General features: G+C 39.6%; 53 protein-coding genes and 4 riboswitches (1 of these 57 running past the window's edge). Of the genes, 44 read left to right on the top strand and 9 right to left on the bottom strand.

Annotation, left to right across the window (positions count from 1 at the left end; genetic code table 11):
- Together ABGU93_RS03635 and ABGU93_RS03630 are read left to right on the top strand one after the other, a co-directional pair.
- On the top strand, positions 1-525 hold the 3' portion of the coding sequence (locus tag ABGU93_RS03635; protein ID WP_347412149.1) for an HD-GYP domain-containing protein. Its footprint begins 360 nt before the window's first position; 525 of the gene's 885 nt are visible here — the last part of the coding sequence; the start codon falls outside the window, past its left edge; it ends in the stop codon at positions 523-525.
- 27 nt (positions 526-552) lie between these two features.
- The gene (locus tag ABGU93_RS03630) at positions 553-1,203 is read left to right on the top strand and encodes an adenylate kinase (protein ID WP_347412148.1); all 651 of its coding nucleotides are present in this window, start codon (positions 553-555) and stop codon (positions 1,201-1,203) included.
- 197 nt (positions 1,204-1,400) lie between these two features.
- On the opposite strand, the gene ABGU93_RS03625 is transcribed toward ABGU93_RS03630, so the two are convergent.
- Positions 1,401-1,673, bottom strand: coding sequence for a DUF5661 family protein (locus ABGU93_RS03625; protein ID WP_347412147.1), 273 nt, complete (start codon positions 1,671-1,673; stop codon positions 1,401-1,403).
- Positions 1,674-1,846: 173 nt separating this feature from the next.
- Between ABGU93_RS03625 and ABGU93_RS03620 the strand changes: the two genes are divergently transcribed.
- The gene (locus ABGU93_RS03620; protein WP_347412146.1) at positions 1,847-2,182 is read left to right on the top strand and encodes a Rieske 2Fe-2S domain-containing protein; all 336 of its coding nucleotides are present in this window, start codon (positions 1,847-1,849) and stop codon (positions 2,180-2,182) included.
- 146 nt (positions 2,183-2,328) lie between these two features.
- Here ABGU93_RS03620 and ABGU93_RS03615 read toward each other — a convergent pair whose 3' ends face one another.
- The 4 genes from ABGU93_RS03615 to ABGU93_RS03600 all read right to left on the bottom strand — a co-directional run bounded on the left by ABGU93_RS03615 (position 2,329) and on the right by ABGU93_RS03600 (position 8,622).
- Positions 2,329-2,949 carry an SOS response-associated peptidase gene (locus ABGU93_RS03615; protein ID WP_347412145.1) on the bottom strand — a complete coding sequence of 207 codons (621 nt, stop codon included), beginning with the start codon at positions 2,947-2,949 and terminating at the stop codon, positions 2,329-2,331.
- 8 nt (positions 2,950-2,957) lie between these two features.
- Positions 2,958-5,528 (bottom strand): chemotaxis protein CheW, encoded by a 2,571-nt coding sequence (locus tag ABGU93_RS03610; RefSeq protein WP_347412144.1) that lies wholly within the window; start codon positions 5,526-5,528, stop codon positions 2,958-2,960.
- Positions 5,529-5,725: 197 nt separating this feature from the next.
- Positions 5,726-7,282: a carboxylesterase family protein gene (locus ABGU93_RS03605; RefSeq protein WP_347412143.1), complete on the bottom strand. Its 1,557-nt coding sequence runs from the start codon at positions 7,280-7,282 to the stop codon at positions 5,726-5,728.
- Between the two features lie 68 nt (positions 7,283-7,350).
- The gene (locus ABGU93_RS03600) at positions 7,351-8,622 is read right to left on the bottom strand and encodes a nucleotidyltransferase (protein ID WP_347412142.1); all 1,272 of its coding nucleotides are present in this window, start codon (positions 8,620-8,622) and stop codon (positions 7,351-7,353) included.
- 148 nt (positions 8,623-8,770) lie between these two features.
- Here ABGU93_RS03600 and ABGU93_RS03595 point away from each other — a divergent pair, with 148 nt between their 5' ends.
- The 19 genes from ABGU93_RS03595 to ABGU93_RS03505 all read left to right on the top strand — a co-directional run bounded on the left by ABGU93_RS03595 (position 8,771) and on the right by ABGU93_RS03505 (position 24,447).
- Positions 8,771-9,961 (top strand): acetate kinase, encoded by a 1,191-nt coding sequence (locus ABGU93_RS03595; protein WP_347412141.1) that lies wholly within the window; start codon positions 8,771-8,773, stop codon positions 9,959-9,961.
- Between the two features lie 70 nt (positions 9,962-10,031).
- Complete coding sequence (locus tag ABGU93_RS03590; RefSeq protein WP_347412140.1) at positions 10,032-10,490, top strand: DUF177 domain-containing protein; 459 nt, start codon at positions 10,032-10,034, stop codon at positions 10,488-10,490.
- Between the two features lie 33 nt (positions 10,491-10,523).
- On the top strand, positions 10,524-10,703 hold the full coding sequence (gene rpmF / locus ABGU93_RS03585; RefSeq protein ID WP_084504954.1) for a 50S ribosomal protein L32: 180 nt from the start codon (positions 10,524-10,526) through the stop codon (positions 10,701-10,703).
- 124 nt (positions 10,704-10,827) lie between these two features.
- Positions 10,828-11,823, top strand: a complete 996-nt coding sequence (gene plsX / locus ABGU93_RS03580) for a phosphate acyltransferase PlsX (protein ID WP_347412139.1) — start codon at positions 10,828-10,830, stop codon at positions 11,821-11,823.
- Between the two features lie 3 nt (positions 11,824-11,826).
- Complete coding sequence (acpP, locus tag ABGU93_RS03575; RefSeq protein WP_347412138.1) at positions 11,827-12,051, top strand: acyl carrier protein; 225 nt, start codon at positions 11,827-11,829, stop codon at positions 12,049-12,051.
- Positions 12,052-12,200: 149 nt separating this feature from the next.
- Positions 12,201-12,863 carry a ribonuclease III gene (gene rnc, locus ABGU93_RS03570; RefSeq protein ID WP_347412137.1) on the top strand — a complete coding sequence of 221 codons (663 nt, stop codon included), beginning with the start codon at positions 12,201-12,203 and terminating at the stop codon, positions 12,861-12,863.
- 36 nt (positions 12,864-12,899) lie between these two features.
- On the top strand, positions 12,900-16,472 hold the full coding sequence (gene smc, locus ABGU93_RS03565) for a chromosome segregation protein SMC (protein WP_347412136.1): 3,573 nt from the start codon (positions 12,900-12,902) through the stop codon (positions 16,470-16,472).
- A gap of 85 nt (positions 16,473-16,557) precedes the next feature.
- Complete coding sequence (gene ftsY / locus ABGU93_RS03560) at positions 16,558-17,460, top strand: signal recognition particle-docking protein FtsY (RefSeq protein WP_347412135.1); 903 nt, start codon at positions 16,558-16,560, stop codon at positions 17,458-17,460.
- A gap of 189 nt (positions 17,461-17,649) precedes the next feature.
- Positions 17,650-18,006, top strand: a complete 357-nt coding sequence (ylxM, locus tag ABGU93_RS03555; protein WP_347412134.1) for a YlxM family DNA-binding protein — start codon at positions 17,650-17,652, stop codon at positions 18,004-18,006.
- 9 nt (positions 18,007-18,015) lie between these two features.
- Positions 18,016-19,353, top strand: a complete 1,338-nt coding sequence (gene ffh / locus ABGU93_RS03550) for a signal recognition particle protein (RefSeq protein WP_347412133.1) — start codon at positions 18,016-18,018, stop codon at positions 19,351-19,353.
- A gap of 61 nt (positions 19,354-19,414) precedes the next feature.
- A complete protein-coding gene (rpsP, locus tag ABGU93_RS03545; RefSeq protein WP_026394772.1) occupies positions 19,415-19,660 on the top strand; it encodes a 30S ribosomal protein S16 in 246 nt (81 codons plus the stop codon).
- A gap of 16 nt (positions 19,661-19,676) precedes the next feature.
- On the top strand, positions 19,677-19,907 hold the full coding sequence (locus ABGU93_RS03540; protein ID WP_026394773.1) for a KH domain-containing protein: 231 nt from the start codon (positions 19,677-19,679) through the stop codon (positions 19,905-19,907).
- Between the two features lie 68 nt (positions 19,908-19,975).
- Positions 19,976-20,491, top strand: coding sequence for a ribosome maturation factor RimM (gene rimM, locus ABGU93_RS03535; protein ID WP_347412132.1), 516 nt, complete (start codon positions 19,976-19,978; stop codon positions 20,489-20,491).
- A complete protein-coding gene (trmD, locus tag ABGU93_RS03530; RefSeq protein ID WP_347412131.1) occupies positions 20,488-21,207 on the top strand; it encodes a tRNA (guanosine(37)-N1)-methyltransferase TrmD in 720 nt (239 codons plus the stop codon). The genes rimM and trmD overlap by 4 nt, the downstream gene beginning before the upstream one ends.
- 89 nt (positions 21,208-21,296) lie before the next feature.
- Positions 21,297-21,641, top strand: a complete 345-nt coding sequence (rplS, locus tag ABGU93_RS03525; RefSeq protein WP_347412130.1) for a 50S ribosomal protein L19 — start codon at positions 21,297-21,299, stop codon at positions 21,639-21,641.
- A gap of 77 nt (positions 21,642-21,718) precedes the next feature.
- Positions 21,719-22,246, top strand: coding sequence for a signal peptidase I (gene lepB, locus ABGU93_RS03520; RefSeq protein ID WP_347412129.1), 528 nt, complete (start codon positions 21,719-21,721; stop codon positions 22,244-22,246).
- Positions 22,247-22,248: 2 nt separating this feature from the next.
- Positions 22,249-23,088: a ribosome biogenesis GTPase YlqF gene (gene ylqF / locus ABGU93_RS03515; protein WP_347412128.1), complete on the top strand. Its 840-nt coding sequence runs from the start codon at positions 22,249-22,251 to the stop codon at positions 23,086-23,088.
- Positions 23,089-23,305: 217 nt separating this feature from the next.
- Entirely contained in the window at positions 23,306-24,082 is a 777-nt protein-coding gene (locus ABGU93_RS03510) for a ribonuclease HII (protein WP_347412127.1), read from the top strand.
- Positions 24,082-24,447 carry a YraN family protein gene (locus tag ABGU93_RS03505; RefSeq protein WP_347412126.1) on the top strand — a complete coding sequence of 122 codons (366 nt, stop codon included), beginning with the start codon at positions 24,082-24,084 and terminating at the stop codon, positions 24,445-24,447. The genes ABGU93_RS03510 and ABGU93_RS03505 overlap by 1 nt, the downstream gene beginning before the upstream one ends.
- Positions 24,448-24,523: 76 nt before the next feature.
- Here ABGU93_RS03505 and ABGU93_RS03500 read toward each other — a convergent pair whose 3' ends face one another.
- Positions 24,524-24,844: a nucleoside triphosphate pyrophosphohydrolase gene (locus ABGU93_RS03500; protein ID WP_347412125.1), complete on the bottom strand. Its 321-nt coding sequence runs from the start codon at positions 24,842-24,844 to the stop codon at positions 24,524-24,526.
- Positions 24,845-25,117: 273 nt separating this feature from the next.
- Here ABGU93_RS03500 and ABGU93_RS03495 point away from each other — a divergent pair, with 273 nt between their 5' ends.
- From ABGU93_RS03495 to ABGU93_RS03405, 19 genes are all read left to right on the top strand, one after another.
- Complete coding sequence (locus ABGU93_RS03495; RefSeq protein ID WP_347412155.1) at positions 25,118-25,765, top strand: sugar transferase; 648 nt, start codon at positions 25,118-25,120, stop codon at positions 25,763-25,765.
- Positions 25,766-25,817: 52 nt separating this feature from the next.
- Positions 25,818-26,669, top strand: a complete 852-nt coding sequence (locus ABGU93_RS03490; RefSeq protein ID WP_347412124.1) for an NAD-dependent epimerase/dehydratase family protein — start codon at positions 25,818-25,820, stop codon at positions 26,667-26,669.
- Positions 26,670-26,745: 76 nt separating this feature from the next.
- The gene (locus ABGU93_RS03485) at positions 26,746-27,849 is read left to right on the top strand and encodes a glycosyltransferase family 4 protein (RefSeq protein WP_347412123.1); all 1,104 of its coding nucleotides are present in this window, start codon (positions 26,746-26,748) and stop codon (positions 27,847-27,849) included.
- 57 nt (positions 27,850-27,906) lie between these two features.
- On the top strand, positions 27,907-28,836 hold the full coding sequence (locus tag ABGU93_RS03480) for a glycosyltransferase family 2 protein (RefSeq protein WP_347412122.1): 930 nt from the start codon (positions 27,907-27,909) through the stop codon (positions 28,834-28,836).
- A gap of 38 nt (positions 28,837-28,874) precedes the next feature.
- On the top strand, positions 28,875-30,023 hold the full coding sequence (locus ABGU93_RS03475; protein ID WP_347412121.1) for a glycosyltransferase family 4 protein: 1,149 nt from the start codon (positions 28,875-28,877) through the stop codon (positions 30,021-30,023).
- 392 nt (positions 30,024-30,415) lie between these two features.
- The gene (locus tag ABGU93_RS03470; RefSeq protein ID WP_347412120.1) at positions 30,416-31,291 is read left to right on the top strand and encodes an O-antigen ligase family protein; all 876 of its coding nucleotides are present in this window, start codon (positions 30,416-30,418) and stop codon (positions 31,289-31,291) included.
- A 32-nt stretch (positions 31,292-31,323) separates the two neighbouring features.
- Complete coding sequence (locus ABGU93_RS03465; RefSeq protein ID WP_347412119.1) at positions 31,324-32,247, top strand: ATP-grasp fold amidoligase family protein; 924 nt, start codon at positions 31,324-31,326, stop codon at positions 32,245-32,247.
- A 153-nt stretch (positions 32,248-32,400) separates the two neighbouring features.
- Positions 32,401-32,476: riboswitch (cyclic di-GMP riboswitch) on the top strand.
- A gap of 31 nt (positions 32,477-32,507) precedes the next feature.
- Positions 32,508-32,582, top strand: a riboswitch (cyclic di-GMP riboswitch).
- A 120-nt stretch (positions 32,583-32,702) separates the two neighbouring features.
- Positions 32,703-34,337 carry a hypothetical protein gene (locus ABGU93_RS03460; protein ID WP_347412118.1) on the top strand — a complete coding sequence of 545 codons (1,635 nt, stop codon included), beginning with the start codon at positions 32,703-32,705 and terminating at the stop codon, positions 34,335-34,337.
- A 231-nt stretch (positions 34,338-34,568) separates the two neighbouring features.
- A riboswitch (cyclic di-GMP riboswitch) is annotated at positions 34,569-34,644 on the top strand.
- Positions 34,645-34,670: 26 nt separating this feature from the next.
- A riboswitch (cyclic di-GMP riboswitch) is annotated at positions 34,671-34,752 on the top strand.
- Between the two features lie 13 nt (positions 34,753-34,765).
- A complete protein-coding gene (locus ABGU93_RS03455) occupies positions 34,766-36,883 on the top strand; it encodes a hypothetical protein (RefSeq protein ID WP_347412117.1) in 2,118 nt (705 codons plus the stop codon).
- 469 nt (positions 36,884-37,352) lie between these two features.
- Positions 37,353-38,822, top strand: coding sequence for an oligosaccharide flippase family protein (locus ABGU93_RS03450; RefSeq protein WP_347412116.1), 1,470 nt, complete (start codon positions 37,353-37,355; stop codon positions 38,820-38,822).
- Positions 38,823-38,826: 4 nt separating this feature from the next.
- A complete protein-coding gene (locus ABGU93_RS03445; protein WP_347412115.1) occupies positions 38,827-40,011 on the top strand; it encodes a CDP-glycerol glycerophosphotransferase family protein in 1,185 nt (394 codons plus the stop codon).
- Positions 40,012-40,052: 41 nt separating this feature from the next.
- Positions 40,053-40,487: an adenylyltransferase/cytidyltransferase family protein gene (locus tag ABGU93_RS03440; protein WP_347412114.1), complete on the top strand. Its 435-nt coding sequence runs from the start codon at positions 40,053-40,055 to the stop codon at positions 40,485-40,487.
- 30 nt (positions 40,488-40,517) lie between these two features.
- A complete protein-coding gene (locus tag ABGU93_RS03435; RefSeq protein WP_347412113.1) occupies positions 40,518-41,531 on the top strand; it encodes an NAD-dependent epimerase in 1,014 nt (337 codons plus the stop codon).
- A 73-nt stretch (positions 41,532-41,604) separates the two neighbouring features.
- A complete protein-coding gene (locus tag ABGU93_RS03430; protein WP_347412112.1) occupies positions 41,605-42,771 on the top strand; it encodes a nucleotide sugar dehydrogenase in 1,167 nt (388 codons plus the stop codon).
- A gap of 95 nt (positions 42,772-42,866) precedes the next feature.
- The gene (locus tag ABGU93_RS03425) at positions 42,867-43,616 is read left to right on the top strand and encodes a CpsB/CapC family capsule biosynthesis tyrosine phosphatase (RefSeq protein WP_347412111.1); all 750 of its coding nucleotides are present in this window, start codon (positions 42,867-42,869) and stop codon (positions 43,614-43,616) included.
- A gap of 73 nt (positions 43,617-43,689) precedes the next feature.
- Entirely contained in the window at positions 43,690-45,558 is a 1,869-nt protein-coding gene (locus ABGU93_RS03420; RefSeq protein ID WP_347412110.1) for a nucleoside-diphosphate sugar epimerase/dehydratase, read from the top strand.
- A gap of 75 nt (positions 45,559-45,633) precedes the next feature.
- Positions 45,634-46,599 carry an LCP family protein gene (locus ABGU93_RS03415; RefSeq protein ID WP_347412109.1) on the top strand — a complete coding sequence of 322 codons (966 nt, stop codon included), beginning with the start codon at positions 45,634-45,636 and terminating at the stop codon, positions 46,597-46,599.
- Between the two features lie 38 nt (positions 46,600-46,637).
- Positions 46,638-47,327 (top strand): Wzz/FepE/Etk N-terminal domain-containing protein, encoded by a 690-nt coding sequence (locus ABGU93_RS03410; RefSeq protein WP_347412108.1) that lies wholly within the window; start codon positions 46,638-46,640, stop codon positions 47,325-47,327.
- 4 nt (positions 47,328-47,331) lie between these two features.
- Positions 47,332-48,021: a CpsD/CapB family tyrosine-protein kinase gene (locus tag ABGU93_RS03405; RefSeq protein WP_347412107.1), complete on the top strand. Its 690-nt coding sequence runs from the start codon at positions 47,332-47,334 to the stop codon at positions 48,019-48,021.
- Positions 48,022-48,155: 134 nt separating this feature from the next.
- Here the strand turns inward: ABGU93_RS03405 and ABGU93_RS03400 are convergent, their stop codons facing one another.
- A complete protein-coding gene (locus ABGU93_RS03400) occupies positions 48,156-49,328 on the bottom strand; it encodes an anaerobic sulfatase maturase (protein ID WP_347412106.1) in 1,173 nt (390 codons plus the stop codon).
- A 5-nt stretch (positions 49,329-49,333) separates the two neighbouring features.
- Complete coding sequence (locus tag ABGU93_RS03395) at positions 49,334-51,052, bottom strand: sulfatase-like hydrolase/transferase (protein WP_347412105.1); 1,719 nt, start codon at positions 51,050-51,052, stop codon at positions 49,334-49,336.
- A gap of 572 nt (positions 51,053-51,624) precedes the next feature.
- Between ABGU93_RS03395 and ABGU93_RS03390 the strand changes: the two genes are divergently transcribed.
- The 3 genes from ABGU93_RS03390 to ABGU93_RS03380 all read left to right on the top strand — a co-directional run bounded on the left by ABGU93_RS03390 (position 51,625) and on the right by ABGU93_RS03380 (position 56,846).
- Positions 51,625-53,220: an ABC-F family ATP-binding cassette domain-containing protein gene (locus ABGU93_RS03390; protein ID WP_347412104.1), complete on the top strand. Its 1,596-nt coding sequence runs from the start codon at positions 51,625-51,627 to the stop codon at positions 53,218-53,220.
- A 308-nt stretch (positions 53,221-53,528) separates the two neighbouring features.
- Complete coding sequence (locus tag ABGU93_RS03385; RefSeq protein WP_347412103.1) at positions 53,529-54,365, top strand: 4Fe-4S binding protein; 837 nt, start codon at positions 53,529-53,531, stop codon at positions 54,363-54,365.
- Positions 54,366-54,572: 207 nt separating this feature from the next.
- Positions 54,573-56,846, top strand: coding sequence for a PAS domain S-box protein (locus tag ABGU93_RS03380; RefSeq protein WP_347412102.1), 2,274 nt, complete (start codon positions 54,573-54,575; stop codon positions 56,844-56,846).
- 50 nt (positions 56,847-56,896) lie between these two features.
- Here the strand turns inward: ABGU93_RS03380 and ABGU93_RS03375 are convergent, their stop codons facing one another.
- Positions 56,897-57,553: a hypothetical protein gene (locus ABGU93_RS03375; protein WP_347412101.1), complete on the bottom strand. Its 657-nt coding sequence runs from the start codon at positions 57,551-57,553 to the stop codon at positions 56,897-56,899.
- Positions 57,554-57,671 lie beyond the last annotated feature (118 nt).

Genomic DNA, 57,671 nt, shown 5'->3' with positions numbered 1-57,671 from the left:
TTGACCGACAATGAATTTACAGAAATGAAAAAGCACTCATATTTAGGGTTTGAATATCTGGCGAGTGAATATGTGGGAAGTGTGGGGGCTCAGGCCGGTATTCTGGATCATCACGAAAAATTCTCAGGCGGGGGTTATCCCAATAATGCTAAAGGTGAAAAAATCTCATTATATGGAAGAATTATATCAATCGCCGACGTGTATGATGCGCTGACATCTGATCGGCCCTATCGGAATGGGCTGCTTCCTTCAGAAGCTGTTGAATACATCATGGGCGGGACAGGAAACCTGTTTGACCCTGATCTTGTCTCGGTGTTTATTAGAAAAATAGCACCATACCCGATCGGTACACCGGTCAAACTAAGCAATGGGTTGGTTGGTGTCGTGACTGACAATTTTGAAAGTTTTTGTATGCGTCCAAATATCCGGATTGTTAAAAACGGCGATTATGAAGTAACACCCTTTGACATCTGCCTCGCGGATCGTAAAGCATTCAATATTACCATCGTCGACTATGCCAAGTAGTGCAATAAAATTCTGGAGGTTAGTTTTTTGAGAATTATTTTATTAGGAACACCCGGCGGGGGAAAAGGGACTCAGGCAAAACTGATCTGTGATCATTTTAATATTCCGCACATTTCTACCGGGGATATTTTCCGCGGAAAAATTAAAGAAGGTACCACAGAAGGCAAAGAAATAAGCGAGTATACCAGGAAAGGTCAACTGGTCCCAGACCGCATTACTATTTCCCTTGTGGAAGAACGATTAAAAAATGATGACTGTAAAAAAGGCTTTTTGCTTGATGGATTTCCCCGGGATGAAAAGCAAGCTCAAGCCCTGGATCTCATCATGAATAAAAAGAATGAAGAAATTAATTTTGTTTTCCTGATCGATGTTCCAAAGGATATCATCGTCGATCGCATTTTAGGCAGACGGGTTTGCCCAAAATGCGGAGAAAGCTATCATATAAAATACAATCCACCAAAGGTGCCGGGACAATGTGATATTTGCGAAACCGCTTTAATTCATCGGGCCGATGATCAGGAAGATATTATTCTAGACCGCTTAGCCATTTATAATCAAACAACAGAGCCCATTCTGAAATTTTATGCAAAGAAAGGAATTCTTCATAAAATCAAGGGTGATGGGGGGATTCAGGATATTTTTGCCCAGATTAGTGAGGTTTTAAATAAAGCTCAATAACACTATTCACAAGGGGAATCAGTTTGTTTAAAATTGAGATTTCTGACTAGGTATGGAAATTAGTAGCTCGTTCGATAATGAGATGCTGAGGCACAAAAAAATAGTGATATAAAAAGAGAATCCCTGAATTTCAAGGATTCTCTTTAATTACTTTTTGTTAAATATCGGAGGGTGGTTTAATCAGTTAGATAAACTGATCATTTACCTTCCCAAAATGCTTCAGCTTCTTTTTCCATCTTTTCAAGACGGGTATAATAATCAGGGAACTCATTTAAATGAGCCAGGGCAATTTTACCAGTGACGAACGGGTCATCTCCGGTTACGTTTGTGCGGGAATTGTCAGTGCCGTGCTCAAGCTCAACATCCATTCCCATTCGGAACTGCTCAATGTCAAATTTACTCCAATTAATTCCAAGCATTCTGCCAATTTCTTTTGCCTGTTCGGTGGTAAATACTTTTTTTGCTGACATATAATCACCTCTTCTTAAAATTTTGAAACATGACGATTCTGGTTAAACTCATTATAACTTAATCCCATTATAGGCAGAATTTAAAAATTTGTCAATCAATCATCAAAGGTGTTTTGTTTTGACATTTGATTAACGGGTACATAGATAACAATAACTTAAAAATGGAGGGAAAAATGGGATTTCAAAAAGTTGCTGGAATACAGGAGTTTGAAAATATCGAAAAGAAATTGATCGAATTAGATGGCAAAAGTATTTTATTGACAAAGGTGGAGGGGGATTATTATGCCATCTCGAATAAATGCCCCCATATGGGTGGATCTTTATATAAAGGCACCTTGGAGGATGGGGTGATTACCTGTCCCAGACATGGAGCAAAATACGATGCAAAAACAGGTAAAGGCCTAGGGAAACCGAAGATTTTATTTTTGGAATTTAAAATGCAAGATGATCGCAGTTATCCGGTGAAGGTGGAAGATGGCAATATATTGGTCGATATTAATATAGAGTAAATCTTGAGATGAAAAAATAAAAATCCCGGGTGCATTAGAGCTATTGTTGAAAGCTATTTGTGCACCGGGGTTTTTCTATTCCAGGATGAATTGATTGAGATTTATTGTAGCGGTCCTCTTTATATCTTCAGTTAATTGCTGAGCGGCTAAGATTCATAATCCAATGGAAATTTGATCTGGGTATTCACCCTGGTTTGATAAACGACATGGCCCATCAGCGGGACAAGGTCCTGCGTTGTCAGTTCGAGAGCTGCAGTTGAATCGTTGAACCACTCCTCTTTCCGGGTCGGCGGGATCAGGACTGGCATTCGATTATGAACAGCTTTCACTATTTCATTGGGTGGTTTAGTCAGGATTACAAATTTATTTGACCCCATGAAGCGGTGATAAATTCCGGCAAGATAAAGAAGCTGATCCGTCTGAAATACGTACTGTCTTTTTTCGGTATCCCATTCATAAAAACCAGTGGCCGGAATTAAACAGCGTCTTTGTTTGAAGTCATCATGAAACAGTGGTTTTTCCAGAATCGTTTCTGACCGGGCGTTAATTATTAATCCCTTTTTAAAAGGATTTTTATAACCCCAGTTCATCAGCTCCAACGAATTCTGATTGATATCGCTTCGATTTCCGCTAATAACCGGGGCCAGATCTGATGGTAAGATATCACCTGTTTTGATTTGAACATTAAAGTGCTGATTAATTGCTGCGACAATCTGTCTGATCTCCAGATCTTCTTTTTCGGAATAAAGAGTATAACGTCCGCACATCAGAATGTTTAGTTTGTTGCCGATGTTTCAAGCATCGGAAGGGCAGCTTCAAGATCTTCTTCGACCTGGTTTTCTACTAGTTTTTCAAGAATAATCTGAGGATCCATTTCCAATATTGTCCGGTCAGAACCATCGGTTAAACATATAATACCAGTAATGGCCGAAGAAATTTCCACCGGTTGGATATCATTTAAATTAATTTCAAGGACACTGACCAACTTTTCTACTTGTATAGCGATCATTTCATCATCGGTCAGTTGCAGCAGCAGCAGATGAGAGGCGTTGAGGCTGGGTTCATCTTTGTCAAATAGGGCCAGAGCGTCGACAACGGCATAATAATGATCATTAAACTCCACAGCACCACGGATGACTGCGTTGGTTCCTGGGACTGAAATGGTCTTACTGGCTTCTAAGGCTTCAACTACGTATGACTGCTCCAAACCATAGACCTGGCCGTTGATGACAAAGGTCGCCAGTTTTTTATGTTCATTTGTCATTGAGAAGGCAAAATCAGATTGTTCGATTTCTTTATCATTGGATTTGTTAATCGTGATTTCAGCATAATCAGCCATTTTTTCGAATACGAAGGCAATCACATCATTTTGATAGCCGTCAGAATCTTTATATTCTCGATAACAGGATGAGCAGGCACAGCCAATAGAATAATAGCTGTTTTCAAAAACCAGAATTTCAGATTGGGTTTTGCCGTTTGGTACCGTGAACAGCTCATCCGGTAAATTCAGAATGTCACCAACTTTATAGGCCTCATTGGTTGATGAGAGAATCATTTTTTTACGATCTGCAAATACCGCAAAGGTGTCATTGTCAGAGTTAAGCGATTCTTCCAGGATCGTTTTGAACTGATCTTCGCTGTCAAAGACAATGCCGATACCACCAACCGTGCGGTTATGGTTATTGAAGTCAGTAATCGAAGCACCATAAATATAGGTATGACGATGATCATATAATTCTGTTTGCTCAAACGGTGAAACAAAATACTTTTCTTGTTTCGCATTTGCTAAAATTTCACTGACGTAGGAGGCTGTTAGGGTTTTACCAATATCCTCAGAGCGATTGGGGTTGGATACGGCGATAATGGTTCCAGTTTTATCAAAAACAAATAAGTTACTATATACTGTGTACAGATCATTAATGTAAACGAGAATATCAGTCAACTGTTTTTTGTCGGCAGTGGTTATTACGTCTTTGGCAAGAATACGGCGAATTGTCGAATCCAACGCCCACCAACGGCAATCATTGGCCCGTTCGTAAAGATTTCGATCCATGATGTCCACCGAAAGAGAGGCTAAAAAGCTGGTATCGACAAGGCTGGTTGACACAACAGTCGAAAACAGGTTGGAAACCGAGCTCTGGAAAAGACTGCTGGTATTGGTGCCGATCCGGCCAATGGCCCTTAAAATCGGTTTTAAACGCGAATATTCGGCATCAATGCTGTCATCTCTGGCAATAATCTGGCCGTTGTAGACAATCCTTTTCAGCGATCCATTAATGGTTTGGGTTTTGTTAATAATCTCATTTAATTCGCTTGAAAATGAATCTGCCTGGTGCATCAGACCGGCTGTAACAGACGAATCAATGCTTTTAAGATTTCGGTTATCCCGGAAAGCCAGATGGAGGGGGATCATCACATGACCCTTCCACCCGAGGCCAAAATATTTCTGGTAGCCCTGGGTTGCAATCGTTTTTGAAATGTAATCGGATCCCCGATAGTAGACTACCCCATTGACACCAGATTCTACGGGTTCAATGATGGCGCCGGTGGGAACGTGATTTTCATCACTGCTGGCGATCACCATGTTTGCATCGTCGATGATGGTCATCACTGAGCCATCATAATCGTTGGTTAGTTTTTCAAATATTTGTGCCATTTCATTTTCAAAGCGAAAACATAAACAAATCAGACCAATGGCCTGGGAAGTCCCTTCCCGGCAGATGCGGCTGGAAAATATATGGGAATTTTTATCACCATACTGGAGTTTTGAATTTTTAAAATACTCTACAAAATTTTGTTCGCCCTCCATTGTTTTAATCAGATTTGGTCCTTTAATCTGTTTTCCAACGATATCATTTTGTTCGTCCAGATTTGCCAATACCCGAAAATTATTATCGAGTACAATAATATCTTCATATACTGAATATTTAGCAACATAGTCACGCATGCGCTTTAAAATCAAACTGCGGTCACTGTCAGTGCGATCTTGATTTTCGACAAATCGGCGAATGTCATCGTCGGTGGCCAGAAAACCAATATCAGCTGTTCTTTCAAATAGGTTGCGGATGAGAATATCAATGGCTACCTGGGTTTTCGAAATGATCTTTTGTTCCATTTTCTTAAGTTTTTCGGAAACGAGCGTATCAATCAGTTCTTCCTGCAAATCAATAAAGCCATTCTGAATTTTTGTCATATTGGGGAGAACACTTTTTGATTGGATCGGACAATTAATCTCGGAAAGCAGTTTAATATTGTCCCACTGGTCATTTAGATCAGAGATGCTTTTGTTGCATTCTTGAACGTCTGGCATATAAGTTAAAAAATCTTTTTGTTTATATATTATCATTTTCAATCTCCTTATTTAATAAAAAAGATGCTTAGTGGTAGAGTTACCCCAGGTTAAGCATCTTTGCTATACAGTCTTAGCTAAATGTAACATTATTTTAAAGCTTTTGCAAGATAATATGCAAGAACCACTGTATCGAATCGCTTTTCTATAAACTTTTCACTGCCAGACAAAGGAATGAAAGCAGCGCTGACGATTCAGTCAAACATCAGTGATTCCACAAATTCCAGGTCATCCTGATGGGGGAGGTTTTTACTGGAAAGACGAGCGTCAAAAACCATGATATATTTATTCTCTGGGTCAAATTTTGGCCAGACGATCTGCCCTTTATATTCTTCTTTGAAATTTGGGTTTCCATACTTTATAAAATTGACCCAGGATTGCTGCATAATCCAGGATAAATTACTGATCTTAGTAGCTCGGCGCTGTCCGATCCCATTGCCAAAGACAAAGGGCAGTTCCATGCCATGGGCGGTGTTTAGTCCCACTATTTTCAGGATTGCCGGATCAAAATCGAAATTATAAAAGTAGACATCCTGACCCAAAAGCGCATATTTTTTTGCCATCATCACCATGCCAATCAGAAATGCGGAATAGGTATAAATTTCCTGGGTTCGCTCCAGGGGTGAGTGATCGGCATCAACAAAGAAGTGGTCCATTGCTTTTGGCGCATTTTCGGGACCAAAGATATGATAACAGAGCATCTGGTAAATACCCAGATTCGTATGGCCTTTAATAAAAAGGGATGATTCATCCGTATTATAACCAACCAGAATTTTGACCGGGTTAACCTCACCACATTTCAGGGCTTTGACTGGGTCTTTCGGGAGAACAACCCCATCGTATACCGGCCAGAAACCAAAAGCATTTGGAACCGTAGACTGATTAGACTTGACCATTGAGAGGGCGGCAAAAATATCACCGGAAAGGGCTCGCAGTTGCTCCAGACCGTTTTGTGAATCTTCAATGCCGTATAAGTCGCACAAAAGTTTCCCGTTGTCCATGGTTTTTTGCAAATCGCCACGGTTGAGTGAAGAAAAAGCTGAAATTGAGAAAATTGATCCGCTTTCGACCACGGCTTGATGAAAAAGCCCTTTAGCCAGCGGTGACAGCATCAACGCAGTGACACTGTAAGCACCGGCTGACTGACCGCCGACAGTGACTTGGGCGGGATCGCCGCCGAAGCTCGTGATGTTGTCCTGGATCCAGAGCAGCGCCTGGATCTGATCTAGGATACCGTAATTGCCGGTGGTTCCGGCTTCCGCCAACAATCCCCGGGTCGCAAGAAAACCCAAGGCTCCCAACCGATAGTTGATGGTAACAACAACCACGCCTTCCTGCGCCATTCGACCGCCATCATAAACCATTTCTGAGCCGGAGCCCGAAGAAAAGGCACCGCCGTGAATAAATACATACACCGGATAACGCTCTTCAGCGGTAACCGCAGGGGTCCAGACGTTCAGAAACAGACAGTCCTCACTTTTACCATCCATTTGATAGGTGCCCGGAGAATCGACGGTAATACCACCCATTTGCAGTGAAGAATTACCCGGTTTTGAACAGTCACGTACATCTTCCCAGGCTGGCATCGGTTCAGGTGCTTTAAAACGGCGACTGCCAACAGGAGGCATGGCATATGGAATGCCTTTATAGCTGGATACACCCCGGCGGAATTGTCCCTGAACTGGTCCGCAGGGCGGGTGGAGGATCGGTCGTTTTGGCAGATCTGTTTTATCGTGAGTAAAAAATGGCATGAAGTTCTCCTTTTTATTAGCTGACTTGGGTCGTTGTGATATGACTTGATGGCTGATGGCAGATTAAATTATTTGTTTCGTTGACTTTCGTGATTCGGATATTGAATCGGGCTTTGACGATAATCCCGATGATAACAATACCCGGCCTCATAAAATTGATTATGGAAATCAGTAGCGCGACAATCATAGTAAAGCATTTTATTTTGACTGGGAGTCAATAAAAATCGGCTCTTTTTCAGACTGGTTAAAATAGGCAACTGGCCCTGATCTTTAATCGCCTTCAGGATCGTTTGACCTTTTTCATTAAAACCAAGTACCCGCAGGTAAGGGACAAAAGAATCCGCCTGAAAATGGGTCAGGGTCACTTTGTCAAGCTCCAGTAGCCGATTGCTTAAGATCCTTCGAACCCGGGTTTGGGGAATCCGTTTAGAGATAATTCCATTAACACATTCATCCAGATTGGTGGCCGTTTTTAGGGCATCTCTGATCTTATGTTCCAAGCCTTCACTGACATAGGGGGTGTTTTTCAAATGATGCACGTCTTTGGAAAGAATCTGCAGGCGCAGGGCATTGAGAAAATAGTCATCACCCCTGGGATTGTAATTTTTCGTAAATGGAACAATCAGATCATCGGATGAATAAGGTAGCTTATTATCCAACGCTTTCAAAACAGCGGTCGCGGAATCCGGGTGGGCAAGGGCGTCTTTTAAAATATTCCGTATACCAGTGGCACTGAGATATTTAGAAGGCAACAGACTGTGATAGTCTGCACCTTGTCGCTTAACAGTCATCGTATCGATAGTGCTTTGGGTTTTATACAGCGCTTTTAAATATTCCAGAGCCAGGATATTGTTGGGTGTTTTTAAGAGATTGCCAGCTTCATGACCCAAGTAGGATCGGATTGCCAGTTCTCTGGCTCTGGGAAAGGAAACCCCAGATGATAACTCCTGTTTAAGAAAGGTTTTAAATTCAACTGGTTCATGAACGAGTATTTCGGCCAGATTGGTCAGAGGCTGTAAATGCCCGAATTCAGAACCAAAGGAGAGGACATCAATAACCCCGGTGGCGTTCAAGATCTTAACTCCCCCATAAGCAAAGGCTTCAGCGCTTTGGCAGGAATAGCAAAAGGGCAGCTCGCAGACCAGATCAACACCGGCGGACAGAGCCAGCCGGGCCCGTTGCCATTTGTTTAAAATAGCAAAGTCGCCGCGTTGAGTCAGACTACCACTCATTAAGACCATAACACCGTCGCATTGACTTTCTTTTTTTGAGGACTCGATTTGCCAGGCATGTCCCATGTGAAACGGATTGTACTCAGCAATAATACCAAGAATTTTCATATTAGCCTCTCTTTTGTTAAAAAAATAGCAATTTTTTTATTTATTATCAAAATATGACAAAAAAATAATGGCATTCTTTGCTTATTACTGTTATTATATAGAACGTATGAAATGTAATCAATAAAAAACTAAAGGAGAGTAATTATTAATGAATGTACTTGTTATTAACTGCGGTAGTTCTTCACTAAAATATCAATTGCTTGATATGAGCACTGAAGAAGTTTTGGCAAAAGGTTTAGCAGAAAGAATCGGTATTGAAGGATCTGTTTTGGTTCACGAAGCTCCAGGTCAAGACAAGGTAAAATTTGAACAACCTATGAAAACACACAAGGAAGCCCTGAATATTCTAATGGCGGCTTTAGTTGATCCGGCTCATGGTGTTGTAAAATCTTTGGAAGAAATTTCAGCGGTTGGACACAGAACAGTTCATGGTGGTGAAACCTTCTCAGCTTCTGTTGTTATTAATGATGAAGTTATTGCAAAAATGGAAGAGTGCTCGGAACTGGCACCACTTCATAACCCTGCAAACCTGATTGGTATTCGTGCTTGTCATGAATTACTGCCAAACGTACCAATGGTAGCAGTTTTTGATACCGCTTTCCATCAAACATTACCAGGGGAAGCTTATATGTATCCACTTCCTTACGAGTTATACGAACAATTCAAAATCAGAAAATACGGATTCCACGGAACCTCTCATAAATTTGTCAGTGCAGCAGCTGCGGATTTAATGGGCAAAAAAATCGAAGATCTTAAACTGATTTCCTGTCATTTAGGTAATGGTGCCAGTATCTGTGCGGTTCTTAATGGAAAATCTGTTGATACTTCAATGGGGTTAACGCCGCTGGCTGGATTAGAAATGGGAACACGTTGCGGCGATATTGATCCTGCCATCATTCCTTTCCTGGTTAACAAAGGTTATACAGTGGAAGAAGTTGACAATATCATGAACAAAAAGTCAGGTGTACTTGGCGTTTCTGGAATCAGCTCAGATTTCCGTGATGTTGAAGGCGCGGCAAACAATGGTAATAAACGTGCTCAATTGGCACTGGACATTTTCCACTATCGGGTTCGTACCACGATTGGTGCTTATGTTGCAGCGATGGACGGTGTCGATGGCATTATCTTCACAGCTGGTTTAGGAGAAAACTCAACCACATCCCGGGCAGCAATTTGTAGTGGTTTAAAATACTTAGGTATTACTTTAGATCCTGTTACCAATAGTAAACGCGGTGAAGCGACTATTATTTCTGATAAAGACTCTAAAACAACCGTTATGGTTATTCCAACCAATGAAGAATTAATGATTGCGAGAGACACACTAGCTTTAGCAAAATAATGTAAAGTATTTCACTTGACAAAACGGGCAATCGTCTATATAATGATGATTGCCCGTTTGGAGTGATAAAATGAATTTTGAAATCAATAAGCTATTGCAGGAAAAAATAATCCCTTTTGAATTTGTTGTAAAAAATACGGATTTAAATGATATAGAGGGAGAACTGGATGAAAATGGAGCCTTAGTGCGTGGAACCATTGAGAAAATATCGAAAGGTAATTTTCTGGTGACCTTCACCATCGAGATGACCATGATCTTTCCCTGTGCGCGTTGCCTAGAACCAACCCCCATCAATTGTCTTTATGACTATACTGATACGGTAACGGTTGAAGATGATGAAGCAATACTAGATTTATTGCCCATCGTTGAAGAATGCATTTATATTAATGAACCTTTCCGTGTACTGTGCAGTGAAGAATGTGTGGGTTTGTGTCCAAAATGCGGCAATAATTTAAATCACGAGCAATGTGAATGCGACAAGTTTGGTGATTATGATCCTCGATTTGAAGCGTTAAAAAATTTATTGTAAGTGAAATGACTTTACTATTAGGAGGTGTGAGTGATGGCTGTACCAAAGAGAAAAACTTCAAAGTCAAGAAGAGACAAAAGAAGAACACATTACAAATTAAATATTCCAGGAATGAGTACTTGTCCAAAATGTGGTGAAATTAAATTACCTCATCGAGTTTGCAAGTCTTGTGGCACATACAAAGACGTTAGCGTTATCAGCTTTAACGAATAAACAGAGTTTAGACTCTGTTTTTTCTCTATCTGGGATTATTTTACATCCCATAAAATTTTACCGATAGTATTTACTGAATAGATTTTTTCTGGGATAATAGACAGATATAAAGGAGGGCGTTATTTTGAACATATTTTTAGATGCCATGGGTGGCGATTATGCGCCTTATGAAATCGTCAAGGGAGCCATTGACGCTGTTAAAGAATATGACGTCAAGCTTACCTTGGTGGGTCGCAGGCAAGCCATTGAAGAAGAGCTTTCAAAATACGATTTCCCTAAAGACAAAATAGAAATTTTGCATGCAGAAACCGTCATTGAAAATACCGAAGAACCGGCCATGGCGATTCGCCGAAAACCCGATTCATCATTGGTAGTGGCGCTGGACGAAATGAAAAACAAGGAAAATGCAGTCCTGATTTCGGCCGGAAGCACCGGAGCACTGTTATCTGGTGGGTTATTAAAACTTGGTCGGATCAAGGGCATTAAACGTCCTGCGTTGGCAGCGACTTTGCCCAAAAATGACGGGGTTTTTGTACTCATTGACACGGGTGCCAATGCCGATTGCAAACCAGAATATCTGGAACAGTTTGCCCAATTGGGAAAAATTTATTCAGAAAATGTTTTAGGTAAAACAAATCCGGGTATTGGTCTGATTAATATTGGTGCTGAAGCAAAAAAAGGCAACAGTCTTGTAAAAGCCGCCTATGAGCTTTTGGAAGCTGGAGAATTTAATTTTTTGGGCAATGTGGAAGCGCGCGATATTCCAGAGACAAAAGCCGACGTTTTAGTTTGTGATGGATTCACAGGTAATATTGTGTTGAAATTAACCGAAGGCATTGCGGCGTATCTGCTTAAGGGTATTAAGACCTCAATTATGAGCAATACTAAAGGTAAAATTGGAGGAATGCTAATTAAAAATAATTTAAGAAGCTTTAAAAAACAATTTGACTATGCAGAATACGGCGGTGCGCCCTTTTTAGGTGTAAAAGGTGGGATTATAAAAGCTCATGGCAGCAGCGATGCTTTTGCCATCAAAAATGCGGTGAGACAGAGTATGAAATTTATCGAAAATGATGTGTTGCAAAAAATAACCGATAATGCAAAAAATATGGAGGCTTAAGTCATGGATGAACGATTTTTAAAAGTTACGGCAATTATTTCTGAACAGCTTGATGTTGACATTGAAAAAATTACCCTTGAAACCTCACTCATTGATGATCTGGAGGCAGATTCACTGGATGTGGTCGAACTGATTATGGCATTCGAAGATGAATTTGGAACAAAAATTGACGAAACTGCATTAGAAAATATTCAAACAGTTGAAGATATCATCAACGCAATTTCCTGAGCAAACAGAAGGGTGTCGCTGTCAAACACCGACACCCTTCTTCAACAAATTTAGGAATTTGGGTGATATCGTTGTTTGGTGTGGTTCTTTGGTGAGAAATAGCGAGAAACGTCAGGCGACTTCTCGTAATCGATAAGGGGGGATATTAAGTGACAATCGAAGAAAAAATCGATTACCGTTTCAAAAAAAAAGATTTATTAAAAGTAGCATTAACACATAGTTCACATTCAGGAAATTCGACCAATAACGAACGACTTGAATTCTTGGGGGATGCAGTATTGGAACTGATTATCAGTGAGTATTTATTTTTATCTCACAAATTATCCGAGGGTAAAATGACGAAAATCCGTTCCAATATTGTATGTGCCGAGTCGCTTTCCAAGGCTGCCTATGAACTCCAGCTGGGAGACCATATCTTCTTGGGAAAAGGTGAAATTGTAACCGGAGGGCGACAGCGAAAATCGAATCTTGCCAATGCATTTGAGGCCCTGATTGGGGCTGTTTTTTTAGATAGCAACTTTGAAACAACCCGGAAAGTTGTTTTGAAATTGTTGGAAAGCAATATCCAGTTGGCTTTATCCGGAGCCCTGGTTAAAGACTATAAAACGGAGCTACAGGAACACATTCAGAAAAACAATGACAATGTCATTGAGTATGTCCTGGATCGTTCCGAAGGACCAGAACACAATAAAACCTTTTATATTAAATTGATATTTAATGGTGATTGTGTGAGTCATGGCATCGGAAAAAGTAAAAAAGAAGGTGAGCAGGACGCTGCCAAGAACTATTTAATGAAGACCAGGAAAATTTAATTATCATAGGATACAGCGGGAAATTGAGGTGAGGGCTTGTATTTAAAAAAATTGCGATTGTCGGGGTTTAAATCATTTGCAGACCCTGTAAGCCTCGAGTTTTCAGAAGGTATTTCTGCAATTGTGGGACCTAACGGCAGTGGAAAAAGTAATATCACCGACGCCATCAAATGGGTCTTGGGTGAGCAAAGCATAAAATCCCTGCGGGGCAAAAAAATGGAAGATGTGATCTTCTCAGGAACAGAAAAAAAACAAGCCTCTGGTTATGCCGAGGTTGTTTTGATTTTAGACAACAAAGATGGCGCATTGGAAAACTACCCCCAAGAAATAGCGATCTCACGAAAATTATTTAGATCTGGGGAAAGTGACTATGCCATTAATAAAAAAAGCTGCAAACTGAAAGAGATCCACAGTATTTTTATGGATACCGGGTTGGGTAAAAATGGTTATTCGCTGATCAGTCAGGGCAGCATCGAGAATATTTTATCAAGCAGTCCCACCGAGCTTCGGAATATTTTTGAAGAAGCCGTGGGAATTGTTTCTTATAAAACGAAAAAGAATGAAGCCGAAAAAAAACTGGAGCAAACCCAGGGACATTTGGATCGGCTTCGCGATATTATGACAGAAATAGAAAAACAGGTGGGACCTTTAAAAAACCAGTCCCGGAAAGCCAAAAGCTGGTTAATCCTTCATGAGGAATTAAAGACCGTTGATTTGGTGATTTTCTATCGTAAAATGAGCGGTGCCGTTACATCACTGGAAGAAGCAAAAAAGAACCTTGAAGATCAAATAAATAGATGCGAACAAATTGAGGCAACTATCCAGAAAAAGGATGAGCTGTACCAACAATTGACTATTGAGAATCGGGAGTTGGATCTTTTAGCCGATGCCGAAAAGAAAAATCTCGGGGTGCTCAGAGCTGATTTCGATCAGGCTCAGCGGGAAGATATCCGTTGCAAAAGTCAGTTGGAAGCCAACGAAATAACTCAGGAACGTCTAAAAAACGAAGGTGAAAACCTGGCATCCCGAATTATCGAAACCCTGGAGCGAATCGATGGGTTGGAACTTGAAAAGAACGTCTTGACCGAGAATCTCCAGACCCATGAGTTGTCCTGGGGCGAACTGGAAAACACCCTAAATCTTTTACTGCTTGAAGAACAGCAAGAAAAAGATCGGATTAGAGCCACCCAGGATCACATTTTTAACCATCAATCGCTTTGTGAAAAACTGGAAACGAAGCGTTTTGAAATAAAAACAGCGATTCAGGAAGCAAAAACTGAGGCGTCTTTTACTGAAACATATCTGAATGAAACAGCGTCCAGTCAAAATAAAATTGCTGCAGACCTGGAACAGTATAAAAAAGAGTTGAACAGTCTGCTGGATGAAAAACAACAGCGGGAAGACCGGTATAAACAGTTACAAACCCAATATAATCACGATTTGGGCGAACAGAAGAGCCTCCAGAATCAAGCTCACCTGATTGCCAATAATTTGAAGGTTAATGCTTCCAAGGTGGAGTATTTAAAAAACATTCAAAAGAATTACCAGGATTATTTTCCGACTATTCGAAAACTGATGACTTCGGAAAAACTGTTGGGACCGGTGATCCATGAGGTTTATGGCCCGGTTGGCGAACTGATCTCCACCGAAGCCAAATATCTTCAGGCCATCGATATTGCTTTAGGCGCAAAAAGTCAGAATATTGTGGTTGCCAGCGTTAAGGTAGCCAGTGACTGCATTAATCTGTTAAAGAAAGAACGACTTGGGCGGGCGACATTTTTGCCCCTGGATAATTTAAAATACAGTTCAATCGATGATCGAACCCGAAACATGATTAAGAATATTCCCGGAGTCGAGGGGATTGCCAGTGACCTGGTTAAAACTGATGCCGCTTATGGGTCGGCCATTGAAAGCCTTTTAGGACGAATTATCGTTGCCAGAGATTTTGCTTCGGGTAAAGATATTCAGAAGAAGATGGCTTCTAAATTTACGGTTGTTACGCTGGAAGGAGAAATATTTTATCCCGGCGGAGCCATTGTTGGGGGGCAAAGCAAGGATAACCGACAGTCGCCGCTTTCTAAAAAAATTGAAATCCAGAATCTTGAAAAAGAAATGGATGAGCAGAAAAAAGCCCTGGATACTGTCAAGAATCAGGATGTGATGTTGCAAAAAACAGTGACCCAAACAGTAGATCAGTTAAAAGAGCTGGAAAATCAGTATAACCGCTGTAAACAAGCGCTGTGGGAGAAGAATAAAACGATTGAAGACTTGACTGGAAAGCAGCGAGAAAGCACGCAGTCGATTTCGGTTCAAAAGCAAAAACTTCAGGCGCTGAATCAAAAACTTGAATGTTTGAACAAAGAACTGTCGGAAATCGAAACAGCATACAATCAGGCTAAGGAAGTTACAAAAGTGCAGGAAACCGATGATCACGCTCAGGAGATCAGACAAAAACTGGACGATTTACGATTGAAAATATCAGAAAGCCAGATGATTATCACCCAGATCAAAGGCGAAATAGCCGGTTTTGATCAGCAAATCGTTTTGATGCAGGAACAGTTGACTCACCAGGTGGCCAGAAAAACCGCACTGGCGGAAGAAATGGCGAGCTACCAGAATGACTCGCTGGAATTGACCCGACTCCAGGAAAAACTTGGAGCTGATCATCAGCGGTTAAGCAAGCTGATTGAAGCCCATCGGGATAAAAATAAAAAATCGGTGGAACTCCAAAAAACCAATGTCCAGCGGCTGGAAACACTGCAGGAGGAAATAAAAAATGACAATCATCAATTGATTATTGACAATGACATAAAAAATACTATTTCCACCCAGTTGAACAGTCTGCAGCTACAGATGAGCCATTGGGAAGAGAATATGTATAAGAGCTATGAAATCAACTATTTAATGGCCGAAGATGCCTACCGCCAACTGGAAGCTGAACACAAGCTTGATGAGTTGGATTTGTCCGAAGAACGCCAACGAACCTTAAGAGAAAAAATTAGCGCTCTGGGGAACGTAAATCTCAACGCCATCGAAGAGTATGAGGAAATCATCACCCGGCATGATTTTATGAAAGAACAAATGGATGATCTCAAAGCTGGAAAAAGTGAACTATTGGACATCATCAACACGTTATACGACGCGATGACCGAGCAGTTTAAGGCTAACTTTATTAAGCTTCAAGAGAACTTTACCCGGATCTTCAGCATTCTATTTGAAGGTGGCCGGGCTTATCTGGAGTTTACGGATCCCACTGGCGTGCTGGAAGGGGGAATAGAACTGGTGGCGCAGCCCCCAGGAAAACGGCTGCGCCATATTTCCCTGCTTTCTGGAGGGGAAAAGTCAATGGTTGCCATTGCCCTGCTCTTTTCCTTTCTGGAAATAAATCCGTCCCCTTTTTGTGTGATTGATGAGGTGGACGCCGCCCTGGATGATCATAATATTTACCGTTACATCACTTATCTCAAAAAAGTAGCGGAACATAATCAGTTTATCACGATCACCCACCGCCGCACCACCCTGGAGGTTTGTGACAATCTCTATGGGGTGTCAATGTCAAAGGATGGGGTATCCCAATTGGTGTCAGTCCGACTGACGGACTACGCTTAAAATGGAATTACTATAGAATTGCAAACTGATTGCAAAACTTACTCACTTTCGCATTGGGCGGAGGATTTAAACTAAGGAGGCAATTATGGAATTAAGCTTATATGAACGGATGCGCAACAAACTGGTAAAAACGGCTGACAATTTCAAGGAGAAAATTGAAAATGTCATGTATATGGGAAGCTTTGATGATGATTTCTTCGACGAACTGGAGGAAACTCTGATTCTCTCAGATTTGGGGGCGCAAACCTCGGTGAAAATTACCGAGTCGTTGCGGGCAAAGATTAAAGAAACCCGGTCAAAAAGCAAGGAAGAAGTGATGGGCTTTTTAAAAGAAATCCTGGTGGAAATGGTTCAGGTGGAAACCGAAAAACCGCAGTTTCCAACGATTATGCTGGTTGTCGGCGTCAACGGGGTCGGGAAAACCACCACCATCGCTAAACTTTCTGAGCGTTATAAAAAAGAAGGAAAAAAAGTTGTTATTGCTGCTGCTGATACCTTTCGGGCTGCAGCGGTGGAACAACTGGATGAGTGGGCCAGACGAGTTGGGGTGGACATTATTAAAAGCACCACCGGCGCGGATCCAAGCTCAGTAATTTTTGATGCCATTGGTGCGGCCAAGGCCCGGAAGGCTGATATTCTAATTTGCGACACCGCCGGCCGATTGCATAATAAGGTCAACCTGATGAAAGAACTTGAAAAGATCAGCCGGGTGATAAACCGTGAAGGTGAAGGGTTTACCATTCATAATTTAATGGTCCTTGACGCCACTACCGGTCAAAATGCCATTAACCAGGCCAAAGTTTTTCATGACTGTGTGGAAATCAAGGGCATCGTCCTGACCAAGCTTGACGGAACCGCCAAAGGCGGCATCGCTATTTCCCTTATCGATGAAATGCAGATCCCCATTGAATATGTCGGTATTGGGGAAAAATCCGAGGACCTTATCGATTTTGATCCCAATAAATTTGTTGATCTGCTGTTTGAATAGGGCTTTAGTGATAGCGAAATGCGACTCCGCAGGTTGCGACAACTTTTTGATTTTTGAGAATAAAATTTCTTAAAATTATTGAAGAAATGTCCTGAAAATCGGGAATTAAAGCTTGACTTTTTCCCCGCCAGGACTTACAATAGGTAAGTCGTCAAGTAAATTTCCTTTACGACGATAATGAAGGTGCTTATGGAAAAAAAAGTAGGGGAACAGTATTTATTTGATTTTTATGGTGAACTGCTGACTGATAAACAAAAGCAGATTTTAGAGTATTACTACGACGACGATTATAGCCTGGCAGAAATTGCCGAGGTAATGACGGTTACCCGACAGGGTATTTTTGATGTGATTAAACGCTCTAAAGCCATGATGGAAGCCTATGAAGAAAAACTGGGACTCATCGCCAAGTTTTTAAAATCTCAAATTCTTCTGGAAGAAATAGAGAAAGAACTATTAGATTGTGTTGATCGGGAAAAAGACGAACAGCTTAAATCCGAATTGATGCTGGTGGTTGAAAAACTGAAAAATGTCAGTGAAGAAAACTAGAGGTGACAGATGATCTTTGAAGGATTAAATGAAAAATTTCAAAATATATTTTCCCAACTAAAGCGCAAAGGAAAACTCAGCGAAAAAGACATCCAGGAAGTTAATCGAGAAATTAAAATGGCTCTTTTAGAAGCCGATGTCAATTTCAAAGTCGTTAAACAATTTACCAAAAATATCGGTGAACGCGCAATCGGGCAAGAGGTGCTTAGCAGCCTGACGCCGGGCCAGCAGTTTATCAAGATTGTAAAAGATGAAATGACAACCCTTTTGGGTGGCGAAATCGAGCGCATGGACTTTGTTCAGGGTCGCCAGAATGTTTATATGATGGTGGGTCTCCAGGGGGCTGGTAAAACTACGACAGCAGCCAAGTTGGCCAACCTGTTGCGCAAAGAAAAGAAATTCAAACCCTTGCTGGTTGCCTGTGACGTCTATCGTCCGGCGGCAATTAAACAGCTGGAAATTCTCGGGGATGAGTTAAAGATTGATGTATATTCTGAACACGATGTAAAAGATCCGGTGGGCATTGCCAAACGGGGACTGCAAAAATCAATCGAAGGTCATTATGATCTGGTTATCATGGATACCGCCGGTCGCTTGCAAATTGATGAAGCACTCATGGATGAACTGGTCAACATCAAAGAAGCGATCAATCCCACTGAAATTTTATTAACGGTCGATGGGATGACCGGGCAGGAATCGGTCAATGTTGCCAATGAGTTTAATCGCCTGCTTGATATTTCAGGAGTAATTCTGACTAAACTCGACGGAGACACCCGCGGTGGGGCGGCCTTATCGATTACGTATACGATTGGCAAAGCCATAAAATATATCGGAACCGGTGAAAAACTGACCGATATTGAACTCTTTTATCCGGATCGGATGGCATCGCGAATTTTGGGAATGGGGGATGTATTATCCTTTATTGACAAAGCCCAAAGTATGATGGATGACGAAAAAGCCAAAGAGCTGGAAGAAAAGTTCAGAAATCAGGATTTTGATCTCAATGACTTTTTGGATCAGATCAAACAAATCGAAAGCATGGGCTCCATCAGCAGCTTGCTGGAAATGATGCCGGGAGCCAGTAAAAAAGCATTGAAGAATGTGGATTTATCTGGTGCTGATACAAAAAAAACCGAGGCCATCATCTTATCCATGACGCAGGAAGAGCGCCATAAACCAGGGATTATCAATGCCAGCAGACGAAGACGAATCGCGTTGGGAAGTGGCACCATGGTTGCGGATGTGAACCGGTTGTTAAAGGGATTTGAACAATCTAAAAAGATGATGAAACAAATGTCAAATCCAGGCATGGCAAAAAAAGGTCGCATGAAGCTTCCATTTATGTAAAATCAGTGTTATCAAGGACTTTATGTCATTAGATAAAGAAGTTAAGAAAGGGGGAACGAACATGGCAGTTAAAATCAGATTAAAAAGAATGGGTAAAAAGAAAAAACCTTTTTATAGAATCGTTGTTGCAGATGCACGAGCACCACGTGATGGTAAGTTCATCGAAGAAATTGGATACTACAACCCTTGTGTTGACCCTGCGCTCGTAAAAGTAGATGCAGATAAAGCCAAAACATGGTTGGCCAATGGCGCAAAACCAACGGATACCGTTAAGTATTTGTTAAAAAGAGAAAACGTAATCGAGTAGTACCAGGAGGTAAATGATGAAAGAACTTGTGGAAATTATTGCAAAAGCTCTTGTTGAACACCCCGATGCGGTATCTGTCCAGGAAGTTGAAGGCGAACAATCCATTATTTTGGAATTGAAAGTCGCTGACGACGATATGGGCAAAGTCATTGGAAAACAGGGGCGTATCGCAAAAGCAATTCGTACCGTCATAAAAGCCGCTGCCACGAAAGAAGATAAACGTGTCATGTTGGAAATCATCCAATAAAGGCATTGGGCTGTGTATACAGCTCTTTTTTTTCGTGTCTTTTCAGGGCATAAAAACAGGAGATAATAATGGAAAATAATAATCGTTTAATCATCATTGGCCGTATTCTTGGTGTTCATGGAATCAAGGGCGAATTAAAAGTTCAACCGCTTACCGACGATCCCGGACGTTTTTATGATCTGGAAGGGGTCACCCTGATCCATGACAAAACTGAAACAGATTACAAGATTACCAATTGCCGCCTCCACAAAACCAACGTGTTGCTGTTTCTTGAGGGCATCACCAACCGTAACGATGCCGAAGCATTGACTGGCAGAGAAGTCGGTATACCGAAAGAATTGGCGGTTTCGTTGGATGAAGATGAATTTTTTATCGAAGATTTATTGGGCCTGCCGGTTTACAATGACGGCCAGCTGCTGGGAAAAATTACCGATGTGATGCAAGCCGGAGGGGTGGATGTTTATACCATCACCGCAGGCAAGAAAGTCTACTGCGTTCCGGCCAGGAAGCTCTATTTTACAGAAATCAATGTAAAAGCCGGTCGGATCGACGCCAGCATCCCCCAGGAAATATTGGATCTATGAGGTTTTATTTTTTAACCTTATTCCCGGAAATCTTTGAAACTTATTTTCAAAGTGGGATGATTGGCCGCGGGGTCAAAGCTGGCCTGATTGACTATACTGTGATCAATATTCGGGATTTTTCCGGAAATAAGCATCATAAGGTCGATGATACCCCTTATGGGGGCGGTGCCGGAATGGTGATGGCGGCTCCACCGATTGTGGCGGCCCTGAAAAGCATTCCCGATTTCAGCAATTATCCAGTCATTTATTTAACTCCGGGAGGCAAACCATTTGAGCAAAAGGATGGGATCAGGCTTTCTGAGTGCCCGGGCATAATTTTTATCTGCGGCCATTATGAAGGCATCGATCAGCGGGTTATTGACGGTTATGTGGATCTGGAATTTTCAGTTGGCGACTATGTCTTGACCGGCGGCGAATTGCCGGCCCTGACTCTGGCTGATGCCATTGCCAGACATATTCCCGGTTTTCTGGGAAACTGCGATAGTTTGGCTGAAGAGTCTTTTGAAAGCCATCTACTGGAGTATCCCCATTATACCAAGCCTCGGGAATTTGAAGGCGAGGAAGTACCAGAAGTCCTCCTATCCGGCAATCATGCCGAGATAAATAAATGGCGTTTAAGCCAGGCCGAAACACGCACCCGACAAAATAGGCCTGATTTATTTGAAAAATACGAAAAACACAATAATACTAAAAAAACTTGCATAAAGAATAAATAAAGTGTATAATATGTCAGTATGTTATCAAGAGAGACGGTCCTCTGCACATGATGCATGAACGTCGAAAATCGAATATTAAGGAGAAAGAAATGGACATTATTAAAAAGATTCAATTAGAAAATATGAAGGCAGAGCCACCAAAGTTTAGTGTTGGGGACACTGTAAAAGTTCATGTTAAAGTAATCGAAGGTAAAAAAGAAAGAATTCAGATTTTTGAAGGCATCGTGCTTAAAAAACAAAACGGCGGCGTTGGCGAAACTTTCACCGTACGTAAAATCTCTTCTGGCTTTGGGGTTGAACGAACCTTCCTGATTCACTCACCAAAAATCGAAAAAGTTGATATTGTGCGACGTGGTAAAGTACGTCGAGCTAAACTTAACTATCTTCGTGATCGTGTTGGTAAAGCAGCAAAAGTCAAAGAAAAAAGAGTGTAATTCAGAGGCTGTCAAGCCTCTTTTTTGATTAACTGGCGTTTGAAAAAATAATTAGTTACTAGCAAGGAAGTGAAAAAATGAAAGAAGATCAGGAATCTAAAGGTAATTTGGAACTTAAAGAATGGATACAATCCGCAGTGATTGCCATTGTTCTTGCTTTTATCATAAAAATGTTTCTATTCGATTTTGTCATGGTCCAGGGAAGCTCCATGTTTCCGACCCTGGTAGAGGGTGATCGGCTGATTGTCAATAAAATCGGATATACCATTGGTGAACCGGACTATGGTGAGATTGTGATTCTCAGCTATAGTGACAGTATCGAGTATGTCAAGCGGGTTATTGGAAAAGGTGGCGATACCATTGAAATAAAGGATATGGTTGTTTACCGAAACGGCGAGCCTTTATCCGAAGATTATATCAGCACCGAAGCATACGAAGATTTTTCGAAAGTCACCGTCCCTACCGGCACTTATTTTGTCATGGGAGACAACCGAGCTAACAGTTCAGACAGTCGTTATCCCAGTTTGGGATTTGTGGAAAGGGATGCCATTGACGGGAAAGTTATTTTCAGAATTTGGCCCCTTTCAGAAATTGGACTGGTCTAAAAATGTCAGATGAAAAAATAGAATATATCCAATGGTATCCAGGCCATATGGCCAAAGCCAACCGGGAAATAAAAGAAAAGCTCAAACTCATCAATGTAGTTATTGAAGTGGTCGATGCCAGACTGCCGTTGTCAAGTAAAAATCCTGAGATCAACCAATATACCTGGAACAAGCAGCATATCTTGCTGCTGAATAAGTCGGATTTAGCTGATCCGGAAGTCAGCCTTGAATGGATGGACTGGTTTAAGAAAAACACCGATATTGAGAAAATTGTGCTTTTTGACGCCTTCGACCGACGGATGAAAACCGACCTCGTCAGGACCATTCATGAGCTGAATATTAAAGAAAAAGCTCAGGTAAAGTGCCTGGTTTGTGGAATCCCCAACGTCGGGAAATCAACGGTTATCAACAGTCTCATTGGTAAAAGGAAAACCCAGATTGGCAATAAGCCAGGGGTCACCAAGGGACAGCAATGGCTCAGCACCCCGGACCATCTGATGTTACTGGATACCCCGGGAATATTATGGCCGAAATTTGAAGATCCGCTGGTGGGACTGCATTTAGCCTGGTTGGGCTCCATCAAAGATACTATTTATGAAAAGGAAAATATTGCCGCTGATTTGCTGAAATACCTGTTGGTGTATTATCCCGATGAACTGGAAGCGATTTATAAAATCGAAGTAGCGGGAAAAAATCTTCCCGAGGTTTTCGACGCCATTGCCAAAAGTCGGGGACTGCTTATTAAAGGCGGCGAGTATGATTATGCCCGAACCAGTGTGCTAATTCTCAATGATTTCAAAAATGGCCGGATCGGCCGGATTACTTTGGAAAGACCGGAATAGCGTCGCATTTTTAAAAAGAGCTTCATAATAAGTCATATAAGAACAATCAATTTCTCTTATCAGAAATTTGGTTGTTTTTTATTTTGGTTAACTTGTCAAAGAATTGCAAAGTGGTTGGTATTTTGGCAGTGTGGTTTAATGGAGGGTGACTATTTTTTATATGAGATCTGTAGTATAATGGCGATAGAAAACAATGACTAAAATAAAAGAGGTAATTATGAATTCGTTTAAAGATATGACTGTCTCAGGTATCAGAGAATATGTTTCGACCAAACAAATTATATCATATCCTGATCTGATCCCGGTATTGAAAGAGGATGCCCGGGCAGCCGTTAAAAAAATTGGCGAATCGTTGGAAAAGAAAGTAGTAGCAAGAGATAAAGAAGCCGATCGAATAATAAAAATGAAATCAATTGAAACGGACTATTATCATAAAGGCATCTTAAGAATCGGCGGTATCGATGAGGTTGGCCGAGGACCCCTGGCTGGACCAGTAGTAACCTGCGTTATTCTTTTAAAGCCGGAATCCAACCGCTTATATGTAAATGACTCCAAAAAGGTTTCCAAGAAAATACGGGAGAACTTATGTGAACAGCTGCTTGAAGACGCAATAGATTATGCTATTGGCCAGGTAGATAATACTGTGATCGACAGTTTGAATATTCTGAATGCCACAAAAAAAGCCATGACGGATTCATTAAGTACATTAGCGGTAAAACCAGATTTGCTGCTGATTGATGCGCTGCATATTGATTCTGAAATTCCCCAGAAATCGATAGTTCATGGTGACGCTACCTGTTACGCCATTGCTGCAGCAAGCATCGTTGCCAAGGTTTACCGGGATAATCTGATGCAAATTTATCACGAGGAGTATCCGGAATATGGTTTTGATCACAATATGGGTTATGGCACCGCCGAGCATATTCAAGCCCTTCAGAAGTATGGACCGACACCCATCCACCGCCGAAGTTTCATCCGGAATTTAGGTTTGTAATGAAGACGCATAACTTTAAAAAAGGGAAGGCTGGGGAAGAATTAGCGGTAGCATTTTTAAAAAATAACGATCATCGACTATGTGAAATGAATTATAAAAAACCATCCGGTGAAATAGATCTCATTACTCAGGATGGTGATACCCTGGTATTCATCGAAGTAAAGTATCGAAAAAACCTCAATTACGGATACCCCCGGGAAGCGGTGAACCGGGCAAAGCAAAAGCGAATTACCAAAACGGCGCTCTGGTATTTAAAAGAAAAACAGCTTGATGATGTTAATATCCGCTTTGATGTCATCGAAATATATTATTGTTCTGATGGCGAGCAAGTGATTAACCATTTCGAAAATGCTTTTTCATTCTAATCAAAACTCATTCAATCAAAAAAACAGGACTGAAGTCAGAGAATCTGATATCAGTCCTGTCGTTTTTTGTGTAATACTATTGGCCGTCATCTACTGAGATCAGAAAAACTTTTTCAGAATAGGTACCCTTATTTTCTTTATTCTGAATTTTTAAATAATCAATATGAAGTGGCTCATACTCAAAGGTTTCCACAATTGCATCTAGCAATTCGTAGATATCCGAAAGTTCATCTTCCGAGGGTCTCTTCAAAAAAATTTGAGCCTTTTCAAGAAGCTTTTCTTTTAATGCATCTCTTACTTCTGATTCACCTAAGATTTTGTACTCACAGGTACGTCCGCTGCCTTTAATGATTTCGGGAATCTTATCCCGAACAATTTTGTTGTACTCAACTTTCATAATCTATCACCTCAAGCATATTATACCCAACGGTTCCGTTTAAAAACAAGAGGGATAATATATTTTTAAGAAAAAACCTGACTGGCTTCGATTTGATATGTGATTAATCGAAAATTATACTATGGAATCGGGTAAATGTACTTGGGTAGATCACTTTCGTATTAACTGTTTTCATCAGGATATCATGAAGTGTATCAAAATGCTGCTGATGATCGATTATTTAGATGTATTTAGGGTAAATATATCACAATCTAATACAAGGGGGTGTGGAGCATAAGTTATTCTAAAACTAAGCGAATTCTGGACATAGTATTTTCATTAATCGGAATTGTTATTCTGTTACCTGTGATTTTAATAATCATAATAATCATTAAAATTGATTCCAGGGGTCCAGTTCTTTTTAAACAAAAACGTGTAGGAATTCACAAATCTCATTTTTTTGTATTAAAATTCAGAACCATGAAAATCGATGCTCCCAAGGACATTCCGACCCATCTTATGGAGAATCCTGAATTGTATATAACAAGATCAGGAAAGATCTTAAGAAAAACAAGCCTGGATGAATTACCGCAAATTTGGAATATTTTAGTTGGAGAGATGAGCATCATTGGACCAAGACCAGCTCTTTGGAACCAGTATGATTTAATTACGGAGCGTGACAAATATGGTGCGAATGATGTACCAGTGGGACTTACGGGATGGGCTCAAATTAATGGCCGTGATGAATTACCCATTGAATTGAAAGCAAAACTTGATGGTGAGTACGTTAAAAATATGAACCTGGGGATGGATATTAAATGCTTTTTAGGCACGATCAAAAGTGTTCTCAAAAAAGAAGGCGTCGTTGAAGGTGGTACGGGTAAGATAAAAATGGATGAATCTGAAAATAAAAATGAGTCGGAAGAGACGGTAAGAAAATGATGGTTATAAAAGTATAATGTTCCATATCAGCCGTTAGCGAAGGAGTATTAAAATGAAAAAGATTCTAGTCACTGGTGCGAATAGTTATGTGGGCATCAGTTTTGAAAATTGGCTTAGACAGTGGCCGGAAGCATATCAAGTTGATAGTATTGGATTAAGAGGTGACGATTGGAAAGACCAAGACTTTTCTCAGTATGATGTTGTTTATCATCTCGCCGCCATTGTTCATGTTAAAGAAAGTGATTCAGAAAAATACTTTGAAGTAAATAGGGATTTAGCTTTCGATGTGGCAAAAAAAGCTAAACAATCAGGTATCAACCAATTTATTTTCATGAGTACAATGGGAGTTTATGGATGTGAGTCCGGTTATATCAAACCCGAAACACTACCAACACCCAAAACGCCATATGCGATATCAAAGTTCGAGGCCGAAAAGCTCATTATTCAATTGGCGGACGATCATTTCAATGTAGCGGTTCTCAGACCACCGATGATTTATGGAAAAGACTGCAAAGGGAATTACCCGAGACTAGCTAATATGGCGTTGAAACTACCATGCTTTCCAAAGATTGAAAATGAGCGAAGTATGCTTTACATTGACAATTTATGTGAATTTGTCAGAGTCGTGATTGATCAAGAAGACTCGGGTTATTTCTTTCCCCAGAATAAAGAATATGTGAATACCAGCGAATTGGTGAAAACTATCGCAGAAGTACATGGAAGAAAGATATGTTTAACTAGAATATTCAATGGTGTTATAAAGCTACTCGGATTAAAAGTGGAATTGATTAATAAGGTCTTTGGAAGTTTAGTTTATGAAAAATCAATGAGTGAATATCAAGTGAATTACCAGATACGGGGATTTCTGGAGTCGATCGCTTTGACAGAGGTCGAAGAGGAATGATAACAAGAGTGCTTAAGAACTGGGCAACACGAAAAATTCAGAAAACAAATAGCAATTAGCTTCAAGGGGACTAACGATGAAAAAATTACTATTTATTATGAACGTAACTAATCAAATAACAAATTTTGCCATTCCTTCGATTGTTGCAGCTCAGGAAATGGGCTATGAATTTCATCTGGCTGCAAATTGTTCGAATTTCAAAGATGATGCATCGAAATATCATATAAAAATTCATCATATCGATATTGATAGAAACCCTTACAATTTCAGGCAGAATCGCAAAGCTTACAGGCAAATGTTAAGCTTAATGAATGATGAAAAGTTTGACGCAATTCACTGCAATACCCCAATGGGAGGAGTCCTGGGAAGACTCTGTGGTAAGAAAGCTAAAGTTTCAAAGATAATTTATACGGCTCACGGATTTCACTTCTATAAGGGCGCTCCAATCTTAAACTGGCTAGTGTATTATCCCGCTGAGCTTATTTTGGGCAGATACACAGATCTTCTGATAACAATGAACAAAGAAGACTATGAAAGGGCTAAAAAGCACTTTAATTCTTGTCGAGTAGAGTATATTCCAGGAATCGGAATTGATGTTAATAATGTTGTGATGGATCGACGAAAAAAAAGAAAAGAATTAGAAATTCCCGATCAGACAATGGTTTTGTTAACGGTTGGGGAAATGATAAAAAGGAAAAATCATGAAACAGCATTAAAAGCAGTTGCTAAACTGAAGAATCGGAATTTCATTTATTTAATTTGCGGAATGGGTGTTCTTGAAGATGACCTAAAAGAGCTGGCAATTAATTTAGGTATCGAGAAGAAAGTGCGATTTTTGGGGTTTCGCAATGATATTCGAGAAATTTGCATGGCATCAGATATCTTTGTTTTTCCATCATATCAGGAGGGATTGCCGGTGGCTGTCATGGAAGCCATGTCTGTGGGATTACCTATTGTAGCATCATCAATCCGAGGTAATACAGATCTGCTTGCTGATGGTGAAGGTGGATTTTTGCATCAACCGGAAGAAGTCGGGAAAATATCAGAAAGCATCGATAAAATTATCGCTGATCCAGAGTTGAGGAAAACAATGGGTCAGAGAAATTTGGATGAAGCTAAGAAATATAATGAAGAGATTGTAAAAGAGCGAATGCTAGAGCTATATCAGAGCATTCTATAATAAATCAAATCTGTCTGTAGATGAAACAGTCAAATACTAAGTGAGGTAAATATTGACATGAGTATTAGCTCTGAAAAACCTTTAGTCAGTGTTGTTATACCAACCTATAGAAGGCCAATTTATTTAGAACGTGCTATAGAAAGTGCACGTTGTCAGAGTTATCAAAATATCGAAATAATTGTCGTTGATGATAATGATGCGAATACCGAATTTAGATCTGAAACTGAAAAGTTGATGAATAACTATGCGAATACAGCCAATATTTTATATCTCAAGCATGAGTTTAATAAGAATGGTGCGGCTGCCAGAAATACCGGGTTAAAAAAAGCATCAGGAGATTATATTACATTTTTGGATGACGATGATGAGATGCTTCCAGAAAGGCTTGAATCTCAAATCGATCTGATGGAACGGCTTGATAAAACATGGGGAGCATGTTATACCAAATATAAAAAAATAAAAGGAAATAACGAAATTCTAGTATCTTCGGAAAACAGACAAGGCAATTTATATATTCAGGCATTAATGCGGTCTATATATATCGGTTCAGGCTCAAATCTCTTAATCAGAAAAAATATTGCTGAAGCGGTGAGTGGTTATGATGAGTCGTTTAACAGGAATCAGGATCTGGAATTTCTGGCAAGAATTCTGGAAAAACACAAACTCGCATTTATTGATGAATGTACTTTAATCATTCACTATGAAGTTAGAGAAAAAAAAGATACCTATGAAGGCTTATTAGCTATTGATGAATTTTATTTGAATAGATTTGGACATAGAATTGAACAACTATCAAAAGAAAATAAACACAAAGTGTTAGCAATGATTGCTCTTGAACGTTTTAGATATTCGATAAAATACTGCAAAGTGAATGATGGTTTAATCAATCTAATTAACACGAAAGTGACTTTATTTGAGTTTTTGCGGTATATCATTTATATTCTTCATCGGGCGGTTACAAAAAAGTCCTATGGATTTAGAATCTAAATAGAGTGATTTCTGATTAGTAAATTGCGAGGGATTAAATGAGTGATATAAAACATATATGTATTATAACCTATGGTTATCCGCATGAAAAAATGCCTTATTTCTATACGTTTGTGGATAAACTTGTTTGTGCTATAGCGGATCAGGGAATTAAATGTACGGTCATTAATCCGGTTGGAAAGAAAATTGGTCACAGTCATTTAATGCCTCCTACCAGTTGGACAAAAAAGACAAAAAATGGCAGTGTAATAGAACTATTCTGTCCGCGGTATTTGTATTTTTACGCTACGAAAGTAGGCGGTTTCAACACTGGAGTGCTTACCTTTCATTTGTTCATGAAAGCTGTAAAAAATACGATCAAAAAATACAATCTCAAACCAGACTGTTTATATGCACATTTTATATTTCCGGCAGGAGCAGCAGCGGCAGTTGTCGGAAATGAAATTAAATTGCCAGTATATTTTGCTTACGGAGAGAGCACATCCTGGGGAGTAGAAGTGCTTGGAAAAAGTCGGTTAAAAAAGTATTTCAAGGGGATAAATGGGGTTGTGGCGGTATCATCAGCAAAGAAGGAAGAGTTGCTTGGTTTTAATTTGATTTCAGAAGAGAAAATTGAAGTCTTTCCAAATGCTGTTGATGATACGGTTTTTTTCCCGAGACAAAAAAGTGAGATGCGTAAAAAATATGGGTTTTCCAGCAGCGATTTTATTGTCGGTTTCACAGGAAACTTCAACGAATCAAAAGGAGTAATGCGTTTATTAGAAGCGGTGAAAACAAATGAAAATATAAAACTGGTTCTTATTGGTGGCGGAAAGGATCGCCCCGAAAGTAATAATATTATTTTCAAGGGATTTTTGCCTCATGATGAAGTGCCTTTAATGCTTAGTACTTGTGATGTATTTGTTTTGCCCACCCTAAATGAAGGATGCAGCAATGCAATCATTGAAGCAATGGCCTGTGGATTACCTATTATCAGTGCCGACAGATCATTTAACTATGATATTTTGGACAAGACAAATGCGATTTTAGTTGATCCGGAAAATGTAAAAGAAATCAGAAATGCAATCATTAAACTGATGGAATCAGTGGAACTAAGGAAGCAACTCAGCGAAAAATCCTTTCAGAAATCAAAAAAACTATCGATCGAAAAGAGAGCGTTTGATATTTTGAAGTGGATGAATTTGTGATTCGCAACATTTTAAAATATAAATTAAGATTTAGATCTTTGCTAATTCATTTATAAATTGGACGGGAGTAAAGCAAGATGAAAAGAATCACTTTAAGTCAAGTAACCAATTTCGTAATGTTTATGTATATATTAAGTCTGTACTTATTCACATTCCGAGCAGAGTGGACGCTAGTGAGTAATTCTCTAGCATTAGTTCTAATGTGCCTAATTTGGGTTGAGATTATAATTTTGCAAAAGAAAATTGTCTTTAATACATTTATGTTTATATATATGCTGTTTATAGTTGTCTGTATTATATCAGTTTTGTACGCCATTGATCCAATTACATCCGTCACTAAAGTTCAAACACTGATTCTAATTTATATACTCATGTTATCGCTGATAAATTATATGGATTCTTATGAAAAAGTGTTTTATTTAATGAAATGTTTTGTTTTTTCGGGTTTTATAGCCAGTATTTATATTCTGATCAATGCCGATTTTACCATTTTAAATCGGTTTGGGGGTGAATTGGGAAATGAAAATGCAATTGGTATAATTATTGGAATTTCTTCAATATTTGGTCTGTTCTATTTATTAAAAAATAGGAATTACTGGTATTTAATTATTATCTTAACAAACCTGACCGTTATCTTGTTAACCGGCTCGAGAAAAGCGTTGATCCTTGTGGTGATATCGATGGCAACTGTTCTGATTTTCAAAGAAAATGGAAATTTGAAAAGTAAGTTAAAATCCATTTTAGTAAGTATTGTCCTGATCGGTATTGTTATATTTGTGATAAACAATGTCGCAATATTTTATGAAATTATTGGCAGAAGAATGGTTAGTATGTTCCAGTTTATTTTAGGAGAGGGTACTTCAGAAGGATCGATCAATACACGATCAGATATGATCAAATGGGGATGGGTATGGTTCAAAGAACGGCCATTATTTGGTTATGGTATTGATAACTACAAATATTTGTATGGTTATATAAACAGCGAAGGCGATGTTTATTCTCATAATAATGTAATTGAACTAATGGTTGGAACAGGGATTGTGGGAACTGCATTATTTTATATTGCGAACATTATCGTCGTTAAAGATTTACTAAAAGCATCAAAACTTACTTCTAAACTGTTGTGCTATTCTTTTATTGCAATCATTGCTGGATATATATTTATGTCAGTTGGTCTGATTTATTACTATGGAAAGCATATTAGTATAATATTAGCAGTAGGAAGCATCATTTATCGGTTATCTAAAACGGAGTTGAAAAACAGTTGAGGATATCTGAATGAATATAAAGTGAGGGTCAGATGATAGTGAAAAATATATTTAAATGGATAAAAAACCCGAAACATGCTGTGCGTTTCATGTTAAGGTTAAGAATTTCGCGACTTATTCCAGATGAAAAATTCTTAAAGTTGAAGTATAAGTATTTAATAGGAAAGAACTTGAATCTGAATAACCCGCGTTCTTTTAATGAAAAACTGCAATGGTTAAAACTCCATGATCGAAAACCGGAATACACAAAATTTGCCGATAAATATGAGGTTAGAGAACATATCAGAAAAACAATTGGTGCAGAGTATTTAATACCCCTAAAAGGTGTCTATGATAGCGTTGATGAGATAAACTGGGATGATTTACCAAAAAGCTTTGTTTTAAAATGCACACATGGGTCTAGTTCAAATATAATTTGCGTAGATAAAGAAGCGCTTAATGTCGACAAAGCAAAAAAAAGTCTGAAGAAGTGGATGAAAAAAAACTGGTATTGGTTTGGCCGAGAGTGGCAGTACAAAAATATTAAACCACGTATTCTTTGTGAAAGTTTCATTGTTGATGAATCAGGCATCGAGTTGAAAGATTATAAATTTATGTGTTTTGGGGGTAAAGTCAAGTGTACTTTTGTCTGTATGAATAGAAATACAAAGAATGGACAGGTCCTGAATATCGACATTTATGATACTGATTGGAAGCTCATGCCGTTTAAACGATATGCTCCAAATAGCGGACGATTAACACCGCGACCCAGAGATTACGATAAGATGGTTTATCTTGCAGAAATCTTGGCAGCGGATACTGCTTTTATCAGAGTCGATTTTTACGAAACAAATGAACAGTTATACTTTGGCGAATTAACCTTGCATCCGCAATCTGGATTTGGAAAGTTCTCACCGGAGTCGTATGATTATTTACTTGGTAGTTGGATTAATTTGCCCAACAAAGCGAATGATTAATGGAAGTTTTGACGACTTGGTTTTAAAATTCAGCAATAAATCACCTGATCTAAAATATTTAAAATAAATATTGACAATGCAGCTAAGATGTGATAATGTAAATTCATAAATACTATATATTAATATTATAATATTCGTCGTGGAATAGCTTTCCAACGATAAAGGCAAACCTGCCGAAAGACAGGGACGCAAAACTACAGGGCCTGTAAAATGGCAGCCAGTTACCGAAGGGAGAGTTTTTTGTTTGTTAATCTTCTTGTTCAACGAAAAGGCAAACCAGTCGAAAGATTGGGACGCAAAGCTAAGGGCCTGTAAAATGGCAGCCAGCTACCGAAAGGAATACCATCATGAAAAAGTTATCTGTTTTTTTAGTCGCATTTTTTTTACTATTTAGCACTGTGCCAGTTAGTGCATTGGCAGCGCCAAAAGTAAAACCTCCCAAAACCCCTGTCGTAGTGACTGAACCAACTGCAACAGAGCCGATTGTAACAGAACCAACGGTGACTGAGCCAACAACGACAGAACCAACTGTGGCTGAACCAACTACAGTCGAGCCGACAGTGACCGAACCAGCAGTAACCGAACCAGCAGTAACCGAACCAACGCCAACGACAGACAATTACGGACTCATTGCGAACGATGCCAGCAAGAAAGATGAGAATGCCGCCCTGCTGAGCCGGGCACTGAATACCTATGGCAGTATCACTCTGAATGGTAGCTTCTACATCGGGAATACATCTGAAGTGGTGACCAATCCCAATGTTCAGATTACCGGTCTGAATGCAACGGAACTGATCTTCGAAAACAGAACAAAAGCACTGCTCAATCCGAGCACGACCCGGAATCTGGCCATCACAAACGTGAAGTTTACCAATCTGGCCGGCGCCAGCCCACTGGTTATCGTATACGAAGATGAAAAATCAACAGCTAAGGTTGACCGCGTCGAGGTTAGAGGCTGTACCTTCCAGGGCGATATCTCTTTTTATCGCTTAAAAGGAAGTATTGGCACTAATCCCGAAACAGTCGATTTTGGAATCGATCAATTTATCTTTGCCGATAATCAGGTATTGAATACCGGAAACACTTTCATCGTTTTAAATGATATACCATTTAATTACGTTGAAATCAGCAATAATACCATTCAAAATTTCCGCCATGTTCTGGTATATATGGGCGTAACAAATGATACCGCCTACGAATCCCAACTCAAAGAGTCCAGAAAATTTGTCGGCGTATATAACAATAGCGTCAAGAACGATGATAACTGGTGGGATGAACAAAGTACCAGTTTATACCATGCATTCATCCTGGCTGAAAACAAAGAAGTTGTCTATGATTCAAATCACGTTGAAGGGATGAAGGCAGATTTTGATGTCGCATTATACGACGCATATTTAAGCGCCAGCAGTGTAACCTACACCAACAACACCTGGAAAAACAACATCTGTTTCAATGATTACAAAACGAACAATGCCTTGATTAAATCCAAAAGCGGAACGGGTCCATTAACGCGAGTGTATACCAACAATACCTTTATCGTTGAAGAAACCTATGCTGAACGCCTGGGAAAACCGAAAACTCAATTACATGTGGATTTCATGGATCTAACACAATATGCTGAAAACTATACCGTGGTTAATAACATCATCGATGTTTATGATCTTCGATTTCCAATCACAAGTGAAGAAATCAATCATTTCGTTTTTAACAACAACGATGTCAAAGCAAAATATGCACTCGGAAAATTGGCAAGTATCCGATTGACCGATAATTATCAGCCAACAGTACAAATTAATAATAACCGGATCCAAATAGAACAGACCGGTGCCCATCCATCAGGATCGACCGAAGGCTTTAAACTGGTCTACGTGAGAGATTCCAGAACGAATACTGCCAATGGTCTGGTCAAGTCAATCGAGGTCAAAGAAAACATTATTCACGGACCACTGACATATGTGTTTTACACCCCATTGTCAGATACAATGACGGTTCAAAATAATCAGTTCAGTGTGGCCGCCAGCCAGTATAAGAAATTTGTATACGGCGGCAATCATCCGGAAATTGCAAACACTCCGGTTACTAAGTACTAAGATAAAATCTCTAAAGAAATGAACAAATTTTCTCTAGAAGACCTGGCCCCATACCGCAAACAAAAACTTGGTGGTCGGCCAGAGCTTGGCAGCCGAGTAGAAGTATAGAGCAAATATTAAACATTCATATGTGAGATTTAGCAACTAAAAAACTCACATATGGGTGTTTTTTAACAAGAGCAATCATTTTTAAAATATCAAAATTTAATAATTAGCGACTAATAAACTTTTCAACGATAATGGCAAACCTGCCGAAAGACGGGGACGCAAAACTATAGGGCCTGTAAAATGGCAGCCAGTTACCGAAAGAAGAGTTTTTGTGTGCTTCAAATTTCAACGAAAAGGCAAACCAACTGAAAAGTTGGGACGCAAAGCTAAGGACCTTCCCTGAAAAGAAAGGCAGCCGGCTACCGAAAGGAAATAATTTCATGAATACAAATATCAGATTGAACAAGATCAGTTTGAGCTTCCTGGTAGTTCTTATGATGCTGATCGTGTTATTTTCAACAAAGGCATTTGCTACAGAGTTAGAAACAACAGCTGCTGATACCGTGGGGGTTACGTATAGAACTCATATCCAGAATGAGGGTTGGGCGCAAGGCTGGATGTTCAATGGCGCCTTATCCGGCTCCGAAGGCAAGGGCTTGCGTTTAGAGGGAATAGAAATTAAATTGTCGGGAAATGTGCCGGCAGGTCTCGGAATTGAATACCGAACCCATGTTCAGAATATCGGTTGGGAAAAAAATTGGGCTTCAAATGGAGGGTTTTCCGGATCAGAAGGCCAGAGTTACCGATTGGAAGGTATTCAGATCAGATTGACAGGAGAGCGTGCTGCTGATTATTCAGTCAAATATCGTACCCACATTCAAAATCAAGGTTGGGCTCAGGGATGGGTATCGGATGGTGCTCTTGCCGGGTCAGAAGGACAAAGCCTACGTTTGGAAGCGATAGAAATCGTCATTGAAAAAATACCAGCAAATGTTTCGGTTGTGCCCGAAGAAACCGAACCGACAAGCAGCACATCGCCGCCAATTGCAGAACCGGTGGTAACCGCACCAACGCCTACGACAGACAATTACGGACTCATTGCGAACGATGCCAGCAAGAAAGATGAGAATGCCGCCCTGCTGAGCCGGGCACTGAATACCTATGGCAGTATCACTCTGAATGGTAGCTTCTACATCGGGAATACATCTGAAGTGGTGACCAATCCCAATGTTCAGATTACCGGTCTGAATGCAACGGAACTGATCTTCGAAAACAGAACAAAAGCACTGCTCAATCCGAGCACGACCCGGAATCTGGCCATCACAAACGTGAAGTTTACCAATCTGGCCGGCGCCAGCCCACTGGTTATCGTATACGAAGATGAAAAATCAACAGCTAAGGTTGACCGCGTCGAGGTTAGAGGCTGTACCTTCCAGGGCGATATCTCTTTTTATCGCTTAAAAGGAAGTATTGGCACTAATCCCGAAACAGTCGATTTTGGAATCGATCAATTTATCTTTGCCGATAATCAGGTATTGAATACCGGAAACACTTTCATCGTTTTAAATGATATACCATTTAATTACGTTGAAATCAGCAATAATACCATTCAAAATTTCCGCCATGTTCTGGTATATATGGGCGTAACAAATGATACCGCCTACGAATCCCAACTCAAAGAGTCCAGAAAATTTGTCGGCGTATATAACAATAGCGTCAAGAACGATGATAACTGGTGGGATGAACAAAGTACCAGTTTATACCATGCATTCATCCTGGCTGAAAACAAAGAAGTTGTCTATGATTCAAATCACGTTGAAGGGATGAAGGCAGATTTTGATGTCGCATTATACGACGCATATTTAAGCGCCAGCAGTGTAACCTACACCAACAACACCTGGAAAAACAACATCTGTTTCAATGATTACAAAACGAACAATGCCTTGATTAAATCCAAAAGCGGAACGGGTCCATTAACGCGAGTGTATACCAACAATACCTTTATCGTTGAAGAAACCTATGCTGAACGCCTGGGAAAACCGAAAACTCAATTACATGTGGATTTCATGGATCTAACACAATATGCTGAAAACTATACCGTGGTTAATAACATCATCGATGTTTATGATCTTCGATTTCCAATCACAAGTGAAGAAATCAATCATTTCGTTTTTAACAACAACGATGTCAAAGCAAAATATGCACTCGGAAAATTGGCAAGTATCCGATTGACCGATAATTATCAGCCAACAGTACAAATTAATAATAACCGGATCCAAATAGAACAGACCGGTGCCCATCCATCAGGATCGACCGAAGGCTTTAAACTGGTCTACGTGAGAGATTCCAGAACGAATACTGCCAATGGTCTGGTCAAGTCAATCGAGGTCAAAGAAAACATTATTCACGGACCACTGACATATGTGTTTTACACCCCATTGTCAGATACAATGACGGTTCAAAATAATCAGTTCAGTGTGGCCGCCAGCCAGTATAAGAAATTTGTATACGGCGGCAATCATCCGGAAATTGCAAACACTCCGGTTACTAAGTACTAAGATCGAAAATTGCAAATAATTGGTGCTCAACTCAATACTTTGGTTGGGAATAAAAGCATAATGAATAATTGCCGGATCAGGATTACTTAGTGATTCGGCAGCACAGAAGATCTGCGGCACTTGTTAAACCGGGTACAGACTGAGTGTAAAAGTAGTTTATCCACAACTGGTTGTTAACGCAGCCAGTTTTTTTGTTTTTAAAAATTATTTTACCAACTTACACTGATATAATAATTACTAAATAGTAATGCTTGATATGTTATTTTCACGAAAGAAAGGCTATATATTATCATAATATCATTATCTGAAAAAAATTGCTGTTTCAGTGAATGTTATCGATCAAGAAATGTACTTTTTAAAACCAGGGTTTAGAATGCACTATTCAATCAAATACATCATCGAAGAAGCATCCGAAAAAATGAATAGAGAATCAAAAACAATATGAATTTATGAGGTGCAAGATAAATTTATGGGAAAGAAAATGGTTATCAAAAACTCGATCATTTACATTTTGAATAATACTTTAATAAAAGCGTTTAATTTTTTGCTGTTACCTTTTTATACCGCTTTCTTAACAACAGAGGATTATGGAACAATAAATCTCATTGTTAGCTTTGTATCTGTTGCCAGTTATATTGTAGCTTTTTCTTTACATGCATATGTAATCAGGTTTTATGTTGATATAAAAAACGACAGAGAACAAGTAAAACGTTTCTTTGGAACAATGATCGTATTTGTGTTTCTATCTGGTGTGATTTTTTTGGGAATTGTATCACTGCTCAATAGTTATTTTATAGCATGGATCTTTAAAGATATAAATTTTTATCCAACACTTTTGATTGCCCTGGTCGGATTGGTATTTTCTTGTGTATATTCTATTTATCAGGATATCCTTAAAGGCATGGAGAATGCCACAAAGTACTCAATCACCAGTATTTGCTATTTTTTTATTCAATTGGGGTTTATTATATATTTTGTTGTCGGCTTGGATTGGGGGGCTAATGGTGTTCTGATGGCATCATTAATTGCGAATTTTGTATGCTTCATTTACTTGTTAATTGACCTTTTCCATAATAATCTGATTACCATATGTATCGACAGAAAAATGCTGAAAAATGGTCTTAAGTACTCGATTCCTTTATTGCCGCATAATATTTCAACACATATAACCAGCTTTGTTTCTAAGATATTTATTAACAATAGCTTTTCTCTGACATCAGTTGGATTATTTAGCTTAGCAACTCAATTTGGATCAATTACTGATATGATTCAGTCTTCTGTAAATATAGCTTTCAGACCCTGGTTTTATGACCAGCTTAACAAAAGGGAAAAAAATTATAAAAAGAGTATCACGGAACTTTCTGATATTTTAATTTGGGCGTATGGAATTATATTTTTGTTGATTGCTTTGTTTTCTCAAGAAGCCTTACTGTTGTTTACCAATGAAAGCTATTACCGGGCATGGACAGTGGTGCCGCTGATCATAATTCCATTTTCAATTAAAACGATGTATTATTTTTATATCAACGTATTGCTTTACCATAAAAATGCAACGAAATTCATATTTATAGCAACCTTGTCAAGCAGTATGATAAACATTTTATTATCAGCCATCTTCATACCAATACTGGATATGTATGGTTCCGCCCTTGCTGATTTAATTGCGATGGTAATCAGAGTGGGCATAATTGTTGCTTTAAGTATGCATTTTGAAGATATTGGTTATAAGCTGAGTACTTTTGTTTTTTTAATTCTGATTAATGTCTTTTTTATAAGTGCGGGACTCATATTTAGCTATACTACATTCATGTATGAAATCAGTTTGATAAATATTGCTTACAAGATTTTTGTAGTAATGATCTATTTAATAATTGCTGGAATTAATTTGAAAAAACACATAAAACCTTTAATTTTAAAACTAAGGGAAAAAAGGAGCTAACAAAATGAAACCACAAAAAAAAAGAAATAAATCATTGGAAAAATTTGCGAGAAGTCCTGTTATTATAAGAAATATAATGTTTATGTTCCTTTTTAATAAAATATACGGATTAAAAAAGAAAAAAGCTGTTTTCACTAGTTTTGGTGGGAAGTGGTATTCTGATAATCCTAAAGCTATCTCAGTAAAGTTGCATGAGCTATACCCAGAGTTTGAAATTGTCTGGTTGTTTAAAAACCCGGAAGAGAAACAGGCAATAGTACCTGCGTATGTCAGAACCATAAAGTCGGACTCGGTTAAGGCTTTAAAAGAACTGGCAACAGCAAAGTTCTGGGTCGATAATTTTGGAAAGTCGAAATATATTTATAAAAGCAGAAGCCAAGTATATATCCAGACTTGGCACGGAGATCGGGGTTTTAAAAACGTACTGCACAATGTACCCAAGAATATTAAAAAACACTATCTTGAAGAAAAGAAATGTGATCTTATGACTGCAGGGTCGACAACCGGTAAAAAAAAACTATCAACAGCATTTGTATACCATGGTCCCTTTTTGGAATTCGGTTCGCCTAGAAATGATCAATTAATCGAGGATAGTCAGAAACGAAAAAATGACATCAAAGATAAGCTGAATATTCCTGTTCAAGCTAAAATAGTATTATTTGCACCGACGTTCAGAAAAGTAAATAAGGGAGAAAAACAGTGTGTGCGAGAAATAAATTTGACGCAAGTTTTGCTAAAGCTAAAAGATCTTACAAATTGCGATTGGAAATGTCTGGTTCGGGCACATCCAGGTTCATCGCCGGGGTTATCATTAGAAAAAAACAAAGATCAAAACATTATTGATGTGACGATGTATGAGGATATGGCAGATTTATTATTGATCGCCGACTTGCTGATAACTGATTACTCAGCCTCAGCGGGTGATTTTGTTTTAAAGAAGAAACCAGTGATATTATTTCAACCCGATCGAGAGCGCTATTTGATTGAAGAAAGAACCTTTTATTTTAATATTGATGAATCGCCATATATGGTTGCCAAGAGTCAGGATGAACTCATCGAAAAAATAATCGTCCTTGATGAAAAAACTGCAAAGAAAAACTGCGAAGAAATTCTAAGCTTTTATGGTGCATATGAGACCGGAAAAGCTTCAGAAAGAGTTGTTGAGTATATGCATTCGGAAAGTTGTTAATTCAACAGAACTGATAAAATAAATTTGAAAGAGGAAACAAAATGAAAAAATGTAAAGTTGGCTATACAACCGGTGTTTTTGATCTCTTTCATATTGGCCATTTAAACTTGTTGAAGAGAGCGAAATCACAATCAGACTACTTGATTGTCGCAGTAACGACGGATGAAGAAACTTTTCGAATAAAGAATAGAAAGCCAATTATACCCTTTGAAGAGCGGATTGAAATTGTGAGAGCTATTAAATATGTCGATAGTGCAATACCAGAATTTGATACCGATAAATTAACGGCCTGGGACAAGATTAAGTTTGATTGTATCTTTAAAGGAGATGACTGGAAAGGCACGGCGAAGTGGAACAACTATGAAATAGAATTCAAAAAAAGAAATGTTGACGTTGTTTACTTTGATTACACGGTCGGAACCTCTTCGACAGAGCTGAGAGAAGTTATCTATAAATATCTGGATGGAGAATTTTAGATTGATTTGGCATAGAACGGAGGTGACTTTATGAAAGTATTAATTACCGGCGTAGCCGGATTTATCGGTTTTCATTTATCCAATCTGCTATTGGATAAAAAATATAAAGTAGTCGGTATCGATAATCTCAATGATTATTATGATCCCTCATTAAAAAGCGCTCGTCTAGCTATTCTAGAAAAGAAAGATAATTTTGAATTCAGAAATGTGGATCTACAAAACAAAACCTTGATCGATGAGTTGTTTGAAATGAACCGACCAGATTACGTCATTAATTTAGCTGCTCAAGCGGGGGTCCGATACTCAATTACCAATCCATATGCTTATGTGGATTCAAATCTCATCGGCTTTATTAACATTTTGGAAGCGTGTCGAAATAACCCGGTGAAACATCTCATCTACGCTTCTTCAAGCTCGGTATATGGGGGTAACAAAGGAACACCATTTGCTACAAGTCATAACGTTGATCATCCCGTGTCACTTTATGCTGCAACCAAGAAATCTAATGAATTAATGGCACATACTTATAGCCACCTTTATAATATACCAACCACCGGCCTAAGGTTCTTTACTGTTTATGGACCATTTGGAAGACCGGACATGGCGTATTTTAAATTTACTAAGGACATCTTGGCAGGAACGCCCATTAAAGTATTTAATCATGGGAAAATGGAGCGGGACTTTACTTATATCGATGACATTATCAAAGGGATTTATAAGCTGATAAATAAAGCGCCCGTTGGAAATCCGGATTGGGATGAGAGGGTTGATGACATCAGTACTAGTTTTGCACCATACAAGATATATAACATTGGGAATAACAATCCGATCAAGCTGACTCGATTTATTGAATCGTTAGAAGCTGCATTAGGAAAAGAAGCGCAGAAAATATATTTGGAAATGCAACCTGGGGACGTGTTATCTACCTATGCCGACGTTAGTGATCTTGAGAAAGATATTGGCTTTAAACCAGGAACCAATATTGAGGAAGGCATTGGAAAATTTGTAAGCTGGTATCGAGACTACTACCAAATTTGGGATTGATTTTAATAACATAGAGAAATGAATAAAAGCTATTATAAAAATGAACCGCAAAAAGATCAGGGAGGCGAGCGAGATGAAAATTACTGTAGCAGGTATCGGTTATGTAGGGTTGTCAAATGCTATTTTATTGGCACAGGACAATGAAGTCATTGCATTAGACATTATAAAGGAAAAAGTTAACTTGATTAATAACAGACAATCTCCGATTATTGATGATGAAATTGAAGATTATTTAAAAAACCGAGATCTGAATTTGACCGCAACAACTGATAATTATGAAGCGTTTAAAAATGCAGAATACGTGGTGATTTCAACTCCGACAAATTATGATCCCGAAAAAAATCACTTCAATACGAGAACAGTGGAAGCAGTAATCGCCAATGTACTGGCTATCAATCCGGATGCGGTGATGATTATCAAATCAACGATACCTGTCGGGTATACAGAAGCGATTAAAGAAAAATTTGAAGCAGATAATATTATCTTTTCTCCGGAATTTTTGCGAGAAGGACATGCTCTTTATGATAATCTTTATCCATCTAGAATTGTTGTGGGAGAAAAATCTGAACGAGCCAGAGTTTTTGGCGAACTACTTGCTCAGGGAGCGATACAAAAGAATACTCAAATCCTATTTACTGAGTCAACTGAAGCTGAAGCGATTAAGCTTTTTTCAAATACCTATTTAGCGTTGAGAATCGCATATTTTAATGAACTGGATTCGTACGCAGAAGTAAGAGGCCTTAACACCCATGACATTATTGAAGGGGTATGTCTTGATCCGAGAATTGGCAATTATTATAATAATCCATCATTTGGCTATGGCGGGTATTGCCTACCGAAAGATACCAAGCAATTGCTTGCCAACTACGCCGATATTCCCCAGAATATTATGTCTGCAATCGTTGATGCAAACCGAACCAGGAAAGATCATATTGCAGATATGATTATTAAACGAAAACCTGAAATAGTGGGAATTTACAGACTGACGATGAAAACAAACTCTGACAATTTTAGAGAATCGGCTATTCAAGGAGTGATGAAACGGATTAAGGCCAAAGGAATTGAAGTAGTTGTATTTGAACCTTCCCTAGAAGAAGATAGCTTTTTCAATTCCAGAGTTATTCAAGATTTTGATGAATTTAAAAGAATTTCGGATATTATCGTCGCCAACCGCTTATCCGATGAGATAATTGATGTTGTAGACAAAGTATATACAAGAGATCTATTCAGCAGAGATTAGTAGTGACGGATAGAAAAATGCGAATAAAACAAAATAATACAAAATTAAGGTAACATCAAAACTATTGATGCAATACCACAAAAGAAAGTGATGCTATGATTGATACACATATACACATGGTGCCAGGTGTTGACGATGGTGCGAAAGATATGAATATGTCAATTCAAATGATTCAGATGGTCATGAATGAAGGAGTGAACAAGGTTGTTCTAACGCCTCATTATAACCTTCCGAGATATCAAAATGAAAATGTTGAAAAGCAATTCAACTTGCTGAAGGATTACATTAAAACAGAAAAAATTAATTTTGAAGTCTATCTGGGCAATGAGATTTATTTGAGCGAAGAAACCATGGTAGGTATTTTAGAGGGGCAGGCTAATTCAATGGCTGAAAGCAGTTATTTATTAGTGGAGTTACCATACTATCATTATTATCCGGTCCATGAGGCGATGATCCAAAATCTTCAACATAATGATTTTAGGGTTTTACTGGCCCATATCGAACGTTACCAGATTTTTGAAAAAAAACCTGAAAAGCTCCGGGAATTAGTTGAAAATGGTGTCTATGCACAACTTTCATCGCGTCATATCATTGATCACAAAACCAGGAAAAGTGCCCTTCAATGGATAGAAAATGGATTAATTCATATTGTCGCATCAGATGGTCATGATGTCGACAAACGACCACCGCTGATGAGAAAAGCTTATGACGTTGTTGCCAAAGCCTTCGGTATGAACTGTGCGCAGATATTATTTGAGATTAATCCACAGTATATCATTGAAGACAGTCAATTAATGATTCCTGAGTTGAAGAAACCAAAAAGATTTAAATTACATTTCACATGAAAATTATCGTAGATTGATCAGATAATACTTTTAGACATTACTAAGCGTTTATATGTCGGAAATGAGGCTTTTCGTGGAAACTAAATTAAGCAAACAGATACTATTGTTTGGCGCAGATATACTGGCAGTAAATATGGCGTTTTTATTAACCCTGTTTTTGCATTACGAAGGAAATATTCCAGCTGAGATTGTTGCCATTTATTTTAGAAGTGCTTTTATCCTAACTGCTGGGAAAATATTGATTTATAAGTATTTTGGATTATATAACAGTTTATGGTCTTACGCTTCGATTGAAGAATTAATGAAAATTTTGATTGCTGGGATAGCATCCAGTATTTTTGGGGTTTTTTATTTAATTTATATGGGTGCGCATTTGTATTTTGGCATATATCTGACAACCATGCTTTTTGAAATTGCGATAATCAGCAGCATTCGTTTCAGTTATCGTTTGACCAGGAGTTTAAAAAATAGGAAGCTTTTTAATAAGCAGGTTCATGAGAAGAAAATATTGATCATCGGGAGCGGTGCCACAGCGACTCTGATTGCAACTGAGATTAAGAATCATGCACTAAACTACGGACAAGTCATCGGTTTTATTGATGAAGACGAAAATAAGCTAAATAAAACTATTGCCGGGGTCAAGGTGCGTGGAAATAATTATGATATTGGCAGCATTGTCCATAAATACGGAGTCAATGAAATCATTGTAGCCACACCGACAGCGGATCCAGCTACGCTGAGAATGATACTCAGCGAGTGCAAACGAACAGCGGCCAGGGTAAGAATTATTCCTGGCGTTCGGGAGATGATCGATGGACAAGTCTCACTTAGCAAGATACGAGATGTTGAAATCGAGGATCTACTTGGAAGAGAAACGGTTAACCTCAACGTTAGAGAGGTAATTGGTTATCTTGAAGGCCGTATTGTCATGGTGACAGGTGGCGGCGGATCTATTGGCTCAGAATTATGCAGGCAGATAGCCAGATTTAATCCGGGTAAATTGATCATTCTGGACAACTATGAGAATAGTGCCTATGAAATTCAGAATGAGCTGATTAACGATTATGAAAACAAACTCAATCTGGACGTTATTATTACATCGGTCCGAGACCGGAACGATATCTTTTCAATTATTGAGACATATCATCCGGATGTGATTTTCCATGCCGCCGCGCATAAGCATGTGCCATTGATGGAACGTTCACCTTTTGAGGCCATAAAAAACAATGTTTATGGTACCAGAAACGTTGCTGAAGCCGCTCATGAATTTGGCGTCGATCGCTTCGTTTTAATTTCGACGGATAAAGCAGTTAATCCGACAAATATTATGGGCGCCAGTAAACGCATCTGTGAAATGATTATTCAGGGGCTCTCCCAGCAAAGTAAGACAAAATTCACTGCCGTTCGATTTGGAAATGTGTTGGGAAGCAATGGTTCGGTTGTGCCACTTTTCAAAAAGCAGATTAAAGAAGGGGGCCCAGTAACAGTTACCCATAAAGAAATTATTCGATATTTTATGACAATACCGGAAGCCGCTCAGTTGGTCATCCAATCTGGAGCCATGGCCAAAGGCGGAGAAATCTTTGTGCTCGATATGGGACAACCGGTCAGGATTTATGACCTGGCAGTCGATTTAATAAAACTCTCCGGACTGAAGTTAAATGAAGATATCGAAATCGAGATCATTGGCTTACGGCCCGGTGAAAAACTTTATGAGGAATTACTGATGGATGAAGAAGGCTTAGTTGAGACCCCTTTTGAAAAAATTCGAATTGGGAAGCCCTTTGAAATTGATTATATCACCCTAAAGAAATCGATTGACGAACTTCCCTTGGTATTTAAAGCAGCCAATAAAAAATTGTTGATTAATATGTTGAAAAATATTGTACCAACTTATAAAGACAGTGATGAAGTCAATAATAAAAATTCGCATATTTCATAAAATGAATCGATTAGAAACTGAATCTGCGTGTCTTGGTTTACCATTTGTCTGAAATATAGAGAGGAGCTGAAAACTTTGAATAATCGTAAAAAAATAATGATTGCGGTGGGACTATTTACACTGATTGTGGCAATTATCATCTATGTACTTGTCAGTATTAATATGAGTTCGTTGTCTTTGTTTTCGGAAAATTCCCAGGCAACTGGTTCTTCAACAGAAGATTCAAACTCCTCTCTGGAAGATATTTTAGATAAAAATAATGAAGAACTTTTGAGTCTGGTTGATACAAGAAAAACAGTCGTTTTTGCCCTGTATGGTACAGATGAACGGTCTGATGAAACGGGAAGAAGTGATATTATTATGGTTGTGATGTATGATCCATCATTGAAAAAAATGGTCATGGCATCACTTCCCAGAGATCTGAGAGTAAATGTCCCCGGGTATGGTTTAGACAAAATTAATCATGCTTATGCATATGGCGGAAGGGAATTAAGTGACCAGACCATTGAAGAATTGCTCGGAATCAAGCTGGACTTTTCTGTAAAAATTGATTTTGATACTTTTTCAAAAATTATAGACGATTTAGGAGGCGTTAAAGTCAATGCTCAAAAGAAGTTTTATAACGATCTTAACAAGTTGATTGTGAATGAAGGAAGTCAGTTGCTGACTGGGAAGCAAGCTTTATTTTATGTCAGGTTTAGAAGTGACAGTGATGGAGATTATGGGAGAATTGCCAGACAGCAGGAAGTGGTCATTTCTTTAATAAAATCATTGTCAACGATGAGTCTTAAAAAGAAAATTAAATTAGTTAATGATTATTATAATCAAGGGGTTGAAACGGATGCTAAAATTTCAAAAATAGAAGAATATACGAATATGAGTAGCGGTGATACAAATATTACCTATGAAAATTATCGTCTAAAAACTTACTCGGAAATTATTGATGGATTGTGGTATGAATTATACAGCCAGGAAGATTTAGCGTTTATAAAAAGTCTGTTTAGTAACAAAGAAGCGTTAAACCAGGAAATTTGGAATTGATTTTTAGACAAAAAAATAGACAAAGGAGGATGTTCGACATGGAAACAAATAAAGAAGTTGATTTAAGGGAAATATTTGAGATATTGGCAAAAAAATGGTGGCTGATATTATTGCTCACGGTTTTAGGTGCTGGAATAGCTTTCGGTGTTACGGTGAAATACGTGACACCCGTTTATGAGGCTAAAACCGTATTATATATTGGAAATGAGAATTCAGTTTTGGCACCGTTGGATATTTCGCTTGGACAATTAGAAGCTGGCAGTCAGTTGCTGGTTGATTACAAGCAAATAGCTTTAACTCGTCTGGTTACGAATGAAGTCATAAAGAATTTAGGACTGAATATCTCTTATGAAGAGTTTCAAAAGAATATGGTAATTGAAAATGTCGGAGATTCTCGACTTTTTACTGTTGGTTTCAGGCATCCTAATCCAGAAACTGCAAGAATAGTCGCAGACGAATTGGCTAAACAACTTTCAGTTGCAGTGTTACAAATAGTTGGCATCGAAAATATTCGGATCCTGGATCAGGCCTTGCTTCCCCAAGTTCCGGCAGCTCCGAGTAAATATCTGAATACGGCAATTGGCGCATTGTTAGGCTTTTTAACATCACTGTTTATTATTTTTATGATGTTCTTACTTGATGATACGGTAAAGAATGAAGAAGACATTGAAAAGCTGATCGGAATGTCTGTATTGGGTAACATCCCAGAATTTAAAAAGGAGGCATAATAACATGACTACACCGAGCTTAATCACATTAAGCGATCCTTCATCTTATGTGACGGAAAGTTATAAACTGTTACGAACCAATTTGAATTTCAAGAATATCAATAATAAATATCAGGTTATGTTAATGACCAGCGCCGGGAAAGAGGAAGGGAAAAGTACAACAATCTGCAATTTAGCAATCACCTTTGCCCAGTCCGACAAACGGGTTTTGTTAATTGATGCTGATTTGAGAAGACCCCAGGTGAGTGCGATTTTTGATATCAATAAAAGAAAAAAGGGCTTGTCAAATATGCTAGCAGATGCAATGCCACTTGATACACTAATTAATAAAATTGACTCTTTGGATAAGCTGGAAATTTTGCCGGCAGGAACTAAACCGGTGTCGCCAACGGAACTATTGAATTCTGAAGCGTTTGAGACATTGATCACTCAATGCCGGGAAGAGTACGATGTCATTCTCATCGACACGCCACCTGTATTGAGTTTTGCAGACGCCAGCATTATTGCTAAGGTCACTGATGGGGTTTTGTTGGTAGTGGCATCCAACGAAACCAAACGGGCAATGGTTGTTGAAGCAAAAAAAAATCTGGATAAGGTTGGTGCTGCGATTATTGGTGTTATTCTGACAAAAGTGAAATTCAAGAAAAATGCAAATTATTATCGCTATGATTATGAAAAAGGCAAGACGCAGTGAGAAATAAAGGCAAATATAAAGAATCGATTATGGGATTATAAGAAATCATAGTGGGGCTTGACTTATCCCCGCTATGATTTGGTGATTATGACCGAAAAAATAAATACAAAGAAAATTTCGCGAATCTCTTAAGCTTATTGCGAGATATAGGCGAGTTTAACATGCTCAAAAAAATGTTTGTAACCTTCACACAAATAGTTCTTTCCATTTTGTCCGTCTTTTGATAAAAGAAACCGATCTTTGGGACAACCCCCAAAACAAAGCCGGATATGGTCGCAATCCAGACATTCGTCAGGCAAGCACATGGTTTTGTGCATCCCAAATTGACGGTTTTTCTCCATCAACTCTGCCAATGGGGTGTCAAGAATATTTCCAATTTTATAGGCTTCATAGGCGTAACGATCACAGCTGAAAAGATCTCCATTCATTTCAAGCACACCAGCGTGGCCGCATAGGGCTTCATGGACACAGACACCAGCCGGATGATTATTTAGATTGGCGAGCGTCGATTCAATAATCTGGACATGCTTTTTTCCGCGATCAAGTTCTTTCCACAAATCAAAAACAGTGCACAAAAAAGAGCCATAGTCTCTGGCAGTGACGGAAAAATCTGTCAGCGGATGCTTCATTACCGGGGAATGGATTCCTGCTGGCATTGCAAACCGTTGGCCGGAGACTGCTTCATAGGAGGCGGGCAAACATTCAACCACCGGCAAAAACTGCATGAAATCAGTAAGTTCTCTTAAAAATAAATAAACATCCCGGGGGTGTTTCGAATTAACGGCATTAACAGTGGTAAGGGTGTTGTAAGATACGCCGTGCTTCTGAAGCAGTTTTATGCCATTCATAGTTTGGTCAAAGGTTCCGCCGCGTCTGTCCTGACGATAGGTATCATGAAGCACCGCATTCCCATCGATGCTCACCCCAATCAGAAAATCATGGGCTGCAAAGAATTCGCACCAGGAATCAGTCAGCAAGGTCGCATTGGTTTGGAGGGTATTGTGTATTTTTCGTCCTACGCCATATTGGCGTTGGTAAGCCAACGCCCGTTTGTAAAAATCAAGGGGAACCAGGGTTGGTTCCCCGCCGTGCCAGGCAAACTCCACAATGGCATTTTGTCCATGAATGGCCAGGTTCTGGCGGATATAGGTTTCAAGCACTGCATCCGACATTAATTTATCATTTTGAACAATCAGATCTTGTTTTTCTAGATAATAACAATAACAGCAACGCAGATTACAGGCTGCGCCAATGGGTTTGGCCATAATGGCATAAGTCCGGGAATCTTGTTGGGGCATGTTTTTCATCACTATTAATTTGCGGTTTTATTAATCTTGGAAATAACAGCGGCGGCTTCGCTACCGTCATCAACCCCAATTTCTTTGTTAATCAGGGCATTAAGCTGATTGTTAAGTTCCATAATCAGAGCAGCATTGGTTTCTTTATCTGCAGCCAGGTTGATTAATTCATCGGGGTCTTTTTCCAGATCAAACAGCTGAACATCGTTATTTGCATATAATTCTTCCATAGTAGTTGGTATATTGAATTTCAACGGTGAAAAATATCGGGCAAATTTGTATTTTTCCGTTGTAATTCCGCGAACAAAGCCCCGTTTGGAGTAATCAATGTCATAACTGGTGATATTTGTAGTCGGGTCGGTGGTTTGCATCATCTCACTGTCGATCATCGAGATCATTTCATAGGCGAATAATGATCCGGCTCTTATTTCGGTTTGGCTGCCATCCATCAGATCCATCAGACTGCTACCCGGGAGTCCCTCAGCAAGCTCAGCCTTTTTAGTATCCGGCAGTTTCGTCATGTCAATAAAGGTCGGGGCCAGGTCGATGTGGCTGGTTATTGCATCAATTGAAGTGCCACCTTCATATTCAGGGTGGACGATAATCAAGGGGACATGGATATTATTTTCATACATAAATCCGCCTTTGCCTCGGAGTCCGTTGGCGCCCTGCATATCACCATGGTCACTGGTGAAGACGATAATGGTATTGTCCAGCATCTCCAGATTGGATAGTTCAGATAGAATGTTATAAAGCTGATCATCATTGTCTTGAATGCAATTATAATAATAATCCCGGAAATTTTCCCAGCGGCTTTCTTCGGATGGAATCTGACCAACCCGATTATTCCATGAGTTAAAATATTCAAGATCAGCAGGAACTCGTCCTTCGGCATCAATCGGTTGATCCCAGGTTGAAGGAATGGCTGCCTCGGGGTAGGTGGATTCATAAATCAGATTGGCTGGGGCCCCGGCAATGGCGAAGGTTGTCTGTCCCGTGTTCTGAACGGCTTCACCGTCAGTATCGGTATCATAATACATAATATCATGGGGATTGACGAGATTGACAGCCAGAAAAAAAGATTGACCAGCCGCATTGGTAGCAGATCCTTTTGAGCGTAACCAGCTGACCGTGTCGCCGGTGATGTTGCTGTCCTGCATGTAGCCTTGCTGAAGCTGACCGATAATATCACCCTGGGCATTCCAGTCGGAGAAGCCATATCCCAGCAGACCATTCTGTTCTTGCATGGCAGGCTGGCTGGTATCATCAAAAACACTGGCATCGCTCATGTGCCACTTGCCTTTAAAGGCCGAGTAGTACCCGGCCGAGAGCATTCGGTCACCGACGGTGGTGAGATTTTCTGAGAGTGGTTCCTGCCAGGGTGATTCGGTATTGTCAATCATCAGGGTATCGGTGATGTGGGTGCCAGTGTAAATAACCGACCGGGATGAGGTGGACACATTGGTACAGGTATAGTGTTTTTCAAAGGTGGTTCCCATTTTTTCCAGCAACTCTCTGGCCTTGAAATTGGTGCCGGCCGGGAATTCGTCAAAATAATGTTCCTGATCCACCGTCACAAAAACGATATTATAATTATCATCGTTATTTTGCTGTGCTTCGACATCAGTCATATTTTGTTCAATGGTCTGGCTGCCAGTGCTTTGCGTGCAGCTTGACACACCCAATAGTGAGGTAGCCAGGGTGATGCTCAGGGCCGCTTTTTTTATATTCATGTGAAGACCTCCTGATCCTTAATATGAAATCCAACCATGGCCAATTAAACAACGGCATTGAGTTGAGCTTTGAGTCATTTGCGATATTAATAATAATTGACTGACTGTTAAAAATATACCCTGACAAATCTTAGATATTCATTAAATAACTATGATAGAACAAGAATCTTTTTAAAATCGATAAGTAAGTGGATTTACTGGCCATAACCGTTTGATAGTCTTGTTTTACCTATTGCCCGGTATCATAACAGCGAAGAAGCTTGGTGACTGTTGGAAATGTTCTGAAATAATAAGATAATATTTTGCGAAAAGACTGGAAAATACACGGCAAAAAGGATATAATAATACGGATTATGATAGAGGCTCTTTATCAGTGTTCTGATGAAGGCCTCTTCTTTACGGAATGGCAACAAAATTATGAAACCCTGGCATACATGTCAATGGCGAGATCGCATCAACGAAAAACGCGATATGCATGACCGGAAAATATCAGATTCAGGCAGTTTGAAAATTGTGCTGAACTTGCTTAATTGGGATTGCCGATTAATAAATCTATGGAGGATTATCGATTAATGATAACTGTATCAGAACTAAGTTTGAATTTTAGCGGAACAAATCTTTTTACCAACGTAAATATAAAATTTACCCCAGGGAATTGCTATGGTGTTATCGGAGCGAACGGCGCTGGAAAGACGACCTTTTTAAAAATTTTATCAGGAGAACTCGAACCATCAACCGGTAATGTCTTCATTCCCGAAAACATGCGGATGTCGGTTTTAAAGCAGGATCATTACGCTTTTGATGAATTTTCGGTCCTTGACACCATTATGATAGGAAATCAGCATCTTTACTCGGTCATGAAAGAAAAAGATACCTTATATATGAAGGAAGATTTTTCCGATGAGGATGGTATCCGGGCGGGCGAGCTGGAAGGCGAATTTGCCGAAATGGGTGGCTGGGAAGCTGAATCCGATGCATCCAGACTTATCCAGGGTCTTGGTCTGGGAGTTGATATTCTCGATGCCAACATGGATAGTCTGACCGGGTATGAAAAGGTCAAGGTCTTATTGGCCCAGGCTTTATTTGGTAAGCCGGAGATCATCTTACTGGATGAGCCCACCAACCATTTGGATATTCAAGCGGTGGAATGGCTGGAAGAATTCTTAATGGACTATGAGGGAACCGTTATTGTAGTATCCCATGACCGTTATTTCTTGAATAATGTCTGTACCCATATCGTCGATATTGACTTCGGCAAGATCAAGGTTTATGTCGGGAATTATGATTTTTGGTATGAATCCAGTCAATTAATTCAGCGCTTATTAAAAGATCAGAATAAGAAAAATGAAGATAAAGCCAAGGAACTCCAGAACTTTATTGCCCGGTTCTCGGCTAATAAATCCAAATCCAAGCAGGCGACCTCGCGTAAGAAAATGCTGGATAAGTTAAATATCGAAGACATGCCCTCATCGTCCCGAAAATACCCCTGGGTCGGATTCCAGATTGATCGGGAGCCCGGTAAAGAAATTTTAACCGTCGAGCATTTATCAAAAACCATCGATGGCGTCAAAGTTCTCAACAACGTCAGTTTCCGGGTCAACAAGGATGATAAAATTGCCTTTGTGGCCGACAACGAGATTGCCATGACAACGCTGTTTAAGATCCTGATGGAAGAAATTGAGCCGGACGAAGGTAGTTTCAAATGGGGCGTCAGTACCACCCAGTCTTATTTCCCTAAAGATAACAGTGACTATTTTAATGGCTGCACCTTGAACATCTGCCAATGGCTGCAACAATACACTGAAGAAATCACCGAAACTTATATCCGGGGTTTTCTGGGACGGATGCTTTTTTCCGGCGATGATATTTACAAAGAAGTTCAGGTCCTTTCCGGGGGCGAAAAGGTACGTTGTATGCTGTCCAAAATTATGATGTTTGGTTCAAACGTACTGGTCCTGGATCAACCAACCAATCATCTTGACTTGGAATCCATCACTGCCGTTAACAATGGTCTGATTGATTTCAAAGGTATCTTGCTTTTTGCCAGTCATGACCATCAGTTTATGCAAACCGTGGCAAACCGCATTATTGAAATCAGAGAAGAAGGCATCATCGATCGTTTATCGACCTATGATGAATTCATCGATTATAAGAAAAAGCTGGTATAGTCCCTTTACCAAGCGCACCTCAAATGACAGACTGATAATCTGGCGTTTGGAGGTGCGCTTTTTTTAATTTTAACAAAGCAATGAACTGTTCAAATTTGGAGATGAATGAAACGACGTAGATAGCATTCATAGCTTAAACCATAACATAAGTGATGAATTTCATATATTAAAACAAATTTACGAAATACAAGACTATTTTGTTGATTTTTCAACAATTAATTTGATGATTTAAGAACTTAAAATTTACAAAGCCAGGAGATTGGTTTATAATTAAGACAAATTAAAAGAATCATATTGAGAGGCCTAAAATGGATAAAATAGAAGTAGTACAATTAGCTGAAGACTTTATTGCAACCTCACCGGATAACCTTATAAAAATGGAGAGCAAGGCACCCCGGGAAATAGTGGGAGAGAGAATATACGATGCCCCCATTTTCGGATTTTGTGAAGCCAGTGACGAGGTTTTTGCCATTCTCAAGGAGCCGGAGGTGATTGGCTGCCATTTCCGAAATCCCCGGGAGTGGCTGCCCACAGCCCGAACCGTGATCTCGTTTTTTCTGCCATACAGCGAGGCCATCAAGACCAGTAACCGGGAACAGAAAATCTGGCCTTCCTGGGGATGGTTGGTTGGACGGGTTGAAGGCCAAAGATTACTGAGAGCCCTGATATTGCATCTGGAAGCAAACTTGAATAAAGCTGGTTATGCTACAATTGGACCAACCCTAGATAAAAAGTTTTTCAGCATTACCGAACCCATTGAAGAACTCTGCGGTGAACCCCTGGCGTTTACCAGCAACTGGTCAGAACGTCATGTTGCTTATCTTTCCGGATTGGGAACCTTCGGTCTATCAAAGGGGCTGATCACTGAAAAAGGCATTGCCGGAAGATTTGGCAGTCTGGTCACAGAGCTTTATATTGAGCCGAATAAGCGCCCTTATGATATCTATAATGCGTATTGTACCCAATGCGGAGCCTGCGTAAAACAATGTCCGGTGAAGGCCATTTCCATCGAAAAAGAAAAAGACCATCGATTGTGCAGCATTTTTTTGGATAAAACTGCAGAAAAATTCAGTCCCCGGTATGGCTGCGGCAAATGCCAGGTTAATGTCCCTTGTGAAAGTGGCATTCCGGGCCGAAACAAATAATATTAATTCTTTAAAAGCAGCGAACCTTAGTTTGCTGCTTTTTTGATGGACTGATGTTTCCCGGTAAAAAGAATTCAAAGAAGAGGGGTTTATATTTTCTGCATCGTTAAAGAGCTGCATTTGGGGGTAAATATGACTACATAATAAACAGAAAAAGAGCGATTGGTTGAATCGAGATAAAAAATAAGGTAAATGGGGGGGAGTAAATTGAATGATCAAAAAGCAGGACAGATAAAGGATAAAGAATCGTTTTTTGAAGAGCTTTTTCGTTATAATCAGGAAATTATGCTTCTGATTGATCCTGATACGCTTAAAATTGAAGACTGCAATCGTTCAGCCTGCTTGTTCTATGGAAAACCCTACAATGAGATGGTTATGACTAAAATTTCTCATTTTAATTGTCTCAGCGAGGATCAGCTTAAGAAAGAAGTGGAACAGGCAAAGAACAGAGAACGAAATCAGTTTTATTTTAAGCATCGTCGCGGTAATGGAGAGATCAGTGACGTCGAGGTTTGCTCAAGCCCCATTTCTTTGGATGGCAGGAATTACCTGTTCTCAATTGTTGCAGATATCACCGGTTTGCAGCTGGATAGTGATGTACTGCGTAAAGAAAACACCGTGTTGGAGAAACGGGTTGCTGAACGCACCTATGCTTTAAAAGAACTAAATGATCAGTTAATCACCGCTAAAGCAGAGTTGGAGCGGGAAATGCTTTTTATTAAGGCTCTGTTTGAAAGCATCCCGGGCTACTTGTATGTCTATGACGAGGCAGGTAGACTGATTAAATGGAATAAAAAACATGAAGAGATGACCGGATATTCCGCTGATGAGCTGGCAAATATGACATTGGATCAGTGGTTTGAGGGAGATGATCTGGTTCGAGTATGGGCGGCAGTGGACGATGTCTTTAAAAAAGGTTATGGCGAGATCGATGCCAATCTTATTAAAAAAGGCGGAGGAAAACTTCTGATTCGCTCCAATGGGGTGGTGATGACTCTTGATGGAAAAAACTACTTTACCGGGGTCGGCATAGATATTACTGAAAGCAAACGGCTGGAAACAGAACTGGCAAAAGAAAGCAAGCTGCTCGAAACAACTTTGGTTTCGGTGGGGGATGGGGTCATCTCCTGTGACAAGAATGGCCATGTTTTGTTTATTAACCGGGTGGCCGAGGACTTAACCGGTTGGACAAAAAATGACGCGTTAGGAAAACCGATTGAAACCGTATTTAATATCATCAACGATATCAACCGGGAAAAAGCGGGAAATATTGTTGCGGAAGTCATCCAAACAAAAGAAATCCGGGAGCTGGATAATCATACGATACTAATCGCCAGAGATGGCAGTGAACGAGCCATTGAAGACAGCGCTGCTCCGATTATTGAAGATAACGGCGATGTGCTGGGGGTTGTTCTGGTATTTCGCGATTATACCGAGAAAAAGCAGAAACTTGATCAGATTGAATATTTAAGCTATCATGATCAGCTCACCGGTCTGTACAATCGGCGGTTTTATGAAGAGGAACTAGAGCGAATGGATACCTCCAAAAACTTACCCCTGTCTTTGATCATGGGCGACGTTAATGGGCTGAAACTGGTAAATGACAGTTTTGGACATGGAATGGGTGATGAATTACTAAAAAAAGCCGCCGCGACGATCAAAAAAGCCTGTCGCGCAGATGATGTGGTGGCAAGATTGGGCGGCGACGAATTTGTCGTGTTGCTACCAAAAACAGATTCGGTTGAAGCGGAAGAAATAATCACGCGCATTGAAAAACTGGCCAAAACTGAAAAAGTGGGTACGGTTGAGCTCTCCATTTCATTTGGATTTGAAACAAAGCTGGATCAGGAAGAAGATATCCAGCGGGTTTTTAAAAGGGCTGAAGATTATATGTATCGTCGAAAACTGACCGAAAGCCTGGGAATGCGGAACAAAACTGTTGGCATGGTAGTAGAGACCTTATTTGATAAATATCAGAAAGAAATGTTTCACTCGGAACGGGTCAGTAAACTATCGGCTGAGGTTGGTGCCAAAATCGGACTGAGTACCAAGGATTCCCATGATCTTCAGACCGCTGGTTTGATGCACGATATCGGGAAGATCGGAATTGCCGAGGGGATTCTCGATAAGTCTGAAAAGCTGAGCGAACAGGATTGGATTGAAATACGTCGTCATCCCGAAATTGGATATCGTATTCTGAGTCCCGCCAATGAATTTGCCGAAATAGCAGATCATATTCTGGAACATCACGAGCGTTGGGATGGGAGCGGTTATCCTAATGGACTAAAGGGCGAGGAGATCTCGTTAGAAGCCAGGATTATTGCTATCGCAGATGCCTATGATGCGATGACCAGAATGCGGCTGCATATGGATGATCTCACGGTCGAAGAAGCCATTGAAGAAATTAATCGATGCTCCGGCACCCAGTTCGATCCAGAAATTGTCAGAGTTTTCATTGATATGATTGAAGATGAAAACTGAAATAAATTGGTCAGGAATTAACCCGGCACGTCGTTTTTGGATAGGCCGGGTTAATTGTGTTTGTTCAGATCGCGAAGATTCTGAAACATCACACCGAAGGTTTCGTGTTTTACTTCAGTGGGGTCAAATTTCAGCAGTTTAAAAGTGATTTGCACACAAAAACCGATGGCAAAAGCCGAAATTACCGTACCTAAACCAACCATCCCGCCGAGGAACCAGCCGATCAGGACAACGCTGACTTCCAGAATACCCCGGCACAGACCAACCGGTAGCCCGGTTTTTCGGGTAACCGCCACCATCAGGCTGTCCCGGGGCCCGGCGCCAAAGGCTGAAGAAATATAAAAGTAGGTTCCCAGTGCAATGATAAAGAGACCCAGAATAAGCACCAGGGTTCCAATCCAGAAATTATCAAAAAGCGGAATGAAGTCTAAAAAAATGATGAGATCCATAAAGAGACCGATCATAAACATATTAAAAATGGTGCCAAGTCCAACTTTTTCACCCAGCAAAAAGACAATCGCTACAATTAAAGCGCCTACAGCAGTGTTCACCAAACCGATACTGACTCCCAGGGTTTGGCTGATTCCACTGTGCAGGACCTCCCAGGGAGCATAACCGACATTTGCCCGCATGGTCACAATAATTCCCAATCCATAAAGAAAGAGCCCAAAATTCAGTTTCATAAATCTCAAAATATATCCAGTCATAATGCCCTCCTTAACGAATAATGTTCCCAGTATAACATAAAAATATTAGTGGTAAAAGACTGAATCGTGGTAGAGTTGAATTTTCTCAATCTGTTGATTATATGTTTAACTTTCTTAA

It is taken from the genome of Acetobacterium sp. (assembly GCF_039830195.1).
In the GTDB taxonomy this organism is placed as follows: domain Bacteria; phylum Bacillota; class Clostridia; order Eubacteriales; family Eubacteriaceae; genus Acetobacterium.
Note: the sequence above shows the minus strand (reverse complement) of the source record. Positions and strands in the feature narration are given on the sequence as shown.

What these genes read in the sequence shown, in the direction of transcription:
- ABGU93_RS03625 (WP_347412147.1), bottom strand. Translation starts at nt 1,673, where the DNA reads ATGTCAGCAAAAAAAGTATTTACCACCGAACAGGCAAAAGAAATTGGC.
- ABGU93_RS03620 (WP_347412146.1), top strand. Translation starts at nt 1,847, where the DNA reads ATGGGATTTCAAAAAGTTGCTGGAATACAGGAGTTTGAAAATATCGAA.
- ABGU93_RS03615 (WP_347412145.1), bottom strand. Translation starts at nt 2,949, where the DNA reads ATGTGCGGACGTTATACTCTTTATTCCGAAAAAGAAGATCTGGAGATC.
- ABGU93_RS03610 (WP_347412144.1), bottom strand. Translation starts at nt 5,528, where the DNA reads ATGATAATATATAAACAAAAAGATTTTTTAACTTATATGCCAGACGTT.
- ABGU93_RS03605 (WP_347412143.1), bottom strand. Translation starts at nt 7,282, where the DNA reads ATGCCATTTTTTACTCACGATAAAACAGATCTGCCAAAACGACCGATC.
- ABGU93_RS03600 (WP_347412142.1), bottom strand. Translation starts at nt 8,622, where the DNA reads ATGAAAATTCTTGGTATTATTGCTGAGTACAATCCGTTTCACATGGGA.
- ABGU93_RS03595 (WP_347412141.1), top strand. Translation starts at nt 8,771, where the DNA reads ATGAATGTACTTGTTATTAACTGCGGTAGTTCTTCACTAAAATATCAA.
- ABGU93_RS03590 (WP_347412140.1), top strand. Translation starts at nt 10,032, where the DNA reads ATGAATTTTGAAATCAATAAGCTATTGCAGGAAAAAATAATCCCTTTT.
- rpmF (WP_084504954.1), top strand. Translation starts at nt 10,524, where the DNA reads ATGGCTGTACCAAAGAGAAAAACTTCAAAGTCAAGAAGAGACAAAAGA.
- acpP (WP_347412138.1), top strand. Translation starts at nt 11,827, where the DNA reads ATGGATGAACGATTTTTAAAAGTTACGGCAATTATTTCTGAACAGCTT.
- ftsY (WP_347412135.1), top strand. Translation starts at nt 16,558, where the DNA reads ATGGAATTAAGCTTATATGAACGGATGCGCAACAAACTGGTAAAAACG.
- ylxM (WP_347412134.1), top strand. Translation starts at nt 17,650, where the DNA reads ATGGAAAAAAAAGTAGGGGAACAGTATTTATTTGATTTTTATGGTGAA.
- ffh (WP_347412133.1), top strand. Translation starts at nt 18,016, where the DNA reads ATGATCTTTGAAGGATTAAATGAAAAATTTCAAAATATATTTTCCCAA.
- rpsP (WP_026394772.1), top strand. Translation starts at nt 19,415, where the DNA reads ATGGCAGTTAAAATCAGATTAAAAAGAATGGGTAAAAAGAAAAAACCT.
- ABGU93_RS03540 (WP_026394773.1), top strand. Translation starts at nt 19,677, where the DNA reads ATGAAAGAACTTGTGGAAATTATTGCAAAAGCTCTTGTTGAACACCCC.
- rimM (WP_347412132.1), top strand. Translation starts at nt 19,976, where the DNA reads ATGGAAAATAATAATCGTTTAATCATCATTGGCCGTATTCTTGGTGTT.
- trmD (WP_347412131.1), top strand. Translation starts at nt 20,488, where the DNA reads ATGAGGTTTTATTTTTTAACCTTATTCCCGGAAATCTTTGAAACTTAT.
- rplS (WP_347412130.1), top strand. Translation starts at nt 21,297, where the DNA reads ATGGACATTATTAAAAAGATTCAATTAGAAAATATGAAGGCAGAGCCA.
- lepB (WP_347412129.1), top strand. Translation starts at nt 21,719, where the DNA reads ATGAAAGAAGATCAGGAATCTAAAGGTAATTTGGAACTTAAAGAATGG.
- ylqF (WP_347412128.1), top strand. Translation starts at nt 22,249, where the DNA reads ATGTCAGATGAAAAAATAGAATATATCCAATGGTATCCAGGCCATATG.
- ABGU93_RS03510 (WP_347412127.1), top strand. Translation starts at nt 23,306, where the DNA reads ATGAATTCGTTTAAAGATATGACTGTCTCAGGTATCAGAGAATATGTT.
- ABGU93_RS03505 (WP_347412126.1), top strand. Translation starts at nt 24,082, where the DNA reads ATGAAGACGCATAACTTTAAAAAAGGGAAGGCTGGGGAAGAATTAGCG.
- ABGU93_RS03500 (WP_347412125.1), bottom strand. Translation starts at nt 24,844, where the DNA reads ATGAAAGTTGAGTACAACAAAATTGTTCGGGATAAGATTCCCGAAATC.
- ABGU93_RS03490 (WP_347412124.1), top strand. Translation starts at nt 25,818, where the DNA reads ATGAAAAAGATTCTAGTCACTGGTGCGAATAGTTATGTGGGCATCAGT.
- ABGU93_RS03485 (WP_347412123.1), top strand. Translation starts at nt 26,746, where the DNA reads ATGAAAAAATTACTATTTATTATGAACGTAACTAATCAAATAACAAAT.
- ABGU93_RS03480 (WP_347412122.1), top strand. Translation starts at nt 27,907, where the DNA reads ATGAGTATTAGCTCTGAAAAACCTTTAGTCAGTGTTGTTATACCAACC.
- ABGU93_RS03475 (WP_347412121.1), top strand. Translation starts at nt 28,875, where the DNA reads ATGAGTGATATAAAACATATATGTATTATAACCTATGGTTATCCGCAT.
- ABGU93_RS03470 (WP_347412120.1), top strand. Translation starts at nt 30,416, where the DNA reads ATGGATTCTTATGAAAAAGTGTTTTATTTAATGAAATGTTTTGTTTTT.
- ABGU93_RS03465 (WP_347412119.1), top strand. Translation starts at nt 31,324, where the DNA reads ATGATAGTGAAAAATATATTTAAATGGATAAAAAACCCGAAACATGCT.
- ABGU93_RS03455 (WP_347412117.1), top strand. Translation starts at nt 34,766, where the DNA reads ATGAATACAAATATCAGATTGAACAAGATCAGTTTGAGCTTCCTGGTA.
- ABGU93_RS03450 (WP_347412116.1), top strand. Translation starts at nt 37,353, where the DNA reads ATGGGAAAGAAAATGGTTATCAAAAACTCGATCATTTACATTTTGAAT.
- ABGU93_RS03445 (WP_347412115.1), top strand. Translation starts at nt 38,827, where the DNA reads ATGAAACCACAAAAAAAAAGAAATAAATCATTGGAAAAATTTGCGAGA.
- ABGU93_RS03440 (WP_347412114.1), top strand. Translation starts at nt 40,053, where the DNA reads ATGAAAAAATGTAAAGTTGGCTATACAACCGGTGTTTTTGATCTCTTT.
- ABGU93_RS03435 (WP_347412113.1), top strand. Translation starts at nt 40,518, where the DNA reads ATGAAAGTATTAATTACCGGCGTAGCCGGATTTATCGGTTTTCATTTA.
- ABGU93_RS03430 (WP_347412112.1), top strand. Translation starts at nt 41,605, where the DNA reads ATGAAAATTACTGTAGCAGGTATCGGTTATGTAGGGTTGTCAAATGCT.
- ABGU93_RS03425 (WP_347412111.1), top strand. Translation starts at nt 42,867, where the DNA reads ATGATTGATACACATATACACATGGTGCCAGGTGTTGACGATGGTGCG.
- ABGU93_RS03410 (WP_347412108.1), top strand. Translation starts at nt 46,638, where the DNA reads ATGGAAACAAATAAAGAAGTTGATTTAAGGGAAATATTTGAGATATTG.
- ABGU93_RS03405 (WP_347412107.1), top strand. Translation starts at nt 47,332, where the DNA reads ATGACTACACCGAGCTTAATCACATTAAGCGATCCTTCATCTTATGTG.
- ABGU93_RS03400 (WP_347412106.1), bottom strand. Translation starts at nt 49,328, where the DNA reads ATGAAAAACATGCCCCAACAAGATTCCCGGACTTATGCCATTATGGCC.
- ABGU93_RS03395 (WP_347412105.1), bottom strand. Translation starts at nt 51,052, where the DNA reads ATGAATATAAAAAAAGCGGCCCTGAGCATCACCCTGGCTACCTCACTA.
- ABGU93_RS03390 (WP_347412104.1), top strand. Translation starts at nt 51,625, where the DNA reads ATGATAACTGTATCAGAACTAAGTTTGAATTTTAGCGGAACAAATCTT.
- ABGU93_RS03385 (WP_347412103.1), top strand. Translation starts at nt 53,529, where the DNA reads ATGGATAAAATAGAAGTAGTACAATTAGCTGAAGACTTTATTGCAACC.
- ABGU93_RS03375 (WP_347412101.1), bottom strand. Translation starts at nt 57,553, where the DNA reads ATGACTGGATATATTTTGAGATTTATGAAACTGAATTTTGGGCTCTTT.